Raw genomic sequence first — 55,650 nt, 5'->3', positions numbered from 1 at the left:
CCGCACCTCGGGATGCGGGTCGTCCGCCGCCATGCGGACAAGATGCGGCTGCGCGACGGCGGGATCGAGCGCGACCAGTTCGCGTATCGCATTCCAGCGCGCGGCGAAATCCTCACTTTCGCTTTCGGCGGCGAACAGCGGTGCGGCGTCGGTGCGGCCCAGGGTGCGGAGCAGCGTCAACGCCATGCCACGAAAACTGCTGTCGCGGCGCGACGCCGAGACATGGACGAGCCTGCCGCTGGCCGCATCATAGGCGCGGTTCGGCAGCCGCGATGGCGGTTGGACCGCGAGCTCGAGCATCAGCATGTCGGCGTCGCCACCAGCAAAGGAAAGGCATGTGCGCGCGGTGTCGAGCGTGAACACCTCCCCGGCCACGAGCGGGCGCAGGGCAGCGGTTGAGCACGAGCTCGCGGCAGCGGCAGTAAAACCGCCCGCGTCCTCGGCCGCGCTGACTGCGACGTGATGAAAGCGCGCCGTCACACCGCCCGGCACGAGAATATGGGTGAGCGTGCGGCCGGGCACAAAGAGCGGCGCTGGCTCGTCTTTGGCGCCCGCTGCTTCAAATGGCCGCACCAGCAGGGTCAAGCGGATCGGCCCAGCTTCCGCCAGCAACAGCCCGCCGAACGAAGCCCCGCCGACCGGGCGCAACGGCGGACGCGTGAAACAATCAGCCGCCAGCAGGCCCAGCGCCTCGTCCAGCCGTGCACCGAGCCAGCCGACGTCAGCAACCCAAGGCTCCAGCGCCGCGATGGTCTCGTCGGGGGATGCCCGTTCGACTGCCCGCATCGCCGCGAGCACGCCGCCGGGCGCATGATCCCGCGCCATCCAATCTGCACCGAGCGCTGCAGCCGCGGCCCGTATTCGGACGCGGCGATCCTTATCCACGGCGGAAAAATGGTCATGGCGGGACGACGAAATGGTCATCGATCTGTCAAGCGGCGGGAAGCACGGATGCCGGACAAAAAACCGCCCGTGCGCCCCGCCTGCAAGTCAATTGGCAATGATGAGCGCGACGGTGACGGTGGTCTCGAAAGTCGAGATCTTCGGCGCCGTCCATTCGCCCGCAAACGACCCGAACAGGCCGACGGCGGTGTCGAGCAAAGGCAAAGCGTTAATGTCGATCCCGGGCAGGCGCATATTTCTTCCTCCGTTGTCGCGGCGCAACCTGCCGCGATTGAGAGGATGAGGAGGACGCGGGACGCATGCCAGTTAACTTATCGTAATGCAGGGAAGAAATACTCCGGACGGGCAGAAACGCCCTACTTCCCAGCCTTGTCGCTCACCGCCTTGATCACCAGCGCCTTGCCATCCACCAGATAGCGGCGCGCGAGCGCCTGTAGCTCCGCCGGGGTCGCGGCTTCGACCTCGGCGATCCCCTTGCGGCTGCGATCGAGGCGATCGGCCTTGCTCGTCGCCTCGGACACATAATTCAGCCAATAGCTGTTCTCGCGCCGTGACTTGATCATCGATTCGAGCATGGGCCGCCGCGCGCGATCGAGCAGGTCGGCGTCCACCGGCGCGTCGCGCAATTCCCTGGCGATCGCGAAGATCGCGGCGCGCGTCGTCGCCAGATCCTTATAATCGACATTGCTGGTCGCGAGCAGATGGCCATAGCCCGGAAACTCCTCCGACAGGCTGGTGCCCGCGCCGGGGCTGTAGCTTTCGCCTAGCCGTTCGCGCAATTCCTCGGTCAGCTTCAATTGCATGACGCGCGCGAGGAGGCTGAGCCGCATCGTTTCACCCAGATCGCTGTCGTCGCGCGCGGGCCAAAAGACGCGCAACTCGGCCTGATCAGCGGGGCCTTTGTGGATCAGTGTGCGTTCGCTGCGATCGGTCGCATATTCGCGGATGCGCGCGTCGGTGCGCGGATCGAAGTCGGCGCGGCGTTCGGGCAGCGCGCCGAAAGTCGCAGCTATCGCGTCGATCGCCGCCTGTTCGTCGATATCGCCGACGACGCCGACCTCGATCGCGCCATGGTCGAAGCTGTCGGCGATCACCGGTTTGAGCTGCGCCCAGTCGAGCGCCATCAGCTTCTCGAGCGGCGGGGTCTGCGAGCGCGGGTCGTTGTTCGCGAGGATACCGCCAGCATCACGTGCCATCACCGCGGCGGGGGTCGCGTCGTTCGCGGCATATTGCTGCGGCAGCGAGCGGCGGATGAGCGCGAGGCCGTCAGCACGATAACCGGGATGGGTCAGATAGGCCGCCATCAGCTTGGCCTGCAGCGCGAAATCCTCGGACGAAGTCAGAGCCGCGCCGCCAAAAGCATCAGTATCGCTGCCGAAGCTGGAGCTGACCGTCTTGCCGGCGAGAATGGTGCGCAATTCGTCGAGGCTGTGCGCCTCGAGCCCGCCGAGCACCAGCGACCCCGCGAGCGAAACCCGGGTCGGATCGTCGCGCGTAGCGAGCAGATTGCCGCCATCGACGCGAAGCGACAGATAGACGCGGTCCTTCTGGAAATCGGTCTTCTTGATATTGAGCATGACATTATTGGCAAAGCGGATGCGCCGAATGCCCAGATCCTCCACCCGTTCGTCGCTGACGATTTTGCCGGGCGTGCCGAAATCATCATAGGCGAAGGCAACGCTGGCCGACGCATCGGGTGCAGCGACCGCGACCTGCTGCGACGCATTGAGGGCCGCGAGAGCGGCAGGAGTGCCGCCCTCGAGCGGCTTTTTCGCGGTAACATAGGCGAGCGGGGCGCTTAGCCCCTCCATCCGCTTGCGGAAGGCCGCGCCGACGGCATCGGCAGTCAGCGCGGGCGCATTGGCCTCGAACATGGATTGCGAGGTTTCGGGACGAACGACGACGAAATCGCCCTTCGCCGCCTGCACCAGCACATCGGCCATCGTCGCGCTACGCCGCGTCGCCACCCCGGCGACCGCATTTTTGAGCGCGGTGCGGCGATTGGCAAGCTGTTCGTCGATCTCCGCCTGCGTAAAGCCATGCACTATCGCGCGGCGAAACTCCTGCTCGGCAAGCGCCAGCGCCTCGGGCCATGCGCCTTCTTTGGCGACCGCACCTACCGTGACCTGATCGAAGACCTTCCAGCCCGACGCGTCGCTGAGATAGCCGCCGAGGATCGGCGAATCCTCTGCGAGCGCGATTTTCGCGAGACGGCGGCTGACGATCGCTTCGCCGACATCCTCGGCCAGGCTGCGCGCGCGCTTCGTCTTGGTATCGGGCTCGTCGACCCACGGCTTGAATGTGGAGATCGTCACCGCGTCCTGGATCGCGGGATCGATGAACGCATGCGCCGCCTCGGGCCGGGCATAGTCGATCGTGCCGATCTTGGGATCGGCGCCCGCGGGGCCGCGGCCCTTCCAGTCGACAAAGCGCGCCTTGATCTTCGCCTCGATCGCCGCCGGATCGAAATCGCCGACCATCACCAATGTCGCGCGTTCAGGACGGTAGTAACGGTCGTACAGATCGCGGATGCGCGCCGCGGGCGCGGTGCGTATCACCTCTTCGGTGCCGACCGGAATGCGGCTGGCGACCGTCATTCCCTTCATCTGGAAATCCAGCTGGTCGATCAGGCTGCGCAGCTGATAGGTGTCGCGCGCGCGCCGTTCGGACAAGATGATGCCACGTTCGCGGTCAACCGCGGCGGGATCGATCGTCAGCTCGCTCGCGGTTTCGCGCATCAGCATCAAGCCGGTGTCGATCAGATCATCCGACGCATTGGGCAGGTCGAGCTTGTAGAGCGTCTCGTCGAAACCGGTCGAGGCATTTGTGTCGGCGCCGAACGCCAGCCCCTTGCGCTCGAGCAGCTTGATCATCTCGCCCTCGGCAACGCCCTTCGACCCGTTGAACGCCATATGTTCGAGAAAATGGGCGAGCCCGCGCTGGTCATCCGCTTCCGCAAAGCTGCCGACGTCGAAACGCATACGCAGAACGACGCTGTCCTTGGGCGTGCTGTTCTTGAGCAGCGCATATTTCATTCCGTTGGGCAGCACGCCGAAGATGATATTCGGATCGACCGGGATATCGCTCGCGGCAAAATTCCACGCACGTGCGGCAGCGGTCTGCGGATTGACCGCAGCGCTCTCCGTCTGTGGCGGCCGCGGGGTGCGCGCCTGGGCCGGGACGACGAGAGCGATGAGGACGAGGGGCGACAGCGCGACCGAGGCGCGCCGGAAAATCCGGGAGTTCATGGTGACAGATGTGGCCAGCCGCTGCCGCGTGGTCAAGCCATGGTCACGCGATGTGCTGAATGTTCTCGACCGACGACATCATTGGTTCGCGATCGACTGCCTTCGCGGCGTAGAGCGCGCGGTCGGCGACGTCGAACAGCTGGCGCCCCGTCTGGCCGTCGTCAGGCCAGAAGGCGACGCCGATACTGGCACCGACATGGATCGGCTGATCCGCCACGTCATAGGGCGCGGCCATGGCAGCAAGAATATGATCGGCGAGCGCGGTCGCCAGCAGCGGCGATCCCGCGGGCGCCAGAATCGCGAACTCGTCGCCGCCCTGTCGCGCGACCATCGCATGATCGCCGCAAGTACGCCGCAACCGCGCCGCGACTTCACAGAGCAGCGCGTCTCCGACAGCATGGCCGTGACGGTCGTTGACCGGTTTGAAGCCATCGAGGTCGAGCAACGCGATCGCGAAGCGACCGCCCTGCCCTGCGGCCACGACCTCATTGTCGAGCCGCACGTCGAATTCGCGGCGGTTCGCAAGGCCGGTCAGCGGGTCGGTATGCGCCAGCTCGCGCATCTGACGCTGAAGCTGCAACAGGTCGATCAGCTGGCCGTGCTGCTGGATCATCATTCGCATCAAAAACAGGGTCGCGATAACCAGACTGGTCCCCGCGGCAATTTCGGGCGGATTGCCCGACGTCAGCATCAGCAGCGAAATCGGGCCGAGCCCGATCGTCAGGTTGATGAAGGTCGCGAAGCGGATCGACGACAGGCAATAGGCAGTCGCAAGCGACCCCATCGCCATGACCATCGCATAATAGCTGTGGGTTTCGGGCGGTGCGGCGAGCCAGTTAACCACTGTCCAGCTGCTGCACATCAACCCCGTCGTGCCCGACAGCCAGGTCGTTTCCTTTATCATCCGGCGCGCGCGGCGCGGGCTCATGCGCCGCCCCCGGTTGTGCATCAAAAACAGAAAGCCGATGACGCCGATCACCGCAAGAATGACCGGAAAGCCGATGCGGATGATCGGATGCACCGTCGCGACACCACCGTAAATGGCCGTCGGGGTCGTCGCCGCAAGCATCAGGAACAGCATCGGCGTCAGCGTTTCGACGCGATTAGCCCGAAGCACCGCGACATCGTCACGGATTTCGCGTGGAACAGGCGGAAAAAACCGCCGTTTGAATTGTTTAATGACCCCCGACATGACCGCTGGGTAGCAAGTGCTGGTAAAACATCGGTTAAGGACATGAGATACGGTCGGCATTTCCCGCCGATAGAGTATCGATGATCGAATGGCGAAATATTAACCATGTTTGGCGAACATCAATCCGGTTTCATAGTCATTACGGGATTTTTTTCATGTCTTTTGCTTCTCCGGATTTTTCGTCGCCGACCCAGGTGGGCAAATCGCCCCTGCCGTCCACCAGCCCCAGCCTGCCGCAGCAGGACACACCGGCCCAACGGGCGGCGCGGGCGGCGCAGCTAACCGCAGCGCAGGCGGTCTATGTGTGGACGACCGATGTCCCGACGCTACCCGGAGTGCCGCTCGCGACCCACGTGCCGAAAAACGACACGCCGACGATCGCATGGTTCGCGATCCTGATCGGCGTTGGCCTGAGCATCGTGCGCAATGCACTGACCGTGAAGCTCCGCGGGGTCGACAAGGGCGAGCTGACTGTTCCGCGCGCCACTTATCAAACCGCGCTTGCCGAATGCGACGCGATCGAAGCATCGACCGCAAAGATCGCTATCGAACACGGCGCCCACAGCGGCGGCAATATTTTCGAACGCGCCATCGGCGATGTCGAAAATGCGGTCGCGGCGGCCGAACGCGACATGCACGTCACGCAGCTCAAGAGATATCGCGAACGAATCGAGGATCTGATGAAGGTCAGCGAGGCCGAAGCCTTCCAACTGGGCAGCAAGACCCCGCGGAGCATCGAGGCCTATCGCGCGCTGTTCGCCACGTTGCCGGTCCCGGGCATCAGCTATATGTTCCAGGACGACAGCACCTTCGCCCGGCTGCGCGTGCAAGGGCCGAACACGATGCTGATCGCAGCGGTCACGGGGGCCCTGCCCGCCAACTTCCCGCTGAGCGAGGCGAAATATCAGGCGGTGGTGAACGGCGACACCCTGGCGTCCGCGCTCGCCGATGGTCGCCTCTTCATGCTCGACTACCGGCCGCTCGAGATTCTCGACGCCGGCACTTATCATGGGATGGCGAAATATGCATGGCAGCCGATGGCGCTGTTCGCGGTTCCACCAGGCGGATCGTCGCTGGTGCCGGTCGCGATCCAGTGCGGGCAAGAGCCCGCAGACTGCCCGATCTTCACCCCCTCGCCCGCTGCCGACAAGCTATGGGGCTGGGAAATGGCGAAACTGGTCGTGCAGGTCGCCGACGGCAATTATCATGAGTTGTTCGCGCATCTCGCGCGCACGCACCTGGTGATCGAGGCCTTCGCCGTCGCGACGCATCGCCACCTCGCCGAACTCCACCCGATCTGGGCGCTGCTCGTCCCGCATTATGAAGGAACCTTGTTCATCAACGAGGCGGCCGCGACCTCCTTGATCGCCGCCGATGGCCCGATCGACCATATTTTCGCCGGCACGATCGCGTCGAGCCAGCTCGCTGCGGTCGATGCGCGGCTGGCGTTCGATTTCCACGGCAAGATGCTCCCCGCCGACCTCGCGGCGCGCGGCGTCGGAATCGATTCGGCGCTCGCCGACTATCCCTACCGCGACGATGCGCTGCTGGTGTGGAACGCGATCCACGAATGGGCGCGGCAATATATCGATCTCTATTACACCTGCGACGCCGATGTCGCCGGCGACACCGAACTTGCGGCGTGGACGGCGTGCCTCGCGGGCGAAGCGAAGATCAGGGATTTGGGCCCGGTCGCCACGCGCAAGCAGCTGATCGACGTGTGTACGATGGTGATGTTCACCGCGAGCGCACAGCATGCCGCGGTCAACTTCCCGCAAAAAGACATCATGGCCTTCGCTCCCGCCGTCACCGGTGCGGGCTGGCAGGCGGCGCCAACCGGACAGCGCGGGCATGACAAGGCCGGATGGCTTGCGATGATGCCGCCGATGGCACTCGCGCTCGAACAGCTCAACGTGCTCGAACTGCTGGGGTCGGTGCATTACCGCCCGCTCGGAGATTATCGCAGCAACGCTTTCCCCTATCCGACCTGGTTTCAGGACCCGCGCGTGACTGCGAAGGAAGGGCCGCTCGCCTGGTTCCAGGCCGCGCTGGCGGGTGTCGAGACGGAGATCGTCCAGCGCAACGCCGAACGGATGCAGCCTTATCCGTATCTGCAGCCGAGTTTGATCCCGACGAGCATCAATATCTGATGACGCAGAAATGAGAACCCCGGCGAAAGCCGGGGTTCTTTGTTCGTATCCAGTGAAGCCCCGGCTTTCACCGGGTTGAGCCAGCCTCAGCTGCCCTTTTTCTTCCGGTGGCTGTCGAGGTCGAGCACGGCATTCTCGCTGCCTTCGGGCAGCAGGCCGAGGCGACGTGCGACTTCCTGATAGGCTTCGACTTCGCCGCCGAGGTCGCGGCGGAAACGGTCCTTGTCGAGCTTTTCGTTCGTCGTCATGTCCCACAGGCGGCAGCCGTCAGGGCTGATTTCGTCGGCGAGGATGATACGGCTGAATTCGCCGTCATACAGACGCCCGAATTCGAGCTTGAAGTCGACGAGGCGGATACCGACCGCGGCGAACATGCCAGACATGAAGTCGTTGATGCGGATCGCCATGTCCTGAATATCGTGCAGCTCTTCCTGGCTGCACCAGTTGAAGCAGGCGATATGCTCTTCGGCGACCAGCGGATCGCCAAGTGCGTCGTCCTTGTAGCAATATTCGATCAGGGTGCGGGGAAGCTGCGTGCCTTCCTCGATCCCGAGACGCTTCGACAATGTGCCCGCGGCGACGTTGCGCACGATCACTTCAATCGGCACGATTTCGACCTGGCGAATCAGCTGCTCTCGCATGTTGAGGCGGCGGATGAAATGATGCGGTACGCCGATATTGCCGAGCAAGGTGAATACATGCTCGGAAATCCGGTTATTGAGCACGCCCTTGCCGCTAATCGTGCCCTTTTTCTGGGCGTTGAACGCAGTCGCGTCATCCTTGAAATACTGGATCAGCGTCCCCGGTTCGGGGCCTTCGTAAAGGATCTTGGCTTTGCCTTCGTAGATCTGGCGGCGACGGGCCATGGCGTTCAAACTTTCTGTCGGAACCTAAATGAATGACCCCGGCGAAAGCGACTCAGAAAGAGGCGCAGCGCCGGGGCGATGCGCGGGCCTATAGCGCCAAAGGTTGCGCGCGTCACCCGTCACGTCTTTACGTTTACGTCAACTAGAGCTTGCACTTGCGAACGCCGCTTGCGACGGTGCCCGGGAACCCAAGGAGCAGAAACATGAGCTACGACCAGATTCGCCTCGACAAGCACGAAGGCATCGCCCTCCTGACGCTTCACCGGCCCGACCGGATGAACGCCTTCACTACCGAAATGATGCTGGAAATTGTGGCCGCCCTTGACGAATGCGACGCCGACGATGCGGTCCGCGCCGTGATTTTCACCGGATCGGGCGACCGTGCCTATTGCGCCGGAGCGGACCTCGGCCAGGGCGCCGCGACCTTCGATTATGACAAGCGCAGCGACAAGGCGGCGTCGCTGCCCGATGGCACATCGGCAAGCCCGATCGCCGAAAATGGCACGATCGACTGGTCGCACCCGCTGATTCGTGATTCGGGGGGCCGCGTGTCGATGCGCATCTTCGATTGCAAAAAGCCCGTGCTCGGCGCGATCAACGGCGCCGCGGTCGGCATCGGCGCGACGATGACGCTGTCGATGGACGCGCGCCTTGCCAGCGAGACCGCGCGTTATGGCTTTGTCTTTGCGCGCCGCGGCATCGTACCCGAAGCGGCATCGAGCTGGTTCCTGCCGCGCCTCGTCGGCATCCAGAATGCCGTCGACTGGTGCTTTTCGGGGCGCCTGATCGACGCCGCCGAAGCGCATGAGAAAGGCCTCGTCCAGTCGGTGCACAAGCCCGGCGAACTGGTCGATGCCGCGATCGCCAAGGCGCGCGAACTAACCGCCGACAGCGCGCCGGTGTCGGTCGCGCTGACCCGCCATATGCTGTGGCGGATGCTCGGCGCACCCCACCCGATGAGCGCGCACCGCTGGGACAGCCGTGCGATCTTCGCCCGCGGACGCAGCCCCGACGCGGCCGAGGGCGTCACAAGCTTCCTCGAAAAGCGCCCGCCCAATTTCACCGCAAGCGTCGCGAACGACTATCCGTGGTTCGCCGAATTCGAGGACACGCCGCCTTACAGCTAAGCCGCGTCGTACATCCGCCGCCCGCGCGCCGCCGTCATGCTGTGCGAGCTTTTCAGCGCCGGGCCGTGGCGGCGGATCGTTTCGACATGATGCCAGTTGGCGGTGACCCGGTCGCGGGTGAGCACCACGGTCACATAGCCGCGATCTTCGGTATTCGCCCATTGGAGCTGGGGTGAGGACGCCCGCAGCGCAGCGACGCGCACCGCATCCGACACCCCGGCCGTATAGGCCTCAAACCCCGGCGAGGTGACGCTATGGCCGCCGACCTCGATCCCCGCCGGCCGGCCGTCGTGCGCCAGATCAAACGCCCAGGCGTTGTGGCTGTCGCCTGCGAGCATGACGAGGTTGGCGTCGGCGGATTGCGCCGCGCCGAGCAGGCGGCTGCGCGCCGCCGGATAGCCGTCCCAACTGTCCATGTTGAGCGGAAGCCCCGCCTTGGCCGCGAGCTGTGAGACCTCGACGCGGCGCTTCACAAAATCGGGTTGATCGGCGCCGAACCACCCTGCCGATTCGGGCGGGGTGAACAGGCTGCCCGCCAATATCTGCTGCGCGCAGATCTGCCAGCGCGTCCCGGCTTTGGCAGATTGCGCGAACCCGCCGAACAGCCACGCCTCCTGTTCGGTACCGAGCAATTGACGCGCGGGATCGCGATAGCCGGTGTCGGCGAATTGCCGAAGCTTCGCCGCCGCGTCGCCGCCGCCCGCGAGGATGTCACCAAGCTCAAACGGCTTGTCGCGCGCCGTGATGCGCGTTTCGGGCAGGAAAATCGTCGCGAGATCACCGACCTGATACTCACGCCAACGATTGTCCGCGACGGGCATCCATTCGCGATACGCGCGCTCGGCAGCGACGACGCGGTCGGTCCAGCTTCCCTCGCCTTCATTATGATTTTCGGCTCCGCCTTTCCATGTGTCGTTGGCGAATTCATGATCGTCCCACTGCGCAATCATCGGGAACAGCTGGTGCAGGCGTTGCAGGTCGGAATCGCTGCGATAGGCGGCGTAGCGCAGCCGATAATCGGCGAGAGCGACCAGTTCCTGCGTCGGCTGTACGTCGCGACCGGGCACCATATCTTTGAGCGTCGGATAGTCGCCGGCCTTATATTCATAGAGATAATCGCCGGCATGGACGACAAGGTCGATGTCGTTGCGCGCGGCGGCGTGGCCATAGGCGTTGAACCAGCCGAACTGCAGATTCGCGCAGGAGAAAAGCGCGAGCGTGAAGGCGTTCGTCGCCCCGGCGGGAAGCGTGCGGGTGCGCCCGGTGATCGACTTCGTGCCATCGGGCGCAATGAAGCGATAATAGTACCAGCGGCCGGGTTCGAGCCCATCGATCGCGATTTTCGCGATATGATCGCGCGTGCCACTTGCGGTGACAGTGCCGCCGCCCACGATATGCGCGAAGTCGGCGCTTTCAGAAATTTCGGCGGTCAACGCGCTGTCGTTCGCCGCCGCATAGCGCGTCCAGAGCAGGATCGAATTCGCCCCCGGCTCGCCGCTCGCGACGCCATGGGTAAAGCCCTGCGCCATCATCGCGGCGGCAGTCCCGGGCAAGGCCAGCGCGGCGAGGCCTGCCGTACCAACGCCGATCAGCTGGCGCCGGTTCATGTCTCCCCAAAGCGGATGCATCGCCGTTCTCCTCCAGGATCTCCCGGTTTTGTGCGGGGTTCCTTATTATATGCTGCGCTATCCCATGATGCCGAGCGCGAGCAGAAGCAACATGAAGGTAACCACTGAGAACAGGCTGAAAAACAGCAACAACTGGCTGCGCACCAACGCCCCGAACCGCGACGAACGATAGGCCCCGCGCAGCTGGCGATACATGTGGAAAGGCACATAGATGAGCGCCGCGGCGGTCGCGATATCACCGAAAATCGTCAAGTTAAGCAATCGCACGACAACGAACATGAGCAGCATGAAACTGATTGAATAGGTGACGAAGACGAAATGGTCATAAGTGTGAAAGCGCCGGCTGAACGGAAAGAGCAGCCACATGAAAGGCAACGACAGCGGGATCAGCGCCCAGGCGAATTTATAGGCATTGGCCTGTAGCTTGTAGAAAAGCAGCCCAGGATTCGCGATCGCCTTTTCGAGACCATGGTCGATAAAGGCCACGCCGGTGTTGACCTTGGTCCGCGACAGGAAATCGACCCCCGTCATCACCTGCTCGGCGGGATCGTCCAAAACCGGCGGCCCCTTGTCGAGCTCCCGCTTGCTCAGATTGCGCGCGACCCCCAAATGGTCCGCGCTCTTTTGAAGCGTGTCGCGTTCTTCCTGCAATTGCTTGCGCTCGGCGAATGGCAGCTTCGGATCCGACAGGCGCGAATCGATGCGATCGACCTCTTCCTGAAAACCGGCCTTCATCGCATTGGCCTGTGTCTGTTCAGCCGCCGCCTTCTGCACGTCGAGGCCGCCAACAGACCCCACGCCGACCATCGCGAGCACCGCATAGGTCAGAAACACCGCAAACAGGAACAGCGCGAGCGGAGAGATGAAGCTGGCGCGCTCACCGTGGATATAGCGGCGGGTAAGGTCCCCCGGCCGCCAGGTTAGCAGGGGCAGCGTGTTCCAGATCTTGCCTTCGAAATGAAAGATCGCGTGGACCAGATCATGGCCGATCGCGCTGAAGCTGCGATGGATATCGGCCTTTTGTCCGCAGCGATGACAATGCGATCCGACAAGGCTGGTTCCGCAATTTAGGCAGCGCATGCCACCATGCCCACCGCGCGCTGCGCCATGCCCCGGCTCGACCGCAGAACCCGCCAGCCCCGCCGTAATCGCCGCCCCGATGCCTTCGATATCCCCGCTCATATCTCCCTGCCTAATAGCGCAACGGTCGCCGCGCAACGGGACTTTCGCAGCCCGCGCAAAGCATGATAGGGCAGGCACCATGAACGCCGAAACCCTGACCCCGCCGCCGTCCCTGGCCGATGCCGAGACCCTCATTGCCGACATGGGCGCACGCGCGCGCGCCGCGGCGAAACGACTCGCCGTTGCAACCACCGCCAACAAGGCCGCCGCACTCCACGCCGCAGCGCGCCAATTGCGCGCGCAGGCGGCGGTGATCCTCGACGCAAATGCGCGCGACATGGCCGCCGGGCAAAGCACGGGACTGACCGGCGCGATGCTCGACCGGCTGCGGCTCGACCACGCCCGGCTCAGCGGGATGGCCGATGCGGTCGAAGCAGTCGCTGCACTGTCTGACCCGGTCGGCGCGGAAATCGATTGTTCGGTGCGCCCGAACGGGATGGAGCTCAGCCGCGTCCGCGTACCGCTCGGGGTCATCGGAATCATCTATGAAAGCCGCCCCAATGTCACCGCCGACGCGGCGGCGCTTGGGCTGATGTCGGGCAATGCCGTGATCCTGCGCGGCGGCAGCGAGGCAGTACATTCGAACCGTGCGATCCACGCCGCATTCGCGGCGGGACTCGCCGAAACCGGCCTGCCCGCCGACGCGGTGCAGCTGGTACCAACACAGGATCGCGCCGCGGTTGGCGCGCTGCTTCGCGCGCAGGGCCTGATCGACATCATCATCCCGCGCGGCGGCAAAGGCCTTGTCGCGCGTGTGCAGGATGAGGCGCGCGTTCCCGTGCTCGCGCACCTCGACGGCATCAACCATCTTTATATCGACGGCGCCGCCGATCCCGAAAAAGCCGTCGAACTCGCGGTCAATGCCAAGATGCGGCGCACCGGCATCTGCGGCGCGACCGAGACGATCCTGATCGACCGCGCCTATCCCGCCCCTCTCGCGATCATCGACGCGCTGATCGCGGCGCGATGCGAAGTGCGCGGAGACAAGGCGATCATGGCCCTGAGTCCGCATGTCGAACCGGCGTCAGCTGGCGACTGGGACTGTGAATATCTCGACGCCATCGTGTCGATCGCCATGGTCGACGGCCCCACCGGCGCGCTCGTGCACATCGACAAACATTCGAGCCGCCATACCGACGCGATCGTCACTGAAGATGCCCCGACCGCCGAGCGTTTCCTGTCGGAAGTCGACAGCGCAATCGTCATGCACAATGCCTCGACCCAATTCGCCGATGGCGGCGAATTTGGCCTCGGCGCCGAAATCGGCATTGCCACCGGTCGCCTCCACGCCCGCGGCCCCGTGGCACTCGAAGGTCTGACAACATATAAATGGCTGGTACGCGGGACGGGACAGGTCCGGCCCTGACACGCCGAATCCCCACTGGCCTTCTCGGCGGCAGCTTCAACCCCGCGCATGGCGGCCACCGCGCGATCAGCCGGAATGCCATCGGCGCGCTGGGACTCGACGAGTTGTGGTGGCTCGTGTCGCCGGGCAATCCCCTCAAGCCCAAGGCTGGCATGGCACCGCTGCCCGCCCGCGTCGCGTCAGCGCAGCGCATGGCACGGCGCGCACCGATTCGCGCGACGGGAATCGAGGCCAAACTGGGTACGCGCTACACCATCGATACGTTGAAGAAGCTCGTCCGCCGCTATCCCAATCGGCAGTTCATCTGGATCATGGGCGCCGACAATCTGGCCCAATTGCCCCAGTGGCGCGACTGGCGGGGGATCGCGCGATTGATGCCGATTGCGATTATCGCGCGTCCGGGCTATAATGATCGTGCCCATGCAAGACGTGCGATGGGATGGCTGCGACGATTTGTCCGCCCCGCAGACCTGAAAAGTCAATGGACAGACTGGAGACCGCCCGCCCTCGTGTTCCTGCGATTTTCGCCCGATGTGCGATCCGCAACTGCGATACGGCAGGCCGACCCCCGCTGGTTTGAACGCTATGAAGGCCGCGCCTTGCGCGACCCGCTAACGCGTTTGCGCCTGTCGGGACCCACTAGGAAAGGACGCATTTGATCTCCGCCCCCCAGGATGCCGCGCCCGGCGCCGCACCCGCAAACGACAGCGTGGAAGCGCTCCACGCGCTGATCCTACACCAGCTGGACGAGGACCAGGCCCAGGAAACCATTTCCATCCCGCTTGCCGGAAAAAGCAGCATCGCCGATCATATGGTGATCGCGAGCGGCCGGTCGACGCGCCATGTCTCGGCGATCGCCGACAAGCTGGCGCAACGGATCAAGCAGGAAGCGGGCCGTCTGGTTCGCGTCGAAGGGCTGCCCAATGCCGACTGGGTGTTGATCGATGCCGGCGACGTCATCGTCCATCTGTTCCGTCCCGAGGTCCGCAGTTTCTACAACCTCGAACGCATGTGGTCGTTCGGCGACGCGCCGCCGGTCCCCGCAGCAAATTGACGCCTCTGCCCCGCGCAGGCTAGGCGGGGCGTCATGTTGCTTCACATCATCGCGCGCGGGCGTATCGGGCGAGGGCCCGAGGCCGAGCTGGTCGAACGCTATATGAAGCGCGTGACTTGGGCGCAGAAAATTTCCGAGCTTCCGGATACGGGCGGTCGTATGCCCGTCGCAGCGGCGGGCAGCCGCACCGTCTTACTCGATGAGGGCGGCGAGCAGATGAGCTCGCTCGAATTCGCGAAATTGCTGGAAAGCTGGCGCGACGGCGGGGTCCGCGAGGCGCGTTTCTGCCTCGGCGCCGCCGACGGCTTTACGCCCGAGGAACGCGAAGGCGCCGCCAAGGTGATCGCCTTTGGCCGCGCGACCTGGCCGCACCTGATGGCGCGCGCGCTGCTCGCCGAACAATTGTGGCGCGCCACCAGCATCATCGCCGGCCACCCCTATCACCGGGAGGGCCGCCAATGAAGCGCGCCTTCGCCGCGCTGACAATCGCCGCGACCTTCGCCGGCGGCGCGCTGGCATTGGCGCAGAGCGACGTCTTCGACCCCGTCGTGATCGCCGCACGCGAACAACAGCAATTGCTGGCCGCCAAGGAACAATCGGCCGCAGCGATGGCCCGCAGTGCCGCGCTGGAAAAACAGGCGCTGACGGCCATCGACGAAGCCGACCGGCTGAAAAAACGCAGCGCCGCACTCGCCGCGCGCATCCAGTCGGCGGAGGCCGACATCAGCGCCGGCGAAGCACGGGTCGCGCTGGTCCGCCGCCGCCTCTCGGCCCAGCAGGCGCGACTGGAACAGCAGCAGCAGCCGCTGCTCGAACTCACCGCCTCGCTCCAGCAACTCTCGCGCCAGCCGCCGGTCAGCGTCCTCGCGCAGCCTGGATCGCTGACAGACATGGTCCACGCCCGGGCGGTACTCGATGCGGTGATGCCGGTGATCGAACGGCGCACTGCCGGGGTCCGCCGCGAACTCGCCGTGCTGCACGCGACGCGGCAACAGCAAGCCGTGGCGCTGAAGGCCTTGAGCAGCAGCAGAGTCAAGCTAGCCCAGCGACGCGACGCGCTGACACGGCTCGAAAACGAAGGTCGGCTGCGGTCGCGCGAATTGATGAGCAGCGCGCAGCTGGAGGCCGACCGCGCACTGGGTTTGGGGGAAAAGGCACGCGACATTGGCGAACTGATGGAAGAGCTGGAGGCCGATGGCGCGATCCGCGCCGAGCTGGCACAGCTTGCCGGCCCGGCCCCGCGGCCACGCGACCCCACCAGCGCAAACCCCAGCCCAGCCCCGCCCGCCGCCGAAACGGCCGAACTGACGCGCGGTGCCTATCGCCTGCCCGTCGTCGGGCGTATTGTCGCAGGGTTGGGAGAGGTCAATGAAAGCGGCGTGCGTTCGCGCGGGCTGACGATTGCCGCGCGGCCCGGCGGGCAGGTCGTCGCCCCGGCGCCCGGCCGCGTCAGTTTCGCCGGCGACTATCGCGGCTATGGCAAGATCATCATCATCGACCATGGCGGCGGCTGGATATCGCTGATGACCGGAATGATCGGCCTGTCTACAAACGTTGGCGACACACTGGACGCCGGGGCACCAATCGGCCGCGCCGGGTCCGATGACAGCCGGATCACCGTCGAGTTGCGTCGCGCCGGCCACCCGATCGACATCGCCGCAATGCTCGGCTGAAACGGCCCCATCCGGTCGGGACAGCTCGCTTGACCGGCGCATAAATGCGTAGGAGGATGGCGGACCGGGGATTATAAGGCGGGAATATTCTCGCGTGATTGAAAGACGCCCATGACCGAATCGACCAAGATCGCTACCACCCCGAAGCGCCGTTTTGCCCTGTGGCAGGGCGCCGCCGCGCTCAGCACGCTGGCGCTGGTGCCGCTGGCGACGGGCGCGATGGCGAGCGTCGACGCATCGACGCAGGAAGAAATCGCGCGCTTCATGGACGCCTATCTGGAAGTGAAGGCCAATTATGTCGAACCGGTCAGCGACGACAAGCTGATCGAGGGTGCGATCAACGGCATGCTCGCCAGCCTCGACCCGCATTCAGGCTATCTCGACGCGCGCGGCTTTTCGAACCTGCGTACGCAGACCGACGGCGAATACGGCGGCCTCGGCCTCTCGGTGACGATGGAAGACGGCGTGGTCAAAGTGATCGCGCCAACCGCCGACACCCCCGCCGCGAAGGCGGGAATCAAGGCCGGCGACTATATCACCCATATCAACAAGGAACTGATCTTCGGCATGACGCTTGACGAAGCGGTCGAGCAAATGCGCGGCCGTCCGGGAACCAAGATCGATATCACGATCGTCCGCGAAGGCCAGGACAAGCCGATCGAAATGTCGCTGACGCGCGAGATCATCGATCTGAAACCGGTCAAATGGGAAGTAAGGGGCGACGTCGGCGTGCTGACCGTCACCAGCTTCTCCGCCGACGCGACCCGCGACCTCAAGGCTGCGATGCTCGCGACCGAAAAATCGCTGGGCAAGAAACCGCGCGGCTGGATCCTCGATCTGCGCTCCAACCCCGGCGGACTGCTCGACGAGGCCGTCGGGATCAGCGACCTGTTCCTCGAGCGCGGCGAAATCGTGTCGCAGCGCGGCCGAAAGAAGAGCGATATCGAACGCTATTTCGCCGAACCGGGTGACGTTGCGCAAGGGGCGCCCGTGGTTGTACTGATTGATTCGGGTTCGGCCTCGGCCTCCGAAATCGTCGCCGGCGCCTTGCAGGATCAGCATCGTGCGGTGGTGATGGGCGAGCGCAGCTTTGGCAAGGGATCGGTCCAGACAGTGCTGCCGCTCAGCGACACCACCGCACTCCGCCTGACCACCGCGCGCTATTACACCCCGTCGGGCCGCAGCGTGCAGGAAGGCGGGATCGAACCCGACATCCGCGTACCCCAGCTGTCCGACCCCGACTATGCGGCGCGGCCGAAGTTCCGCGAAAGCGACCTGCGCCGCCACCTCGTCAATGAAAAGAAGGTCGACAACGGCCTGCTCGAAAAGGACGAAAAGCCTGATCCGCGCTTCACCGAGACGCCCGAACAGTTGAAGGCCAAGGGGATCGAGGATTATCAGCTGCATTATGCACTGCAGACGATCGGCCGCATCAATCCGGCAACGCCGCGCATGGCGCAGGGCAGCAAGCCCGCCGCTGCCAAGCCGACCCGCAGCAACTAAGGGGCGCCGCCGATGTTGAACTCGCGCCCCGCTGCGCCGCTTGTCGCGCTCGCCGCCCCGCTCTTGCTTTATGGCGGGGCGCTGGTGTCACAATATGGCTTTGGGCTGCACCCGTGCGAGATGTGCTATTGGCAGCGCTGGCCGCACCAGGCAGCCATCGTGCTGGCAGCGCTCGCACTGCTTCTCCGCGGGAATGACCGGGCAATGCGCATACTGACCCTTCTCGCTGCCGTCGCTATCGCGATCAGCGGTGCGATCGGCGTCTTTCACGCCGGGGTCGAATATGGTTTCTGGGAAGGGCTGACGACGTGCAGTACCGGGGCGAGCGGGCCGATCTCGCTGAATGACATCATGGCGGCGCCGATCACCCGCTGCGACGTGCCGCAATGGACATTGGGCGGCGTTTCGCTCGCGGGCTTCAACGCGATCTTCTCATTCGGCGCCACAGCGCTCGTCTTGACCTTGCTGCGCCGCCGGACCACATCGGCGGTATGAATAACAAGCGCACAGCTTCGATGATCCGCGTCGACCAAGCCGGCGAATATGGCGCGACGCGCATCTATGCCGGCCAGCTCGCGGTGATGGGCGATCGCCACCCGATGGCACGCGAAATCGCGCATATGGCCGATCAGGAAGAACGGCACCGCAAATTCTTCGACGATATGATCGCACGGCGCGGGGTGCGCCCGACCGCGCTGCAACCCATGTGGAAAGTCGCGGGCTTTGCGCTGGGCGCGGTGACCGCAGCAATGGGACCGCGCGCCGCGATGGCGTGCACCGCCGCGGTCGAGACCGAAATCGACCGCCACTATCGCGACCAGCTCGACGAACTGGGCGACAGCGACCCCGAACTCGCCGACGCCGTCGCCGATTTCCGCGCCGAGGAACTCGAGCACAAGGAAGCCGCGCTCGCCGCCGGCGCCGAAAGCGCTCCCGGCTATCCGCTGCTAAGCTTTGCGATCCGCGCTGGCTGCCGCGCAGCCATCGCGCTGTCGAAGCGTATCTGATACAGCCCCTGCACCCGTCCGTTCACGCCGGATGCAGGGTCGCAGTGCCAAATGCCCGTGAAATGACAAAGGATGATCCGATGACCCGCCTCCCCTTTCTTGCGCTGATCCTGGCCGGTAGCACCCTCGCCCTGCCCGCCACCGCACAGGATGACGCAGCCGAGGGTGAAAAGATCAACCAGGTCATCGTCTACGGCAACGACAAGTGCGAACAGAGCAGCCCCGACGAAATCGTCGTTTGCAACCGCCTGCCCGAGACCGAGCGCTATCGCGTGCCGCAGATGTTCCGTGGCGGCAGCGTGCTGGACCCGCGCAATCAGGCCTGGGCGAACAAGGTGGTCGCGCTCGAACGCGTCGGCCGTTTTGGCACCGACAGCTGCTCGCCGACCGGACTCGGCGGCTTCACCGGCTGTACCCAGGCGCTGGTCGCGGGCGCGAAGGCCGAACGTCAAGCCGCTGACAAGACCGACTGGCAGGCGATGATCGCCGATGAACGCGCCAAGCGCATCGCCGGCATCGATGCCGCAGCGGATAACGTCGAGGCCGCGGTCGTCGCCGAGGAAAAAGCGCTGCAAGAACGGCAGCGCCGCGCCGCCGAACTCGAAGCACGCGGCGGTGCGCCTGCAGACACCGACGGCGACCCCGACGCCCAGCCGCTGCCGGTCCCGCCCCCACGCTGAGTCGGGGCGGCATCCGCAACGGCATTTCCGAGTCGCCCCGCGAGATTTCTAGCGCCCTCCTGAGTCTGTCCAATAGGGCCCTCCGCCTCCGTTCGGCGCCCGATGTCACCAAAATTGCAGCGTTTTTTTGCAGCCCAACGCGATTTGGTTCCGAATCCGGGGCGAATCGAAGCAAATTTTAACGAATCACGTGCAACCTGTCTTGACTCGGGAGTTTTTGAGGCAAATCGTGGCGTTTCTGGGAATCGCCGGCCTAAGGGGGCTGAATATGGCATCAACATTTGGACCGCGCCTGTGGCGGCGCTCGACCGCGAGTGTGCCTGCGGCACGAAGCCTCGGTCGCCGAATGACGCTGCATGCAGCGACCGCGCTGATCGCTTTCGCCGCGCTGCAAATCTGGTTGGTGTCCAGCGCGATCTCCGCCGGCGCCCCTTCCGCACTGATCATCGTCGCGCTGGTCATCCTGATCGCGCTGGCACTTCCGATCACGCGCTCGGTTGAGCGCCGCTGGTATCACCTCAGCCGCCAAGCGCTGGCAAGTTGGGGACTCCACGCTCGCTTCCGTCGCGACGTCCGCCGTCTGTGGGCCGCGGCGCTGACGCTGCCCTTTCTGTGGGTCAGTGGCGCGATGGCGGCCACCGACGCAATCACCAAGATCGCGGGCTGATCCGGCGCCTCGCCACCGACTTTGATTTTGACGGCTTCGCCTGCGCCGTATAGGGCGCAGAAATGCTGACCGTTTCCGAAGCCCTCGATCGCGCGCAGATGCTGTGCGACGCCGCCGCCAAAGCCGGCGCCGACGCCGCCGACGCGCTTTACTATTGCAACGCCGCCACCTCGGTCTCGATGCGGCTCGGCGCGCTCGAGGATGTCGAGCGGTCGGAGGGGCAGGATATTTCGCTCCGTGTCTTCGTCGGCCAGCGCAGCGCGAGCGTATCGACCGCCGACATGGATGCCGGCGAACTGGCCAAGCTGGTCGAGCGCTGCGTCGCCATGGCGCGCGAAGCCCCCGAAGACCCCTATGCCGGGCTCGCCCCCGAAGCACTGTTGTTCAAGGGCACCGCCCCCGACTTCGATCTCGACGACGGCAGCGAAGCCGATCCCAAGGCGCTGCGCGAAGCCGCACTCGCAGTCGAGGAAGCCGCTCGCGCGGTCTCCGGCGTGACCAACAGCGAAGGCGGCAGCGCGAGCCACAGCCGCACGCGTTTCGCGCTGGTGACCAGCCACGGATTCGCCGGCGGCTATGGGTCGAGCGGCCACAGCCTGTCAGCGAGCGTAATAGCTGGCGAAGGCGCGAACATGCAGCGCGACTATGGCTGGCACAGCGCGCATTATCTGTCCGACCTGGAAAGCGTCGCCGACATCGGCGCGCGCGCGGGGACCCGCGCCGTCGCGCGTCTCAATCCCGGCAAGGCGCCCGTCGGCAAAGTCCCCGTGCTGCTCGATCCGCGCGTCAGCGGCGGCATGATCGGCCATTTGCTCGGCGCGATCGCCGGCCCGGCAATCGCGCGCGGCACCAGCTTTCTGCTCGGCAAGGAAGAACAGGCGCTGTTCGACAGCGACATCATCATCCGCGACGACCCGCACCGCCAACGCGGGCTACGCAGCCGCGCTTTCGACGGCGAAGGCTTGCCGACCGCCGCGCGCGACATTGTCGCCAATGGCAAGATCACCGGCTGGCTGCTCGACACCGCGTCGGCGAAGCAGCTCGGCCTGACGCCCACCGGCCACGCCAGCCGCGGCGGCGGTGCATCGGGTGTCAGCGCGAGCAACCTCCACCTTGCGGCCGGCAGCCAGTCCCCCGCCGAGTTGATGGCAGGCATCAAGGACGGCGTCTATGTCACCGAACTGATCGGTCAGGGCGTCAACATGACCACCGGCGATTACAGCCGCGGCGCGTCGGGCTTTCTGATCAAGGATGGCCAGATTGCCGGGCCGATCGCCGAATTCACCATTGCGGGCAATTTGATCGACATGTTCGCCGCAATCATCCCGGCGAATGATCTGGAATTCCGCCACGGCACTAACGCGCCGACGTTGCGCCTCGACGGCATGACCGTCGCGAGCAGCTAATGCCCGGCCGCAACCTTGAAGCTGTGATCGCCGCGACCCGCGAGGTCGGCGACATGGCGATGGCGCGCTGGCGCGGCGAGGGCAAGGCGGTCAATGTCTGGAACAAGTCGCACGACAATCCTGTCAGCGACGTCGACCTCGCGGTCGATGCGCGGCTGAAAGCCGTACTCGGCGCGATGGTCCCCGAAGCAGGCTGGTTGTCCGAAGAAACCGCCGACAGTGCCGACCGCCTGTCGCGGCGCGCGATGTGGTGCGTCGATCCGATCGACGGCACCCGCGACTTCATCCGCGGTCGCCCCGGCTGGTGCGTGTCGGTCGCGCTGGTCGTCGACGGCGCCCCCGAAATCGGCGTGCTCTATGCACCCGCGCTCGATGAACTTTGGGTCGCACGCCGCGGCCAGGGCGCATTGCTCAACGGTGAGACGCTGCGCGCCAGCCAGCGCACGAGTTTCGACGGGGCGCGCGTTCCCGCCGACAGCCTGCCCAAGATCGACCGTGACCTGGTGATGGTGACCAAGCCGAACAGCATCGCGTTACGCATGGCCCTCGTCGCCGACGACCGGGCCGACCTTGTCGCGACGCTGCGCTGGGGGTTCGAATGGGACGTCGCCGCCGCCGCGCTCATCGCGACCGAGGCAGGCGCCAGCGTCACCGACGCCTTCGGCCAGCCCCTCATCTTCAACACCCCGCGCGCCCAGGCATTCGGGGTCATCACTTGCGCTCCGGGAATCCACCAAGCCGTCGTCGACCGCTTGCGCGACCGCGCCGTCGCGCTTACAGCGCCCTCCTGACCCGCGGATTTGCGCGCTCCAGTCGCCGCAGCGCGCTTGACAATCGGCCCGACTCGCCGTAACGGCAGCCCTATTCCGACATCTTGACCGGACGGCGAAGCGCGCCTGCGCATCGTGGTCCGTTTTTTGCGTTGGAAGTCAGACGCTTTGAGATGGGGCCGTTTGCCAACGGCCCTGTGGAGCAGGAGAAAGTTTACCATGGCACGTATCGCGGGCGTCAATTTGCCCACCAACAAGCGCGTGATCATCGCGCTCACCTACATCCACGGCATCGGTCGCAAGACCGCCGTCGATATCGCCGACAAGCTGGGCATCGATCACACGCGCCGCGTGCAGGACCTGTCCGACGCCGAAGTGCTCCAGATCCGTGAAACACTCGACGCCGACCACACGGTCGAAGGCGATCTTCGCCGCACCGTGGCGATGAACATCAAGCGCCTGATGGACCTCGCCTGCTATCGCGGCCTGCGTCATCGCAAGGGCCTTCCGGTCCGTGGCCAGCGCACGCACACCAATGCGCGCACCCGCAAGGGCAAGGCCAAGGCGATCGCCGGTAAGAAGAAGTAAGGTTTGAGCGCGTCCCCGGCGCGCTTCCTTATTTTTCGCCGGAGGCAAGCCGCAAGGCGCCGTCGGTCAGCTTCAGGAATTCAGGATTTAGGATAGCAACATGGCACGTGAACCGCAGCGCCTTCGTCGGCGCGAACGCAAAAACATCTCGTCGGGCGTCGCCCACGTCAACGCGACCTTCAACAACACGATGATCACCATCACCGACGCACAGGGCAACGCAATTGCCTGGTCGAGCGCCGGCATGATGGGCTTCAAGGGCAGCCGCAAGTCGACTCCCTATGCTGCACAGGTCTGCGCAGAAGACGCCGGCAAGAAGGCCGCCGAACATGGCGTCCGTACGCTGGAAGTCGAAGTCAAGGGCCCGGGTGCCGGTCGTGAATCGGCGCTGCGCGCGCTGCAGGCGGTTGGTTTCCACATCACCTCGATCCGCGATGTGACCCCGATCCCGCACAATGGTGTCCGCCCGGCCAAGCGCCGCCGCGTCTGACGCCTCTTCCGGGCGCGCCCCACCGCCGGGGCGCCGCCCGACCACCTCTCTACGCCGGACCGGTCGGATCACCGTCCCCGCCCGTCCCGCCAAAAGCAAAGGGAAGACCATGACTGTCAATATCCGGAACTGGCAGGAATTGAAGAAGCCCAGCAACCTGGAAATCAAGGCTGGCAGCGACGGCAAGCGCAAAGCGACCTTCGTCGCCGAACCGCTCGAGCGCGGCTTTGGCCTGACGCTGGGCAACGCGCTGCGTCGCGTGCTGCTCTCGTCGCTTCAGGGCGCAGCGATCACGTCGATCAAGATCGAGAACGTCCTGCACGAATTCTCTAGCCTGGCCGGCGTGCGCGAAGACGTCACCGACATCGTCCTGAACGTCAAACAGATCGCGCTCAAGATGGAAGGCGAAGGCCCGAAGCGGCTGCAGCTGTCGGCAACCGGTCCCGCGACCGTCAAGGCCGGTGACATCATGGTGTCGGGCGACATCAAGGTGATGAACCCGAACCACGTCATCTGCCACCTCGACGACGGCGCGACGTTGAACATGGAACTCGTTGCCGACACCGGTAAGGGCTATGTGCCCGCCGTCGCCAACCGTCCCATCGACGCGCCGATCGGCCTGATCCCGATTGATTCGCTCTACTCGCCCGTGCGCCAGGTCGCCTACAAGGTCGACAATGCCCGCATCGGCCAGGAACTGGACTATGACAAGCTGAACCTGACCGTCGAAACCGACGGTACGGTCACCCCGGAAGACGCCGTCGCTTATGCCGCGCGCATCCTCCAGGACCAGCTCCAGGTCTTCGTCCACTTCGAAGAAGCGATGAACGACAGCGGCCTGATCGGCATGGCAGCCCCCTCGGCCGCGAGCGACGAATCGGACGTCAACCAGCTCAACCGCTTCCTTCTCAAGAAGGTCGACGAGCTGGAACTGTCGGTGCGTTCGGCGAACTGCCTCAAGAACGACAACATCATCTACATCGGCGATCTCGTTCAGAAGACCGAAGCCGAAATGCTTCGCACCCCGAACTTCGGCCGCAAGTCCTTGAACGAAATCAAGGAAGTGTTGTCATCGATGGGCCTGCGCCTCGGCATGGACATCCCCGGCTGGCCGCCGGAAAACATCGAAGAAATGGCCAAGAAGCTCGAACAGGAGCTGCTCGGCTGATCTGGCACCCCGGCGTAAGCCGGGGTCCACAACGGGAAAGGGTCGGCCCGTGCATCGACCAGGCTTGGGGTACCTTGAACGGCCCCTCTGACAAACGAAGGAATGGATTATGCGTCATAAAGTTGGTGGCCGGAAGCTTCAGCGCACCAGCGCGCATCGCACCGCGATGTTCCGCAACATGTCGGCCTCGCTCATCAAGCATGAGCAGATTCTGACGACCGTCGCCAAGGCGAAGGAACTGCGTCCCTACGTCGAAAAGCTGGTCACGCTCGCCAAGCGCGGCGGCCTTGCCAATCGCCGTCTGGCGATGGCTCGCCTGATGGACGACAAGCAGCTCGTGAAGCTGTTCGACATTCTGGCCGAGCGTTACAAGGACCGCGCCGGTGGCTACACCCGCGTGATCAAGGCTGGCATCCGCGCCTCGGACGCGGCTTCGATGGCTGTCATCGAATTCGTCGACCGCGATGTCGATGCCAAGGGCCAGGATTCGGGTCCGGTCGATCAGTATGACGAGGATATGGCGGAGGCCTGAGCCTCGCATCCGGCGATACAGGAACAAGGGCGGCATCCGAAAGGATAGCCGCCCTTTTCTTTGCCCAGCCTAGCATCAGGCAGGCAGGTGGCGAGACACCCTGGCCTTCAGAAGCCCGACCAACTCCTCATCCATAAACTCGTATTCATCGGGAATTTCCAGGCAGATGACGCGGACGCCTTTCAAATCCCGGCGATGCCGTCGCTGAAGCTTGTCGCGGTGGGTTCTTTCCATCACAAAAATTATATCCGCCCAGCGGACGATCTCGGAAGTCAGAGGATTTTCGGCGTCGTTATTGGTTCCTGCGGACGCAACTTCGATACCCGGATGACTGGCGAACACCTGCTCTGCCGTGGGACTGCGCAGCTTGTTCTGGCTGCAAATGAACAATACATTTCTCATGCGACCGGCATGGCAGACTTTCGCCTGCTTCGGCAACGGATCGCATTTCAGCTCCGCTCGAACACCACTTGACAGGTGACCCGCCCTATCCGATATTTCTGTTATGACAGAAATTAACGAACATGATTCGAAACTGTCCCCCGCAGCGACCGAGTTCATCCTCCACTGGGGCAGCCTCGGCGGGCAGTGGGGCGTCAACCGGTCGGTGGCGCAGATTCACGCGCTGCTGTTCGTGTCCGACCGCCCGCTCCATGCCGAAGAGATTGCCGAGATGCTGGGCATCGCGCGCTCCAACGTCTCCAATTCGATCAAGGAGCTCCTCGGCTGGCGACTGATCCAGCGGATGCCGATGCTCGGCGACCGGCGCGATCATTTCGCCGCCGAAACCGATATCTGGGAAATGGTGACGCGCATCGCCGCGGGCCGCAAGGCGCGCGAGATCGATCCTGCAGAGGCAGCGCTGAAAGCTTGTGTCGCTCAGGCAGCAGACGATCCAGCGCTCAGCGACGGAGCGAAAGCACGCCTCGCCGACATGCTCGACTTTGTCAGCACGATGAGCCGCTGGCACGACGAGATGCTCAGCGTACCCAAGCCAGCGCTGATGCGGCTGATCAAGCTCGGCGCCGGGGTGACGAAACTGATCAACTGGCGCCCCGGCAAGGCCAGGGACGCGCGGTAGGGGACGGGTGATGCAAGCTATGGCCGAACAGGAATACTGCATCGAAGCCCCCTCCCCCGGCCTTGTGCCAAGCGACGACCACGCCCTCTATGATTATCGCTTTCGCCGCCTCGTCGCGCGCGACGACTGGGACGCGCTGCCCGACGACATCCGCCGCCGCTTCGCCAAGCGGCTGAGCGGGCAGACGGTCGCACTGTACAGCGGCGAAATCGTCTGGACGCGGCTGTCCGCAGCAGGCTGGCTGCTCGCGCAACTCTGTCGCCTGATCGGCGCTCCGCTGCCGCTGAACCGCAGCGGCCCCGCCCCTGCCGCTGTCGCGGTCAGCGAAGATTGCCGGAGCGGCGGACAGATCTGGACGCGCATCTACGGCCGCGCCCGCGCGATGCCGCAGGTGATCCACAGCGCCAAGCAATTCGCTGGCCCGACGGGGCTGGAGGAACATATCGGCGGCGGCTTTGGCATGGCGCTGACGGTGCGGGCCGGAGCGGATGCGCTGACCTTCACCTCCGACCATTATTTCTGGCAGGTCGGACGCATCCGCCTGCGCATTCCCGCATGGATCGCCCCGGGCGTAACGGTCGTGACGCATCATCACCTTGAGCGCGGGCGCTTTGCCTTCAACCTCCGGGTAACGCACCGCTGGCTGGGCGAAGTGCTGAACCAGCATGGCCTGTTTCACGATGCCTGACGCCCAAATCGAAACCCGCGATCATGACGGCCCGATCATCCTGTTCGATGCCGAATGCGTGCTTTGCTCGGCCAACGCGATGTTCATTCTGCGACACGACCCAAACGACCGCTTCAGGCTGGCATCCATGCAAGGAAGGGGCGGGAAGGAGATTTGTCGCCGATACGGCGTGGATCCCAATGACCCGATCAGCATACTGGTCGTCGAAGGCCCCAAAGTCCGGCGCGATAGCGACGCCGTGCTTTTCATCTACGAAAGGCTCGGCTTTCCTTGGCAGCTGGTGACAATTTTCCGGCTTGTTCCGCCGATCCTTCGCGACCGGGTTTACCGTTGGGTCGCGCGCAACCGCTATCGGCTGTTCGGCAGGCGATCGACCTGCTGGGTCGCGCCGCCGGAATATAGCGGGCGCGTCCTTTGATCGCGGGCATGACCCGGCCCACGACACTTATCGAACAGCGAAGGCAATCGGCATAATGAGAATATTGATCCTTGGCGGCTACGGTGTCTTCGGCGGACGTCTGGCCGAACTGCTGTCCGACATTCCTGATATCGAACTCATCATCTGCGGCCGCGACCAGTCGCGCGCAGAGGCTTTTTGTGCCCGATATCAGGGGCAGCCCAATATGCTCCCCCACGCGCTCGATCGACGCGCAATTGCCGAGGGCTTGGACCGCTTCACCCCCGACCTCGTCGTCGATGCGTCGGGGCCGTTTCAGGATTATGGCGCAGACCGATATCAGGTTATTGAAGCCTGCATCGCGTCGGGCGTCGACTATGTCGATTTCGCCGACGCCGCCGACTTCGTCTTTGGCGTGAGCCAATATGACGCGGCGGCAAAGGCGGCGGGCGTGTTCGTCCTTTCGGGCGTCAGCAGCTTTCCGGCGCTGACCGCGGCCGTCCTGCGCGAGATGGCAAAGACCATGGATATCCACGCGGTCGAAGGCGGCATCGCCCCCTCACCCTTTGCCGGGATCGGTCTCAACGTCATGCGCGCGGTCGTTGGCTACGCCGGGGCGCCGGTAAAATTGCGACGCGGCGGCAGGGAGGCCTATGGCACCGGCCTCGCCGAAAGCATGCGGTTCACCGTCGCGGTGCCCGGCCGCCTTCCGCTCCGCAACATCCATTTCTCGCTGGTCGATGTGCCCGATTTACAGGTCATCCCGCCCGAGCATAGGGCGATGACGGATATCTGGATGGGCGCGGGGCCCGTCCCGGAGATATTGCACCGTATCCTGAATCTGTTGGCAAAGGCGCGCGCGACCCTCCACTTGCCGTCGTACCTGCCTTTCTCCCGTCTCTTCTACACCATCCTCAACTGGATGCGCTTTGGCGAACATCGCGGCGGGATGTTCATTCGGGCCCACGGCGTTGCTGAGGGTGTCGCGGTGGAGCGCAGCTGGCATCTTTTGGCCGAGGGCGACGACGGCCCCTACATCCCGTCGATGTCGATCGAAGCCATTATTCGCAAATTGCTGGCAGGGAACCGCCCGGACGCAGGCGCCCGATCGGCGGTCGAGGCGCTGACCCTCGCCGATTATGATGCACTGTTTCAACGCCGCTCCATCCACACGGGCTTTCGGGAGGAGCAGGCCAAAGCCCCGCTCTATCGCCGGATATTGGGGCCTGCGTTCGATCAGTTGCCAGCACGTATCCAGGAACTACATGACAGCACGGCGCCGCGACGATGGCGCGGCCATGCGGACGTCCGGCGCGGAAAGGGGCTGTTCGCCCGTTTCGCGGCCGCGATTTTCGGCTTTCCCAAGGCCGCCTCGCGGGTACCGGTTACGGTCGCCTTCGCACCCGAAAAGGACGCCGAGCGCTGGACCCGCGACTTCGGCGGCGGCATATTCGCATCGGTTCAATCCTGCGGCGCCGGAAAAAACCAGCATCTGCTCGTCGAACGCTTTGGGCCCATGTCCTTCGCAATGGCGCTGGTCGTCGAGGGCGACCGTCTATGCCTCGTGCCACGCCGATGGAGCTTCCTCGGCATCCCCATGCCGCGCTTCCTGTTGCCGACCGGGGCGAGTTTCGAGGCCGAGATCGACGGAAAATTCCAGTTCAATGTCGATATTATCGTCCCGCTGATCGGGCCGATCGTCTCTTATGCCGGCGTGCTCTTCCCCGTCGAATTGACCTGAGAACGCCTTCATCAGGCACCGGCAACCGGCATCGGCCGCGCTGCCGGGACGGAACGACTGCGGCAATTCCCCTTGCCCGCCCTATTCCGATGCTTACATGAGGATGCACGATTATTACTTCCCCAGACGATGAGGATCGCCTTGCCATGTCCCGCAGCCCCCTGTCCGCGCCGCTGGCGCTGGCGCTCCTGATGACGCCGCCAACAACGGCGCAGGCCGCCGACGCGGCCGCGGCATCGGCGCGCGCACCGGGGCTTACCTATCCCGACACCGCGCGCGACAACACGGTCGATCCGCAGTTCGGCGTCGATGTCGCCGATCCCTATCGCTGGCTGGAGGACGACGTCCGCGTCAATCCGAAGGTCGCAGCATGGGTCGCCGATCAGAACAAGATCACCAACGCCTATCTGGCGACGCTGCCCGGCCGCGACACCTTCGCGAAGCGCATGGCCGAACTTTACGACTATGAGCGCTTCGGACTGCCGACCAAGGCGGGGAACCGCTATTTCTACACCCGCAACGACGGGTTGCAGCCGCAGTCGGTGCTCTATGTCCGCGACGGGCTGAAGGGCGAAGGACGGGTGCTGATCGACCCCAATGGCTGGGCGAAGGACGGCGCGACCGCGCTCGCCGAATGGACCACGTCGGAGGATGGCGAGCATCTCCTCTATGCCGTGCAGGACGGCGGTACAGACTGGCGCATCGTCCGGGTGATGGACGTCGCGACGGGCAAGGACCTCGCCGACGAGATTCGTTGGGTCAAGTTCTCCAGCCTCGCCTGGACGAAGGACGGCAGCGGCTTTTATTATTCGCGCTTCCCCGAACCGGCGGAAGGCGCGGCGTTCCAGTCGCTCAACGAAAATCACGCGGTCTATTTCCACAAGCTCGGGACGCCGCAGAGCGCCGATGTGCTGATCCACGCGACGCCCGGCAAGCCCAAGCTCAACAGTAGCGCGGTGGTTACCGACGACGGCAAATATCTGCTCGTCGTCGGATCCGAGGGCACCGACGAACGCTATGGCCTGACGCTCTATCAGACCGGCAAGCCGGGCGCGAAGCCCGTGGTGCTGGTCGATGATTTCGCGAACAACTGGGAATATGTAACCAACGCCGGGACGCTGTTTACCTTCGTCACCAACAAGGATGCGCCGCGCCAGCGCATTGTGTCGATGGATGTCAAAAAGCCCGGCAAACTGACTGAACTGGTCGCCCAGAATGAAGCCACTTTGGTCGGGGCGTCACGCGTCGGTGACCGGATCATCCTCTCCTACCTTGGCGATGCCAAGTCGCAGGCGCGGATCATCGCGCTCGACGGCAAGCCGGTGGCGAACATCAACCTCGCCGACATCGGTTCGGCGGTCGGTTTTGGCGGCAAGGCCAGCGACCCCGAAACCTTCTATGCTTTTTCCAGCTACGCCCAGCCGACGACCATCTACCGCCTCGATACGGTGAGCGGGAAGACCGAGGTTTTCGCGGCGCCCAAGCTGACCTTCGACCCCAAGCAATTCACGGTCGAACAGCGCTTCTACAAATCGAAGGACGGCACCGAAGTGCCGATGTTCGTCGCGATGAAAAAGGGACTCGACCGTAGCAAGGGATCGCCGACAATCCTCTATGGCTATGGCGGCTTCAACGTCTCGATGGTCCCGGGCTTTTCGCCGACCAAGCTCGCCTGGCTCGACAAGGGCGGCGTGCTCGCGATCGCCAATCTGCGCGGCGGCGGCGAATATGGCAAGGCATGGCACGACGGCGGCCGCCTCGCCAACAAGCAGAATGTCTTCGACGATTTCATCGCCGCAGGCGAATATCTGATCGCCGAGGGCATCACCGGCAAGGGCCAGCTCGCGATCGAGGGCGGGTCAAACGGTGGCCTGCTTGTCGGCGCGGTGACCAACCAGCGCCCCGACCTGATCGCTGCGGCGCTACCCGCGGTCGGCGTGATGGACATGCTGCGCTTCGACCGCTTCACCGCCGGACGTTACTGGACCGACGATTATGGGTTTCCTGCAAAGGAGGCGGACTTCCGCAATCTGCTGACCTATTCGCCCTATCATAATATCAAGAGCGGGACGCCCTATCCGGCGGTGCTGGTGACGACCGCCGACACCGATGACCGCGTCGTGCCGGGGCACAGCTTCAAATATGCCGCGCAGCTCCAGCACGCCAATGTCGGCGACAAGCCGCACCTGATCCGTATCGAAACGCGCGCGGGCCACGGGTCGGGCAAGCCGACCGACAAGATCATCGCCGAGGCCGCGGACAAATATGCCTTTGCCGCGAAATGGACCGGGCTGGCGGTCGAATAATGTCCTACGCGCTGTCCTTTTCCGCGACCGATTCCGCAGCACGGTGGGCCGAGGCGGGCGATGCTGCCGCGGCGCTCGTCGCGGGCGAACCCGACGGCATCGCCAATATGGCGAATGTCGCGGCGCTCATCTGGCAGGCGATCCCCGACCTCAACTGGGCGGGCTTTTATCGCTTTGACGGGAGCGAGCTGGTGCTCGGGCCGTTTCAGGGCAAGGCGGCGTGCATCCGCATCGCGCTCGACAAGGGCGTCTGCGGCGCTGCGGCGCGACTGCGAGCCACCCAGCGTGTCGACGACGTCCACGCCTTTCCTGGCCACATCGCCTGCGATGCCGACAGCCGCAGCGAGTTGGTCGTCCCGATCATAGCCGACGACCGACTGATCGGAGTGCTCGATCTCGACAGCCCTACAGCGTCGCGCTTCACCACCGACGACCAGGCGGGGGCCGAACGGCTGATTGCACGCATCGCCGCCGCCCTTGCGTCTGCATCGCCTGCCCCATAATGAAACAGCGTCCCGAAGGTTAATAGATTCGCGATAGATCGGCAAATTTGCTAACAAACTGTTAATTATTCGGTTATCCCGCAACGGCGGCGACCGTCGAAGCAGGGAGTTTGGCATGCGTACCGTTTTGCTTTTGGGAGTGGCCGTGGGGTCACTGTTGCTGGCGGGACGTGCGGGAAGCGCCGAGCTTTCCACGACCACTGCGTCGACCCGCACCGCCGCCGCGAATATGGACACAAACCCGCACCCGACGCTGGATTATGGCGCGCCCGCATCGACCGATGTCCGGGTCTATACAGGCTATCCTGACCGCGTTCCGAGCGAAGCCGACTATCGCCGCGTCGAAGGTTATGAGGCCGAGGGTCGCTGGACCGGCACCTGGACCGGCACTTATGAAGCGCCCGACGGCCGCCGCTATGACGGCAGCTACGAAGGTACGGTCGAACGTCGTGCGGGCACCGGCTATGCGCCGCCGCCGGCCTCCGGGCCGGTTTACGACGGCGCGACTCGCAGCCGATATGCATACGACCCGCGCTATGACGCCGAGATGGAACAACGCTGTGGCCGGGGGGGCACAGCGGGCGGTGCGGTTGTTGGTGGTGTCGTGGGAGGCGTCGCCGGCAACCGCATCGCCGGACACGGCAACCGCACCGCGGGAACGCTCGTGGGCGGCGCACTGGGCGCGATCGCCGGCGGCGCGATTGGCAATGCATCGGACAAACAGCGGTGCGACGATTGGTGGGCGAGCCGCGGGGCCACTTACCAGAACGGCATTTATCAGGGCGGCTATAGCTACGGCTATTACTCGCCGGGGGTCGTCGTCACGACGACCTTCACGCAAGGCGCGCCGCTGGTGACCGAAAGAGTCGAGACCAGCACCCGGACCTATTATGAAAATGTGCCGGTTCGCAAACGCTATGCCGCCAGGAAGAAAGCGGCAACCAGAGCCAAACCACGCTGCGCCTGCTGAACTCACGGAGTTCAGCAGCCTTTTGGCCCCGCCGTCCCGCCTGACGGCGGGGCCTTTGCATTTCGACGGCTCGTCGCGCTTCGGCAACGGTTCAGCGACGCGAAAGCATCGCCAGCCTAGTCCTCATGAATTGCGGGCCGGACCGTCCTTTGCCCATTGCGTGGGGAGTATCCTCGATGCGTCGTTTCACCAGTCTTGCCGCCGCCGCTGCGGTCGTTGTTACATCGGTCGGGTTCAACGCCACGCCCGCTGAGGCGCGTAGCCGCCATGGCGGCTGGGGCAACGGTGGCTGGGGTCATCGCGACCGCGACCGGATCAGCGTCGGCGACGTGCTGGGCGGCCTCCTCGTCATCGGCACCATCGCCGCGATCGCCAGCGCCGCGAGCAAGGACAAACGCGACCGGCCCGACCGCGACGATCGCTATATCCCGCCCTATCGCGACAATGACGATCGGGAGTCCCGCCGCTACGAACCCCGGAATGACAATGATCCGGGTGCAGAGACCGGCGCCTATGGTCGCGGGGCTGCCGACGCCCGCGCCGCCGACGCATGTAGCTGGGCGGTCGAAGGCGAAATGGGCGAAGATGCCCATGTCGACAGCATCACCGGAACCGAGCCGAACAATGGCGGCTGGTACGTCACCGGCACCGCATCGAGGCTCGGCGGCGAAGTGCGCAGCTTTGGCTGCAGCTATCGCAATGGCCGCGTCGTCGACGTGAATTTCGGCTGACACCCCCACTCTCCAAACCTCGCGCAAAGGCCTTTCGCCAGCGATGGCGGAGGGCCTTTTCCTTTTATGAACCCCGGCATAACCAAGGCTGAACCCCAGATAAGCGGCGGGTTCAGCACCGCGTCACGCCATGACCGATAAAAACTCTCCAACAGGCCGCAATCGACGCCGCCTGCTTTTTTAGGAGACCGAACCATGGCACTGCTGACCAGATTATCTTTCACCAAGGCCGCAATTGGTGCGGCCACCATCGGCGCGATGTTGATGAGCGCCACTCCCGCGATGGCGCGCGACCGCGACCGCGACCATGACGGAATTAGCGCGGGCGAGATCATCGCCGGTGCGGTCGTGATCGGCGGCCTCGCCGCGATCCTGTCGAGCGGCGACAATGATCGGTACGATCGCTACAATGATCGCGGCCGCTACGACGACCGGCGTTACGGCAATGGCTATGACTATAACCGTTATGGCAACAGCCGCAGCGCGGTCAGCCAGTGCGTCCGCGCGGTCGAACGCGGCAGCAACCGCTATGGCCGCACCGATGTCACCGAGGTGACGAGCATCGACCGCAAGCGTGACGGCTATAGGGTCAAGGGCCGCGTTGTCGTCCGCGACGGCTACGGGGGCCGTTGGGGTCGTGGCGGCTATTATGACAAGGGCAAGTTCAGCTGCGATATCCGCTATGGCCGCGTCCAGGACGTCCGCTTCTCGGGCCTGCGCTAAGCCGCTGACACCCTGAAGCAAAACAACTTCAGCCCGCCCGTGTTCCGGCACGCGGCGGGCCGCTTGCATCGGCTTCGGGCGAACGCCATGATGCGGCATGATCAAGCACAGCCTGCTCGCCGCCCTCTTGCTCGCCGCCCCGGTTGCGGTGCAAGCCAAGGATGACCCCGCCCCCGCAGCCGACCCCGCGCGGCTGAAAGCCTCGGTCGAGAAACTCGTGTCCTTTGGCACCCGCCATACGCTGTCGTCGGCCACCGATCCCAAACGCGGGATCGGCGCCGCGCGCAACTGGGGCGCCGCCGAATTCGCGCGGATCGCGAAGGATTGCGGCGGCTGCCTGACCGTCAGCCGCATCAGCGACCGCTTCGAAGGCCCGCGCGCGCCCGCCGGCGTCATCGTCGAAAATGTCCTGGCGATCCAGAAAGGCACCGGTGATCCCGCGCATGTCATCATGATCGCCGGTCATATCGACAGCCGCGTCACCGATCCGATGGATTTCACCAGCGACGCTCCCGGCGCCAACGACGACGGATCGGGAACCGCGCTGGTGCTGGAGGCCGCGCGCCTGCTCTCGAAACAAAAACACCGCGCGACGATCGTCTACGCGCTGCTGTCAGGCGAAGAACAGGGATTGTGGGGCGGCAAGCTGCTCGCCAAACATGCCAAGGACCAGAATTGGCAAGTCGCCGCGATGCTCAACAATGACATCGTCGGCGGCACCCATGGCACCGACGGCACGATCGTGGGCAATCGCGTGCGGGTGTTCAGCGAAGGTATTCGCGCGTCGGAGGATCTGGCGGCGCAACTCGTCCGCCGCGGCATCGGCGGCGAAGATGACGGCCCGTCGCGCGCTCTGGCCAAAGCCGCGTTACGTGCCGCCGAACAGGCCCCGGCGATCGGGCTGGAGGTGCTGGCGGTCCGCCGCCCTGACCGCTTTCGCCGCGGCGGCGACCACCTGCCCTCGCTCGAGCTCGGCTATCCGGCGATTCGCTTCACCGTCGGGATCGAGGATTATGACCATCAACATCAGGATTTGCGTACCGAAAATGGCCGCAAATATGGCGACACGGTCGATGAGATGGATTTCCCCTATCTGGCGCGGGTGACCGCACTCAACGTCGCCCTGGTGCGGGAACTTGCCGATGCCCCGCCCGCCCCCGCCAGCGTCAGCATCGACGGCGCGGTCAGCTCGAACACGACGATAAGCTGGTCGGCGGTGAAGGATGCCGCTGCCTATCGCATCCACTGGCGCCGCGCCGACCGCCCCGATTGGACCGACAGCCGGGTTGTACAGGCCGGCGGCGCGACCGAACTCATACTACCCGGCGTGATCGTCGACGATCATTTCTTCGGCGTGTCAGCGATATCGACGGGCGGCGCGGAAAGCATCGTCACCTTTGGCGGGCTGCCCGCGAAATAATAACAAACACGATATATGAAAATTTACCTTCCCCGTTTATGACTGGGTGGGGACCATCATTACCGTCTGGCGTGGGGCGCAGACGGGCAGAGTCGGGTCGCGTCCATGTCGCACAATGAGGCGGATACAGCCTCTAAAATCGCATCAGAAAAGCGCCAGCCGCGTCAGTCGCGTCTGGTGAAGGCGGCGTTCGGCTGCGAGCGTTTCGGCCGCTTCGACATCACCATCCGCAACGTATCGGAAACAGGCATCGGCGGACAGGCGCCGCACGCGCTGCTGATCGGCGAGCGGATGACGGTTTATCTTCCCGGCCATGCCCCGATGATGGGCACGGTACGCTGGGTCGTCGACCGGCGCTTCGGTGTGGAGACGGACGTAAAGATCGAACCCGGCCGCCTGCGTACCGCCAGCGGCGAACAACTCGTCGCCGCCGACAGCAGTCTGGAATTCCAGCTCTTCACCCCGCCCAAGGCCACCACCTGGCGTCCTGGACTGACCATCGCAACCGGGGTACCCGGCCATTTCGGCCGCAAGCGTTAGAGCATTATCTCCATCCTAGCTGCCCCGGGCCCGGCACGGAGTCGCGCTTTTTCGATGTTCAGGCGATGGAGCGCGGAGGTGATATGGGCGCTTATCCGAAAAGGGGTGGTGAACCGCCATTGCCTTCTTTCCTGATCCCGGGTTGGATCGGGAGCCCGATCGGCGCATGGACCCGCGTAACGATCGTCCAAAGTTCAGAGAAGTTCAGCCCTGCGGCGCCCCGATCGGGACCTCGCGGCGTGCTGGACGCGCCCGGCACGCCCCGTCGCAGCCAAACCCGCAGGCCGGGCAGCGACCGCTTTATCCAACCAAATGAAAGAGCCGGATGAAGGCTGGCACAGCCGGATAATGTAGGAAAGGCCTATTTGAGGGCGATGCCCGCAATGGGGTGGGTTTTCGACCGTCAGCTTTTAGGTAACGGAGCAACAAACTTGGCTGAGACTTTACAGCTTGCCGCTTCATTACTGCGGAGCCATTCCTTTCGCTCTCTTTGTAGAACAGCCGTTCCTCTGTCATTCGCGCGCGTTATCACGCCCCCGCCCATGCGTTGCAAGCAGCACCTATCATCGTGTACCTACACCCACCCAGCGCCCCCACAATCGGGGCAGGCAAAGCGTCGATTGCTTCAATAGCGGGTTGATCAAATATCGTTTCAAGAACTGAAGACCTTTGGTGTCTCAGTGCTGCGGCGAGCAAAATTTCGTCTTCCTCGACACTCTGGGCCATGAGCGCTTGGCACGCGCTATAATTGTGGACCTTTTGGCCAAACTCGTTTTGTCCAGATTCTGAAAATGCGTTTCGTCGACGGGTATATTCATCGAGATCGTCCACAACTTGGATATAGTAGGACTCTGCGAACGCGCGCGTTTGGTTTCCGTCCGCCGCTTCGTTCAATCCCATTCCCTGAAAGGTGCCAACTGCGACCGGCACAAGAACACTGCCCAAAAGCAGAGAAGCTACGATGGCAACGCGCGTTCTCATTTCATCACCCCCTGCCGGTACTACAATCAGGCAATCTGTCGTAAGCGTCCGCTTCTGGAAAGCGGGATTAAGACTGCGAACGTCGGCAATCGGTCGTTTCCAGCCATTCGCTACCCCGGACATGATCCGGGGTCCATTTGCGCCGACATCGCCAGCTCTGGATCGAATCCGGCATGACGCGGAACGATGAAGCACCCGCCGCACAAACAGAAACCGGCGCGGATCGCTCCGCGCCGGCCATCCGACAGGATATCAGGAAAATGCGGCGTCAGGCGACGCGGCGCACCTCATTGCCTTCGTCATCGATGTCGCGCAGCACATAGCCGCGCCCCCAGACGGTCTCGATATAATTTTCGCCTTCGCACGCCAGCGCCAGTTTCTTGCGCAGCTTGCAGATGAAGACGTCGATGATCTTGAGTTCGGGTTCGTCCATCCCGCCATAAAGATGGTTCAGGAACATTTCCTTGGTCAGCGTCGTGCCCTTGCGCAGGCTCAGAAGCTCGAGCATCTGATATTCCTTGCCGGTCAGATGGACGCGCGTCGTGTCGACCTCGACCGTCTTGGTGTCGAGATTGACCGCAAGCTTTCCGGTCTTGATGACGCTCTGGCTATGCCCCTTCGAACGGCGGACGACCGCATGGATGCGGGCGATCAACTCGTCGCGGTGAAAGGGCTTGGTGACATAGTCGTCGGCGCCAAAACCGAACGAGCGCACCTTCGAATCCATTTCCGAAACGCCCGACAGAATCAGCACCGGCGTCTGCACCTTGGCGGTGCGAAGCTTTTTCAGCACGTCATAGCCGTGCATGTCGGGCAGGTTCAGGTCGAGCAGAATGATGTCGTAATCATAGAGCTTGCCCAGGTCCAACCCCTCTTCTCCAAGGTCGGTGGAGTAGACGTTGAAGCCTTCGGTCGTGAGCATCGTATCGATCGCTTTGGCGGTCGTCGGCTCGTCCTCGATCAGCAATACACGCATTGGGCGCCCCTTGATTGTTTCCCACGATGATCCCGCAATCCCTCCGCAAGATCATCATGTGATGCCGCCGACGGACCCGCTGTTCGGGACTGCCGGAACATTAACCACGAAACTAATGAAGGGAAAAGGTTAATTTTGATTTAACCGTGGGATTCCTGCGAGTCGCGACCAATCTGCAACAGTATTTCACAGCTGGTGGAGCGCCAGATATTGCTCGTGTGCGCCGGTACATGATCGTTTCAGCACGTCGACCAGATGGTCCGACAGCGCCCGCACACGCGCCGGGCGCAACCGCGATGGCGGCGATAGCAGATGCAGATGCGCCTGCGGCATCGACCAGTCGGTCAGGATCGGCACGACCGCCCCCGACGCCAGTTCCGCCGCGGCGATGAAGTCGGGCAGCACCGCAATTCCCCCGCCCGCGACGACCAGCGGCACCGCGATATCACCATTGTTCGCAAACAATGGCCCCGTTGGCAGCACCGTCGCCTCCTCACCCTTGCGATGGAAATGCAACGGCATCGCACGCTGGCGGTGACCGTATCCGATGAGCCGGTGGCCCGCGAGTTCGAGCGGATGCTTCGGCACCCCGTGCTTTTCGAGATAAGCGGGGCTCGCGATCACCGATGCCGAGACCGGCGCGATCGTCCGCGCGAGCAGACTGGAATCGGCGAGTGGCGCGATGCGCAGCGTCAGGTCGATCCCTTCGGCGACAGGATCGTTGCGCGCATCGCTCAGCAGCACCTCGATCTCAACCGCAGGATGCATCGCCAGAAACACTGCGAGTGGCGGGCCGAGCACCTTGATCCCGAAGCTCATTGGCGCCGCGAGGCGGATCGGTCCCGCCAGATCGACCCGGTCGCCGCGCGCCGCCTCGGTCGCCGCTGTCGCCGCCGCGACCATTGCGCGGGCTTCGCCCAGCAGGCCGGTACCCGCCGTCGATACCGTCACCACCCGCGAGCTTCTGTGAAGAAGCGTGATGCCCAGCGACGCCTCCAGCCGCGTCACCGCTTTCGACACGCTCGCCTTGGACAGGCCAAGCGCGGCGGCGGCCGCTGTAAAGCTGCCGCCATCGGCCACCGCGACGAAACAGGCCCAGCCTTCATAATCGGGAAGCGCCATCAGATTACCTCAAAAATTGAAACGATGATTTTCCATCTATGCTATTTCGGAAACAATCCCAATCGCTATCTTGGCATCAACAAGACGGCGCCGCCGGGCATCATGCCCATGAGCGGACCGATGGAAAGGAACGGCCATGATCGACATTCGCAAATTCGACACGCTGGGCCATGCCAATCATGGCTGGCTCGACGCCCGTCACCATTTCTCCTTCGCCAATTATTATGACGAAGGCCGCATGGGCTGGGGCGCGCTTCGCGTCTGGAACGACGACGCCATCGCAGCGCAGGCAGGTTTTCCCCCGCACCCGCACCGCGACATGGAAATCATCACCTATGTTCGCAGCGGTGCGATCACCCATCGCGACAGCATGGGCAACACCGGCCGTACCGCGGCGGGCGACGTCCAGGTGATGAGCGCCGGCAGCGGCGTGACCCACAGCGAGTTCAACCTCGAGGACGAAGAAACGACGCTGTTCCAGATCTGGATCATGCCCGACCGCGACGGCGGCAATCCCGGCTGGGGCGCACGCCAGTTTCCCCAAGCCGACCGGTCAGGCCAGTTCGTGACGCTGGCGAGCGGGATCGAGGGCGACGACGCTTTGCCGATCCGCGCCGACGCCCGCGTCGCCGCGGCAACTGTGAACGCCGGCGAGAGCGTCTCCTACGACCTCGAAGCCGGACGCCACGCTTACCTCGTTGCCGCCAAGGGCCGCATCCGCGTCAATGGCGCGGAAGCAGATCCCCGCGACGGCATCGCGCTCCGCGATGTCGGCACGATCAAGGTCGAAGCGCTCGACGACGCCGAACTGGTGCTGGTCGACAGCCTCTAACGAAGTCCCCCGGGCCGTCGCCTCCCCCCTCCCTGACGGCGGCCCATCCGGTGCCGCGAGTTCCCCGGCTCGCGGCACCCCCTTTCTCTGAAGTGCAAAAGGAGTATCTGATATGACCCATATTCTTCGCATCGATGCCAGCGCCCGCAACGAGGGCTCGACCACCCGCCCGCTTGCCGATCAACTGGTCAACCACCTTGTCGAGCAAGGCTATGGCGCGACCGTCACCCGCCGCGATCTTCATGCGACGCCGCCCGCGCTGCTCACCGAAAGCTGGATCGGCGCCAATTTCACGGACGAGGCCGCGCGTAGCGACGAACAAAAGACGACGCTTGCCGGATCGGACGAACTGATCGCCGAACTGGAGGCCGCCGACACGATCGTCATCACCGCGCCCATCTATAATTTCGCAATCCCCGCGTCGCTGAAGGCGTGGATCGACCTGATCGCCCGGGCGCGCCGGACCTTCCGCTACACCGAGGCCGGTCCCGAGGGGCTGCTCACGGGCAAGCGCGCTTTCATCGTTTTCGCTTCGGGCGGCGTGCCGCTGGGCAGCGAGGTCGATTTCGCGAGCGGCTATCTGAAGCATGTCCTCGCTTTTGTGGGCATCACCGATGTCACCATCGTCGCCGCCGACGGGCACATGATGGATGGCGAGGCGGTTACCCGCGCGACCTCGGCGATCGAAGAATTGAAGCAAGCCGCATGATATCCGCCGAGCGCCTTCCGAGCCTCTTCCTCTCCCACGGCTCGCCAATGATGGCGCTCGAGCCCAGCCCGGCGCGGGATTTTCTGGCCGGGCTGGGTGCTCTTCTGCCGCGCCCGCAAGCGATCCTTATGGTTTCGGCGCATCATGACGCGGCCTATGAAGGCGGGCGGGCGACGGTCACCGCCTCCCCCGCCCCGCCGACAATCCATGATTTCGGTGGTTTTCCCGACGAACTGTTCGCGATGCGCTATCCGGCGCCGGGCGATCCGGCTCTCGCCGAGCGCATTATCGGCCTGCTCGGCGCGCACGGCCTCCCGGTCACTGCCGACCCCGAGCGCGGCCTCGACCATGGCGCGTGGGTGCCGCTGTCGCTGACTTACCCCGACGCCGACATTCCGGTCGTCCAGCTTTCGATCGCCTCCAACGCATCGCCCGAATGGCATTTTGCGCTAGGTCAGGCGCTCGCGCCGCTCCGCGACGAGGGGGTGCTGGTGATCGGGTCGGGCAGCATCACCCATAATCTGCGCGCGCTCTTCTCGGCGCGCCTGCCGATCGACGCGCCTGCGCCGGCTTGGGTGACGGCGTTCACCGACTGGGTCGCCGAGCATATGACAGCGGGCGCGATCGACGACGTGCTCCACGCGGTCGATCGCGCGCCGCACGGGCACGACAATCATCCGACGATGGAGCATATCTTGCCGCTGTTCGTCGCCATGGGTGCGGGCGGTATGCCGCTCAATTCCCAGCGCCTCCACGCCAGCACAACCTACGGCCTGCTCGCGATGGACGTTTACGCTTTCGGTGCGGATATTGCGCGCCTATAGCGCGCCATGCTCCTTTCAGACCGTGTCCTGTTCCTCGATGGCGAGGCCCTCGTCATCGACAAGCCCGCTGGCCTGCCGGTTGATGCCCCGCGCGACGGCAGCATCAGCCTTGAGAACCATCTCGACCTCTTAAAATTTGGCTTCAAGCGGTGGCCCCTCGCGGTCCACCGGCTCGACCGCGACACCTCAGGTTGCCTGCTCCTCGCGCGCAACCCCAAGGCGCACGGCCGCTTTACCCGCGCGTTCGAAGCCCGCGAGGTCGAGAAGCAATATCTCGCGATCGTCGATGGCGTGGTCGAAGGCGAAGGCGGCACGATCGACCTGCCACTCGCCAAGGTTTCAACCGCCGAAGAGGGCTGGCGCATGGTCGCGGACCCCAAAGGCAAGCCTTCCGTGTCGCATTGGGAAAAGCTCGCCGTCGTCGATGGCCGCAGCCTGCTGCGCTTCCGCCCCGAAACCGGCCGCACCCATCAACTGCGAGTTCACGCGCTCGAAGGGCTCGGCTTTCCGCTTGTCGGCGACCCCGTTTACGGGCGCGGGGGCACCAAAACCCGCACCCTGCTCCACGCCGAACGGCTGGTCGTCAAACGTGACGCCAAGCCGTCGATAATTGCCGAGGCGCCCTTCCCCGACAGCTTTGCAGCTTTGGGCTTTGTCGCACCCGAAGGCGCCGCGCCGACCCGTGGCTGAGCTTCCCGAAAGCGCGATCAGCGAAAAATTTCTCGCCGGGACGGGACCCGGCGGCCAGAATGTCAACAAGGTCGCGACCGCGTGCCAGCTGCGCGTCAACGTCTATGCGCTGGGCCTCGACCCCGAGGCCTATCGGCGGCTGAAGACGCTGGCCGGCAGCCGGATGACGATCGAGGGCGAGTTGATCATCCTCGCGCGCCGCTATCGCACCCAGGAAGCGAACCGCGCCGACGCCCGCGAGCGATTGTCCGCCCTCATCGACGCCGCGCTCGTTCGCCCCGAACGGCGGATCAAGACCAAGCCGAGCAAGGCTGCGAAAGCCCGCCGCGTCGACAGCAAGAAAGCCCGCAGCAGCGTGAAGGCCGGACGCGGGCGGGTGCGCGGAACCGACTAGCGCGGCGATGACCAACCTCTACCGCCTCGACGCACCCGCGAGTGCGATCGCCGCGACATTCGGCGCCGAGGCCGGCGATGACCCGTGGACGGGCGATTATGTCGCCCCCGCACGCCCTGCCCCGATCATCGTCAGCGACGGGCGCGGCGGATCGCGCCGCTACCTGCGCCCGAAGCTGTGGGGCGTCCCGCCCCCACCGCAGGGCGACCGCCCCGTCACCACCGTCCGCAACCTTGAAAGCCCCTTCTGGATCGGCACGCTGCGCCACGCCGAACTGCGCTGCCTCGTCCCCGCGACCGCCTTTGCGCTTTGGTCGGGACCGGCGGGAGCGAAGAAGCAGCGCTGGTTTTCGGTGCCGTCGCAGCCGGTCTTCGCCTTTGCCGGAGTCCTGCGTCAGGGCGAGGATTGGCCGTGCTTCGCCATATTGACCACCGACGCCAACCGGCTGGTCGAACATCATCATCCAGGCGCGATGCCGATGATCCTGCACCCCGAGGATTATGCCCGCTGGCTGTCCGGCGAGTGGCGCGACGCGGTGCGGCTCGCCGCCGCCTATCCCAGCCAGCTGATGACGGTCGGCGACACCCCGCCGGTATAGCGAAATTCACCATATATCTTCACTTCGGGATAACCAACGACCCCCTAAAAGTCCGCGAAACCTGATAATCACTGGGAAGATGGACCGTGCCGGGGACTCGTGCCGCCAACGTCAAAACAGCGCCAGCATGCGGGCGCCGCGCCGAGCGAGCACCGGTGAGCGCGCGCGCGCGGTTTCGCGAGGCGGGGTTCAATCCTTTCGATGTCGAACTGTTCGACCTGTCCTTCACGGGCTTTCGTATGGTCACCTTTGCCCGACCGCAGATCGGCAAGCATATATGGGTGACCCTGCCCGGCCTCCAGTCGCTGGAGGCGATCGTCCGCCGCGCCGACGGCAATGCATATGGCTGTGAGTTCATCTATCCGCTCCACCCGTCGGTGGCGAAGCATCTGCAAGTCAAGCTACGCTGACGGCGGCAAGCCGGGATCAGCCCCCGGGCGTTTCCGATTTCTTGAGAATATGCGCCCACTCGTCAGGACGCACACGTCCGACCGACAGGCGCGACAGGCGGATGAGGTCCATGTCGGCGAGCGCCGGATCGGCCTTGATCGCCGCGAGCGATACCGGATATTTGAGCGGACGGACGGGCGCGACGCGCACCACGACCCAAGGCGACCCTTCATCGGCGGTCGGATCGGGGAAATGCTCCTCGGTGATCTTCATGATCCCGACGCATTCCTTGCCGATATTGCTGTGATAGAACAGCGCCTCATCGCCGACCTTCATCGCCATCATGTTGAGTTTGGCGCTGTGGTTGCGCACCCCGTCCCACATGCCAATGCCCTCGCGCACGAGTTGCTCCCACGGATAGGCGTCGGGTTCGGATTTCATCAGCCAGTAGTTTTTGCTCATTCGCCCCTCTTACCGTCTGCGCCCGGTTTGAAAAGAGCGCGGCCCCTTTCCCTGCATCGCCGACCGTCCTAAATGCGAAGCCATGGACTCGCGGGCCGTGCGCCCGCTGCAAAAATGGATGACATGATGACTGCCGCCGTTCCGATTATTTCGATGTCGCTTCCCGCCGACCGCTTCGCTCAGGACTTTGGCGCCTCGTTCGAACGCTTTGGTTTCGCGATGATCGCCGACCATGGCATCGACCCCGCGCTGATCGACGAAGCGTGGGACAAGGCCAAAGCCTTCTTCGCGCTGCCCGAGGAGGTGAAGCGCGCCTATCATATTCCCGGCGGCGGTGGTGCGCGCGGCTACACCCCGTTCGGTACCGAAATCGCCAAGGGGGCGAAGGAGGTCGACCTCAAGGAATTCTGGCACGTCGGCCGCGACCTGCCGGCCGGGCATCCCCTCGCCGCGCAGCAACCGAACAATGTCTGGCCCGCCGAGGTTGAGGGGTTCCGCACCGCCTATGACAAGCTTTTCGCCGAATTCGACCGCGTCGGCGGCCAGCTGCTCTCGGGCATCGCAACCTATCTCGGCCTCGCCCCCGATTTCTTCGACGACACGATCGCGGACGGCAACAGCGTGATGCGCCTGCTCCATTATCCGCCGGTCGAAGCCCCCGCCAAGGGCATCCGCGCCGAAGCGCATGAGGATATCAACACGATCACCCTGCTGCTTGGCGCCGAAGAGGCGGGGCTCGAGATCCTCGACAAGGACGGCAGCTGGCTTCCCGTCTCTCCGCCCGCCGGCGCGATGGCGGTCAATGTCGGCGACATGCTGCAACGGCTGACCAACAACAAGCTGCCCTCGACCACCCACCGCGTCCGCAATCCCGACGCGGGCCGCGCGAGCGTCGCGCGTTATTCGATGCCCTTTTTCCTGCATTTCCGTTCGGACTATCCGATCGAGACGCTCGAAAGCTGCATCGATGCGGCGCATCCGGACCTTTATCCGGCACCGATCACCGCCGACGAATATTTGCAGCAGCGGCTGCGCGAGATCGGACTCATAAAATAGTTCGAATTGCGCTATTCTGACCGTCTTCTGAGAGGGAGGCGGTCATGTCCTATCAAGGTGAATGCTTCTGCGGCGCGGTGAAGGTCGAGGCATCGGGTGAGCCCGAAGGCATGGGCTATTGCCATTGCCAGTCGTGCCGATCCTGGTCGGGTGGCCCGGTCAATGGCTTCACTCTCTGGAAGCCCGAAAATGTACGCGTTATCGAGGGCGAGGACAGTCTCGCCACCTTCAACAAGACGCCGGGCAGCAGCCGCAAATATTGCAACGCGTGCGGAGGCCATCTGATGACCGACCATCCGGGACTTGGCGTCGTCGACATTTTCTCGGCGACGCTTCCGACGCTGGCCTTCACGCCCGGACTGCACATCAACTATGCCGAAACGGTGCTGCCGATGAAGGACGGACTGCCCAAATTTCGCGATTTCCCCGGAGCCTTTGGCGGGTCCGACGAGCAGATCGCCGAATAGGCGCTAGCGCCCGTCCCAATAATCATATGCCAATTGCTGCTGCTCACGAATAAAGCGCGCCGCCGCAGCCCCCTCCCACGGGCCGTCATAGCCGAGCAGCAACGCGGTGCCGCCGACCCACCAGCCCTGCCCCGGCAGCCGGTCGCTTTCGCGCACCACCAGCACCGCAAGGTCGGGTTCGCCGTCCATCGCGCACAGCCGGTCGACCTCACCCAGCGTCTTGCACACCGCGCGCATCTTGGGCCGGGTAAAGCGGAAACCCAAATCGCCGAGCAGTTCGGAATAGCTGACGCTGCGCCCCTCGCGTGCCGCCTCGATCAATATCGCACGGATGCGCGGCGCGTCACCGAGGGCGCTGACATCCGCCGGGACCGGCGCATCGCCAAGGCCCTCGTCACGCGGCATCGCTAGGCTTCCTGCCCTTCGTCGCTGCCGACGATATCGTCGATCGAACGTGCCGTGCGTTCGGGATATTTGGCCGTACAGTTTTTATAGACGTCGAACACCTTCATCATGTCGGCGCGAAAATCGCCGGTCGGCCAGATCATATGACCCAGCCCACCGGTCTTTTTGCCATAATCCATGAAACCGACGACGATCGGCACCTTCGCAGCCATTGCGATCTGATAGAAGCCGGTGCGCCATTTCTGCGCCTTGCCGCGCGTCCCCTCGGGCGCAACGGTCAGCATGAACTCGCTGCGGCGTGCGAACTCGTCGACCATCTGCTGCACCATATTGCCGCCGCCCCGCTGATCAACCGGAACGCCGCCCATCTGCTTCATGAAGCGCGCGAGCGGCCATTTGAACAGCGACAGCTTGCCCATGAAATGCGCGCGAATGCCAAGGTCGGCAGTCAGGCCGAGGAAATTGACGAAATCCCAATTGCTGGTGTGCGGCGCGGCGATGATGATGAAGCGCCGCGGTTCGGGCACGACCCCCACAGCTTTCCAGCCGCGCATGCGGTACATCAAAAGCAGGAGCCCGCGCACCGCCCGCGCAACCGGCCCCGGCGGATCGTCGTCGACACGCGTCACAAAATCTCCCCTTCCAGACCCGCCGCTTGCGCGAAAGCGCGGCGGTTCGCAAGGGGCCGCGATCGCCGCTTGCGGGCTCTTGCGCTTTCTGCTCCCTTCGCACCCGAAATGGGGAGAGTTTCTTGATGAACGGATTGTCCGCGCTGCTGACGTCGGCGCTGCTGCTGGCCACACCCGCGATTGCTGCCGAAGCGCAGCCGCGCCCCGACCAGCTGGCCTTTCGCGACCTTTACCGCGAACTCGTCGAAACCAACACGACGCTGTCGTCGGGAAGCTGCACACTCGCGGCCGAGCGCATGGCGGCGCGGCTGAAAGCGGCGGGCCTGCCCGACAGCCAGCTCACGCTTTTCGCCACCCCCGAAAATCCCAAAGAAGGCGGGCTCGTCGCCGTCTATCCGGGCACATCGAAGACTGCCAAGCCGATCCTACTCGTAGCGCATATCGACGTCGTCGAGGCGAAACGCGAGGATTGGGAGCGCGACCCGTTCAAGATGGTTGAGGAAAATGGCTATTTCTATGGCCGCGGCACCGCCGACGACAAGGCGCAGGCTGCGGTGTGGGTCGATACGCTGATTCGTTTCCGCAAGGAGGGCTACAGACCCAAGCGCACGGTCAAGATCGCGCTGACCTGCGGTGAGGAAACCAACGGCGCGTTCAACGGGGTCGAATGGCTCGCCGCGAACAAGCGCGATTTGATCGACGCCGAATTTGCGTTGAACGAAGGCGGTGGCGGCGACAGCGACGGCAAGGGCCATGTCATCGGCCAGTCGGTGCAGGTCGGCGAAAAGACCTTCGCCAATTTCCGCCTCGAAACACGCAACCCGGGCGGCCACAGCTCGGCGCCGGTTCCCGCCAATGCGATCTATCAGCTGTCACGCGCGCTCACCAAGATCGACGAATATGATTTTCCGGTCGAAATGACCGACACGACGCGGCGCTTCTTTGCCGAAGCCGGCGCGGCGCGCGGCGACGCGACGGGACAGGCAATGGTTGCGCTCGCGAAAAACCCGGCCGACAAGGCCGCCGAGGCAATCGTCAACAAGGACCCGTTCCTGCACAGCAATTTGCGCACAACTTGCGTTGCGACCTTGCTCGACGGCGGCCACGCCGCCAACGCGCTACCGCAGCGCGCCGGCGCCAATATCAACTGCCGCATCTTTCCCGGTCACAGTATCGAATCGATCAAGGACGAGTTGGGCCGCGTGATCGGCGACGCCGGGGTCACCATCACCCAGTTGCCACCGAAGCGCCCCGCTCCGCCCGCGCCGCCGCTCGATCCCGGGATCATCGGCCCGATGCAGAAGCTGGTCGACATATATTGGCCCGGCCTGAAGGTCATCCCGTCGATGGCCAACGGCTATACCGACGCAACCTTCCTCGGCGCGGTGGGCATCCCGACCTATGGAATCCCCGGCATGTGGGGCGATTCGGACGGCAACGGCGCGCACGGCCTGAACGAACGCATGGAAGTGCGCTCGGTCTATGTCGGGCGCGACTATATGTTCGACCTGGTGAGGGCCTATGCCGACAAGCCTTGACGGGACCTGGCCTTAACCGACGAAAGCGCGCTCGATCACAAAGTCGCCCGGCGCGGCGTTCGATCCTTCCTTGAAGCCGAGCGCCTCGAAGCGCGCCTCGAGGTCGCGGATCATCGCCATGCTGCCGCACATCATGATGCGGTCGATTGCGGGGTCGAACTGCGTCGGGCCGGTGAGCGGATGCCCGAAGAGTGCGCCGCTGTCGATCAGCGCATCGATGCGGCCCGAAGTACGGAACGGCTGACGCGTCACGGTCGGCAGATAATGGAATTGCAGCAACGCCTGATCCTGGACCAGCGGGTCGCCAGCGAGTTGGCTTTCCAGTTCATCGCGGAAAGCGAGGTCGCTGACCTGCCGCACGCAATGAACGAGCTGAATCTGGCTGAAACGCTCATAGATGTCCGGATCGCGAGCGAGGCTGAGGAAGGGAGCAAGGCCCGTGCCGGTGGACAGCAGAAACAACCGCTTGCCCGGCAACAGCGCGTCGGCGACCAATGTCCCCGTCGGCTTGCGGCCGAGATAAACCGGATCGCCGGGCTGGATTTTCTGGAGCCGCGAGGTCAGTGGGCCGTCGGGCACTTTGATGGACAAAAATTCGAGCTCGTCGGAATAGGCGGGACTGGCGATCGAATAGGCGCGCAGCAGCGGGCGTCCCTCGCCCGGCAGGCCGATCATGACAAATTCGCCCGAGCGGAAACGGAACGACGGTGGCCGGGTGATCGTGAAACTGAACAAATGTTCGTTCCAATGGCGCACCGAGCGCACTTCCTCGACGGTCAACGACGCGGAGGGAGCCAATTTGGCTGCGGCAGCGATACGGTCGCTCATCTATTTCAGCTTTCCTGATGTTACATGGTGTCGGCGGACAGATCGAATCGCACCGAAATGTCGCAAGGACAGGGCGGCCCATATCGAATCGCAGCGCCTTTATCTCTTATTGCAAATCATTTGCAATAAACTTATTCTTGGGCATCGCCTAGTTTCAGCGCGGACGCGCAAGTGCCAATCGCAACAGCCCCTTTGCCTTGGGGCTCCAGCCTTGCTATCGCGCGGCGACCATGGCGAGCACGACCGACGATCCCGACAACAATGACCCCGTCCCCGGCATGATCGACACGCCGTTCGGCAGCGCGCTGTCCGAGCGCTATCTCGTCTATGCACTGTCGACGATAACCGCCCGCTCGCTGCCCGATTTGCGCGACGGTTTGAAGCCCGTCCACCGCCGCCTTTTATGGGCGATGCGCGCGATGCGACTCGATCCGAGCCAAGGCTACAAAAAATCGGCGCGCGTCGTCGGCGACGTCATCGGCAAATTCCACCCCCACGGCGACACCGCAGTCTATGACGCGATGGTCCGCCTCGCGCAGGATTTCTCGCTGCGCTACCCGCTCGTCGATGGTCAGGGCAATTTCGGCAATATCGACGGCGATAATGCCGCTGCCTATCGTTACACCGAGGCGCGGCTGACCCGCGTCGCGGTCGACCTGATGCAGGGGCTCGACGAGGGCACGGTCGATTTCCGCCCGACGTACAATGGCGAGGATGAAGAGCCCGAAATCATGCCGGGCCTGTTCCCGAACCTGCTCGCCAATGGTGCGAGCGGGATCGCAGTCGGCATGGCGACGAACATTCCGCCGCACAACGCCGCCGAGGTGATCGGCGCCGCACTGCTGCTGATCGAAAAGCCCGACGCCGAGCTTCCCGAACTGCTCGAGCATGTCAAAGGCCCCGACTTTCCGACCGGCGGGATCGTCGTCGACAGCCCCGAGACGATCGCCCACGCCTATCAAACCGGCCGCGGCGGCTTTCGCGTCCGCGCGCGTTTTTCGACCGGCAAGCAGGACGGCGACTGGGAAGACAGCGGGATCGAAAAACAGGCGGGCGGCACCTGGCAGCTCGTCATCAGCGAAATTCCTTATGGCGTCGCCAAGGGCAAGCTGATCGAACAGATCGCCCAGCTGATTGCTGACAAGAAACTGCCGATACTCGAGGACGTTCGCGACGAGAGCGCCGAGGATCTGCGCATCGTGATCGTGCCCAAGAGCCGCAACGTCGATCCCGACATACTGAAGGAAAGCCTGTATCGGCTGACCGACCTCGAAAGCCGCTTTGCGCTCAACCTCAACGTCCTCGACGCGACGCGCACACCCAAGGTGATGGGGCTGCACCAGTTGCTCACCGAATGGTTGCAGCACCAGATCATTGTTCTTGTCCGCCGCGCCGAGCATCGCATCGCGAAGATCGATGACCGGCTGGAACTGGTCGCTGGTTACATCATCGCCTTTTTGAACCTCGACCGGATCATCGAGATCATCCGCACCGAGGATGAGCCCAAGCCGGTGATGATCGCCGAATTCATCCTGACCGACCGTCAGGCCGAAGCGATTCTGAATATGCGCCTGCGCAGTTTGCGCAAGCTTGAGGAAATGGAGCTCAAGCGCGAGCAGGCCGAGCTGGCCGCCGAGCGCGAGGAGTTGGCGAAGCTGGTCGAGAGCCCGGCGCGACAACGCACGCGGCTGCGCAAGGACCTGGAAAAACTGCGCACCGTCTATGGTCTCGAGACGCTGCTGGGCGCACGGCGAACGACGATTTCCGAAGCCGCACCGGCGCGCGACATTCCGCTCGACGCGATGATCGAGAAGGAACCGGTGACGGTGATCCTGTCGAAACGCGGCTGGATTCGCGCGCAGCGCGGCCATGTCACCCCCGACCAGTGGGCCGAATTCAAGTTCAAGGAAGGCGACGAGCTGCTGTTCGCGGCGCACGCCCAGACCACCGACAAATTGTTGATCGCCGCGAACGACGGGCGCTTTTTCACCATCGGCGCCGACAAGCTGCCCGGCGGGCGGGGCTTTGGCGAGCCGCTACGCCTGATGGTCGATATCGACCCCGAAGCGCGAATCATCGCGATGGTCCCCGCCAGCGCCGATGGCCGCCTGTTGCTCGCATCGACCAGCGGGCACGGCTTCATCGTTCAGATGGGCGAAGTGATCGCCGAGACGCGCAAGGGCCGCAATGTCGTCAACCTGAAACCCAAGGCGCAATTGGCCGTCGTGCGGCCCATCGCGGCGAGCGACGACAGTGTCGCGGTGGTGGGCGAGAATCGCAAACTCGTCGTCTTCCCGATCGCCGAAGTGCCGGTAATGGCGCGCGGCCAGGGCGTGATGCTGCAGCGCTACCGCGACGGCGGCCTGTCCGACGCGACAAGCTTTGCCTTTGCCGAAGGATTGAGCTGGGCGATGGGCGGCGACACCGGCCGGACGCGGACCGAAACCGACCTGATGCCATGGCGCGTCGCGCGCGGCGCAGCGGGCCGAATGCCCCCCACCGGCTTCCCCCGCAACAACCGCTTCGGCTGACCCTGTTTTCATGTAGCCGTAAATAGCTTGTTTACTTGAGCGGCATAGGCTCTTGCCAATGGGGAAAGGCCGCGCAACACCCGCTATTATGCCTATTGATAGAACCGGCGAAGACCGGCCCTTGCTGTTTGTCGGCTGGATCGACGCCCTGCCGGTTCCGGCGGCGCTTATCCGTCCGCTGGCGCGCGGCAATTTTCGTCTTCATGCCAGCAACACCGCATTCGACCGATTGAAGCTGTCGCCTGCCGGGGCTGATGCCCCGATCGAATTGTTGCGCGCGATCGAACGTGCCGCACAATATCCCGACCTTTCCCAGGAATTTTCCTGCCAGCTCGGCGAAGGCGTCGCGGCGCGCGACCTGCGCGGATCGATCGGACCTCTGCCCACCGAAACCGACGATGACGGGCTGTTCCTGCTGACCCTGATCGACCGCACCCAGGAAATGATGACCGAGCGCAACCTGCGCCGCGAACTGGTGTCGGACAGCCTGACCGGCCTTCCCAACCGCGCCGGCTTCGCCGAACTGGTCGAACAACGCGCGCCAGGCGATGGCCCTGCCGATCATGCAATCCTGCTGCTCGACCTTGCGCGGTTCAGCCGCATCAACGAACATATCGGTCCGATGGCGGGCGACGAACTGATCATCACCGTTGCGCGGCGGCTGAAATCGAGCCTGCGCAGCGGCGACATATTGGCGCGCACCGGCGGCGACGAATTCGCAATTTCTTCACGCGTCGCGGGGGGCCGTGCCGATGTGCGCGAAATGGCGCGGCGCATCCGCGGCTGTTTCGACCACCCGTTTCGCATTGGCGAATTGAAAGTCAGCGTCGATTGCGCGCTCGGCTGTGCGATTCAGCCTGCAATTGACACCGCTATCGGAGACCAGATTCGCCATGCGCAGATCGCGCTAAAGCGCGCGAAGCAGACAGACCGTATCGAAATTTACGAGCCCGAAGCCGCGATCCTGTCCGACAATCGTTTCGGACTTGAGACTGCGCTGCGTAACGCGATCGAAGAAGACCGGCTCCACCTCGCCTTTCAGCCGCTGATCGAGCTGGCGTCGGGCCGCGTCGCGGGTTTCGAGGCGCTGGCGCGCTGGGACCATGATGACGGCCATGCCGTCTCGCCCACCGAATTCATCCCGATCGCCGAGGATTCGGGGCTGATCGTCCCGCTCGGCCAATGGGCGATTGCCAAGGCGGCTGCGGTGATCGCCGACTGGGACCGGCAGAATGGCGGCGAGCCGGTCGATTGCTATTTCTCGGTCAATGTCTCCGCAATCCAGCTTGTCCGCGACGACATCGCCGCGGTGGTGCGCAAGGCGCTCGCCGACAATGGCATCGGCGGCGAACGGCTGATGATCGAATTGACCGAAAGTGCGATCATCGGCGACCCCGACCTGGCTATGTCCGTGCTCAGCGAACTCAAGACGCTCGATACCCGCGTCGCGATGGACGATTTCGGCACCGGCTATTCGAACCTCGCCTATTTGCAGCGTCTGCCGCTCGACGTACTCAAGATCGACCGCAGCTTCGTCGAGCATATGGTCGAGGATCGCGACAAGGTCGCCATCGTCCGCACGATCCAGAGCCTGGCCGAAGTGCTGGGGATGAAAACCACCGCCGAGGGCGTCGAAACCGCCGACCAGGCGCGACTATTGTCGGCGCTTGGCTGCGATTTCGGGCAGGGCTTCCTGTTCGCGCGGCCGATGGATAGCACAGCCGCGCTTCAATATTGGCGTCAGTCGCTCACGCGACCAATCATCTGATCGGCAAGCTCTGCCGCGCGCGCGGCATCCGGAAAATCCTCCGCCACCCACGCCGCCTCAACCGCCTTCAGGATACGCGCGACATCGGGCCCCACTGTCACGCCGCGCGCGACGATGTCGCCGCCCTTCAATGGCAGCAACGGAACATCCCAGCCATCGAGCGCATCGACGGCAGCCCGCGCCGATGCCGGATCGCCGGAAAGCAGATGAATGTCGCGCGCACCGTCGGTCCCGATCGCATGGGCAAGTTGCCGCGCCGGGCGTGCGATGTCGGTACGATGCCGGGCGATGGCGGACAGATGTTTCTTCTGTCGCGTCGAAAGCCGCAGCCGGCTCGCCACCTGTTCGGCGATCGCCGGATCGGCGGGAAGCAGCGCCGACAGACGGCGCAGCGGCGCAGGCTCGAGCCCTGCCGCGACCTCGTTCGCGATCAGCTTGTCAAGCGCGGCGGCAAAGCCCCCATCCAGTTCGGGCAGCAGCACTTCGAAGATGCCGTCAGCCGCCATTTGTCCGACGATGCCGCGCGGATCGGACAACGACAATATCTTGAGCAACTCGTCAGCGATGCGTTCGCGCGACAGGCTTTTGAGCGACTGACGGGCCGCGATCACCGCGTCATGGCTGACCGCATCGAGCGCGCCGCGCCCGAAGCGCGCGGCAAAGCGATAAAAGCGAAGGATGCGCAAATGATCCTCGGCAATCCGCGTCGCGGCATCGCCGATAAAGGCGACACGCCCGGCAGCAAGGTCGGCGAGACCGCCGAACCAATCGTCGACCTGGCCGGTTTCGGGATCGGCATAAAGCGCGTTGATCGTGAAATCGCGCCGCGCCGCATCCTCGCGCCAGTCGTCGGCGAAAGCGACCGTCGCACGGCGTCCGTCGGTTTCCACGTCGCGGCGCAGCGTCGTGATTTCATGATGATCGCCGCTCGCGATCGCGGTGACGGTGCCATGCGCGATGCCGGTCGGGATCACCTTGATATCGGCCGCCTCCAGCCGCCGCATCACCTCATCGGGCAACAGCGGGGTCGCCATATCGATGTCGCTCACGCCAAGGCCGAGCAAGGTATCGCGCACCGCCCCGCCGACGACCTTCACTGCGCCGCCATCGGCGGTCAACGCCGCAACGATCCGGCGCAGTCCCGGCCTGGTGCGCCATTCGGCAGGCGGCAGCGCCGTCACCGGTGCCAGCCCGCCGGCATCCGCCGCGCCAGATTGATGATGATTCCCGCCGTCACGCCCCAAATTCGTCGTCCTTGCCAATTCATGTCGTAATAATGCCGGTCGTGGCCCTGAAAATGGGCGTGCTGTTGCACGTAATTTCCAGGGTCGAAGAGGATGTCGAGCGGCACCTCGAACCAGTCCTCGACCTCGTCGGGATTGGGATCGAGCGGCAGGTCGGGCGGAATGACGCCCAACACCGGCGTGATATGATAGCCGCTGCCCGAACGATAGGGTTCGGTCGGACCTGCGATCATCACGTCGCGGCGGTTCAGCCCGATCTCCTCCTCGGCCTCGCGCAGTGCCGCATCGACCGCATCGCGGTCGCCGGGATCGATCTTGCCACCGGGAAAGGCGACCTGCCCCGCATGGCTGCGCAGCCATTGCGGGCGCTGGGTCAGGATGACACCAGGATTGGGGCGGTCGGTAAAGGCGATCAGCACCGCCGCATCGCGGAGTGTGCTGACACCATCGGACAGATAAGCCTCATCCTCGCCGACATCGGGCAGCAGATTGGCGAGCGCGGCGCGCAATTTTTCCGACAGCATCAGACGTCCACCAGCGGAAAATGCGCACCGTTGGACCAGATGGCAGGCGGATCATTCCCCTCGGCGAGTGCGATATCGACAATCTCATAATAGAGCGCGCGGTCGATGCGCGCCTCGAGCCCGTTTCCGGTCGCGCCGCGAACATGGAGGCGCGGGTCGGGATGGTCGGGATCACCCCCGAAGCTGAGCGGGTGCCCGGCGCCCGCCATGACCAGATCGTCGGTGTCGAGACGGAAGATCAGCTTGCGCGCTTGACCTTCGCCCTCGCTTTTCATCTCGACCGCGCGAAAGGCAGTGTCGTCGACCGCGATGCTCAGTTTCTCCGCCGGGGTGACGAGAACATGGCCGCCATTGGCTTCGCGGCGCAATATCGTCGAAAAGA

59 protein-coding genes (2 of these 59 cut by a window edge) are annotated in these 55,650 nt (G+C 64.2%); 41 read left to right on the top strand and 18 right to left on the bottom strand.

The window, feature by feature from the left end; all coding sequences use genetic code 11:
* From AC1RRJ_RS14995 to AC1RRJ_RS14980, 4 genes are all read right to left on the bottom strand, one after another.
* Positions 1–825, bottom strand: the 5' portion of a protein-coding gene (locus tag AC1RRJ_RS14995) for a HEAT repeat domain-containing protein (protein ID WP_493124043.1). Its footprint begins 93 nt before the window's first position; only the first 825 of its 918 coding nucleotides appear in the window; its start codon is at positions 823–825; its stop codon lies off the left edge, out of view.
* Positions 826–990: 165 nt separating this feature from the next.
* A complete protein-coding gene (locus tag AC1RRJ_RS14990; protein ID WP_493124041.1) occupies positions 991–1,137 on the bottom strand; it encodes a hypothetical protein in 147 nt (48 codons plus the stop codon).
* A gap of 122 nt (positions 1,138–1,259) precedes the next feature.
* On the bottom strand, positions 1,260–4,151 hold the full coding sequence (locus AC1RRJ_RS14985; RefSeq protein ID WP_493124039.1) for a M16 family metallopeptidase: 2,892 nt from the start codon (positions 4,149–4,151) through the stop codon (positions 1,260–1,262).
* 43 nt (positions 4,152–4,194) lie between these two features.
* The gene (locus AC1RRJ_RS14980; RefSeq protein ID WP_493124037.1) at positions 4,195–5,343 is read right to left on the bottom strand and encodes a diguanylate cyclase domain-containing protein; all 1,149 of its coding nucleotides are present in this window, start codon (positions 5,341–5,343) and stop codon (positions 4,195–4,197) included.
* 194 nt (positions 5,344–5,537) lie between these two features.
* Here AC1RRJ_RS14980 and AC1RRJ_RS14975 point away from each other — a divergent pair, with 194 nt between their 5' ends.
* Positions 5,538–7,493: a lipoxygenase family protein gene (locus AC1RRJ_RS14975; RefSeq protein WP_493124035.1), complete on the top strand. Its 1,956-nt coding sequence runs from the start codon at positions 5,538–5,540 to the stop codon at positions 7,491–7,493.
* Between the two features lie 86 nt (positions 7,494–7,579).
* On the opposite strand, the gene purC is transcribed toward AC1RRJ_RS14975, so the two are convergent.
* On the bottom strand, positions 7,580–8,359 hold the full coding sequence (gene purC, locus AC1RRJ_RS14970) for a phosphoribosylaminoimidazolesuccinocarboxamide synthase (protein WP_088472761.1): 780 nt from the start codon (positions 8,357–8,359) through the stop codon (positions 7,580–7,582).
* A gap of 203 nt (positions 8,360–8,562) precedes the next feature.
* Here purC and AC1RRJ_RS14965 point away from each other — a divergent pair, with 203 nt between their 5' ends.
* Complete coding sequence (locus AC1RRJ_RS14965; RefSeq protein WP_493124033.1) at positions 8,563–9,486, top strand: crotonase/enoyl-CoA hydratase family protein; 924 nt, start codon at positions 8,563–8,565, stop codon at positions 9,484–9,486.
* Here AC1RRJ_RS14965 and AC1RRJ_RS14960 read toward each other — a convergent pair.
* Together AC1RRJ_RS14960 and AC1RRJ_RS14955 are read right to left on the bottom strand one after the other, a co-directional pair.
* Entirely contained in the window at positions 9,483–11,114 is a 1,632-nt protein-coding gene (locus AC1RRJ_RS14960; protein WP_493124031.1) for an alkaline phosphatase D family protein, read from the bottom strand. The two genes, AC1RRJ_RS14965 and AC1RRJ_RS14960, sit on opposite strands and share 4 nt — an antisense overlap.
* A gap of 57 nt (positions 11,115–11,171) precedes the next feature.
* Complete coding sequence (locus tag AC1RRJ_RS14955; RefSeq protein ID WP_493124029.1) at positions 11,172–12,296, bottom strand: DUF3667 domain-containing protein; 1,125 nt, start codon at positions 12,294–12,296, stop codon at positions 11,172–11,174.
* 79 nt (positions 12,297–12,375) lie between these two features.
* Here AC1RRJ_RS14955 and AC1RRJ_RS14950 point away from each other — a divergent pair, with 79 nt between their 5' ends.
* The 16 genes from AC1RRJ_RS14950 (at position 12,376) to rplQ (ending at position 25,200) form a co-directional block, all read left to right on the top strand.
* Complete coding sequence (locus tag AC1RRJ_RS14950) at positions 12,376–13,662, top strand: glutamate-5-semialdehyde dehydrogenase (protein ID WP_493124027.1); 1,287 nt, start codon at positions 12,376–12,378, stop codon at positions 13,660–13,662.
* A complete protein-coding gene (locus AC1RRJ_RS14945; RefSeq protein WP_493124025.1) occupies positions 13,626–14,321 on the top strand; it encodes a nicotinate-nucleotide adenylyltransferase in 696 nt (231 codons plus the stop codon). The genes AC1RRJ_RS14950 and AC1RRJ_RS14945 overlap by 37 nt, the downstream gene beginning before the upstream one ends.
* A complete protein-coding gene (rsfS, locus tag AC1RRJ_RS14940) occupies positions 14,318–14,716 on the top strand; it encodes a ribosome silencing factor (RefSeq protein WP_174688498.1) in 399 nt (132 codons plus the stop codon). Before AC1RRJ_RS14945 ends, rsfS begins: the two co-directional genes overlap by 4 nt.
* Positions 14,717–14,749: 33 nt before the next feature.
* The gene (locus AC1RRJ_RS14935) at positions 14,750–15,178 is read left to right on the top strand and encodes a 23S rRNA (pseudouridine(1915)-N(3))-methyltransferase RlmH (RefSeq protein ID WP_493124023.1); all 429 of its coding nucleotides are present in this window, start codon (positions 14,750–14,752) and stop codon (positions 15,176–15,178) included.
* A complete protein-coding gene (locus AC1RRJ_RS14930; RefSeq protein ID WP_493124021.1) occupies positions 15,175–16,389 on the top strand; it encodes a murein hydrolase activator EnvC family protein in 1,215 nt (404 codons plus the stop codon). Before AC1RRJ_RS14935 ends, AC1RRJ_RS14930 begins: the two co-directional genes overlap by 4 nt.
* 111 nt (positions 16,390–16,500) lie before the next feature.
* Complete coding sequence (locus AC1RRJ_RS14925; RefSeq protein ID WP_493124019.1) at positions 16,501–17,892, top strand: S41 family peptidase; 1,392 nt, start codon at positions 16,501–16,503, stop codon at positions 17,890–17,892.
* Positions 17,893–17,904: 12 nt separating this feature from the next.
* On the top strand, positions 17,905–18,387 hold the full coding sequence (locus AC1RRJ_RS14920) for a disulfide bond formation protein B (RefSeq protein WP_493124017.1): 483 nt from the start codon (positions 17,905–17,907) through the stop codon (positions 18,385–18,387).
* Positions 18,384–18,899 carry a demethoxyubiquinone hydroxylase family protein gene (locus AC1RRJ_RS14915; protein WP_493124015.1) on the top strand — a complete coding sequence of 172 codons (516 nt, stop codon included), beginning with the start codon at positions 18,384–18,386 and terminating at the stop codon, positions 18,897–18,899. The genes AC1RRJ_RS14920 and AC1RRJ_RS14915 overlap by 4 nt, the downstream gene beginning before the upstream one ends.
* An 80-nt stretch (positions 18,900–18,979) precedes the next feature.
* Complete coding sequence (locus tag AC1RRJ_RS14910; RefSeq protein ID WP_493124013.1) at positions 18,980–19,579, top strand: hypothetical protein; 600 nt, start codon at positions 18,980–18,982, stop codon at positions 19,577–19,579.
* A 268-nt stretch (positions 19,580–19,847) separates the two neighbouring features.
* Positions 19,848–20,246: a hypothetical protein gene (locus tag AC1RRJ_RS14905; RefSeq protein ID WP_493124011.1), complete on the top strand. Its 399-nt coding sequence runs from the start codon at positions 19,848–19,850 to the stop codon at positions 20,244–20,246.
* Positions 20,247–20,308: 62 nt separating this feature from the next.
* Positions 20,309–21,652: a TldD/PmbA family protein gene (locus AC1RRJ_RS14900; RefSeq protein WP_493124009.1), complete on the top strand. Its 1,344-nt coding sequence runs from the start codon at positions 20,309–20,311 to the stop codon at positions 21,650–21,652.
* Positions 21,652–22,443: an inositol monophosphatase family protein gene (locus AC1RRJ_RS14895; protein WP_493124007.1), complete on the top strand. Its 792-nt coding sequence runs from the start codon at positions 21,652–21,654 to the stop codon at positions 22,441–22,443. The genes AC1RRJ_RS14900 and AC1RRJ_RS14895 overlap by 1 nt, the downstream gene beginning before the upstream one ends.
* A gap of 198 nt (positions 22,444–22,641) precedes the next feature.
* Entirely contained in the window at positions 22,642–23,010 is a 369-nt protein-coding gene (gene rpsM, locus AC1RRJ_RS14890) for a 30S ribosomal protein S13 (RefSeq protein WP_493124005.1), read from the top strand.
* 100 nt (positions 23,011–23,110) lie between these two features.
* On the top strand, positions 23,111–23,500 hold the full coding sequence (gene rpsK, locus AC1RRJ_RS14885; RefSeq protein ID WP_003040416.1) for a 30S ribosomal protein S11: 390 nt from the start codon (positions 23,111–23,113) through the stop codon (positions 23,498–23,500).
* Between the two features lie 109 nt (positions 23,501–23,609).
* On the top strand, positions 23,610–24,668 hold the full coding sequence (locus AC1RRJ_RS14880) for a DNA-directed RNA polymerase subunit alpha (protein ID WP_438322187.1): 1,059 nt from the start codon (positions 23,610–23,612) through the stop codon (positions 24,666–24,668).
* 109 nt (positions 24,669–24,777) lie between these two features.
* Complete coding sequence (gene rplQ / locus AC1RRJ_RS14875; protein WP_493124002.1) at positions 24,778–25,200, top strand: 50S ribosomal protein L17; 423 nt, start codon at positions 24,778–24,780, stop codon at positions 25,198–25,200.
* A gap of 75 nt (positions 25,201–25,275) precedes the next feature.
* Here the strand turns inward: rplQ and AC1RRJ_RS14870 are convergent, their stop codons facing one another.
* Complete coding sequence (locus tag AC1RRJ_RS14870) at positions 25,276–25,602, bottom strand: low molecular weight protein tyrosine phosphatase family protein (protein WP_493124000.1); 327 nt, start codon at positions 25,600–25,602, stop codon at positions 25,276–25,278.
* A gap of 103 nt (positions 25,603–25,705) precedes the next feature.
* Here AC1RRJ_RS14870 and AC1RRJ_RS14865 point away from each other — a divergent pair, with 103 nt between their 5' ends.
* The 11 genes from AC1RRJ_RS14865 to AC1RRJ_RS14815 all read left to right on the top strand — a co-directional run bounded on the left by AC1RRJ_RS14865 (position 25,706) and on the right by AC1RRJ_RS14815 (position 36,300).
* Positions 25,706–26,281 (top strand): GbsR/MarR family transcriptional regulator, encoded by a 576-nt coding sequence (locus tag AC1RRJ_RS14865; RefSeq protein ID WP_493123998.1) that lies wholly within the window; start codon positions 25,706–25,708, stop codon positions 26,279–26,281.
* Positions 26,282–26,291: 10 nt separating this feature from the next.
* Complete coding sequence (locus tag AC1RRJ_RS14860) at positions 26,292–26,969, top strand: DUF4166 domain-containing protein (RefSeq protein WP_493123996.1); 678 nt, start codon at positions 26,292–26,294, stop codon at positions 26,967–26,969.
* Positions 26,947–27,387, top strand: a complete 441-nt coding sequence (locus tag AC1RRJ_RS14855) for a thiol-disulfide oxidoreductase DCC family protein (protein WP_493123994.1) — start codon at positions 26,947–26,949, stop codon at positions 27,385–27,387. Before AC1RRJ_RS14860 ends, AC1RRJ_RS14855 begins: the two co-directional genes overlap by 23 nt.
* Positions 27,388–27,442: 55 nt before the next feature.
* Positions 27,443–29,107, top strand: a complete 1,665-nt coding sequence (locus AC1RRJ_RS14850; protein ID WP_493123992.1) for a saccharopine dehydrogenase family protein — start codon at positions 27,443–27,445, stop codon at positions 29,105–29,107.
* Between the two features lie 146 nt (positions 29,108–29,253).
* Complete coding sequence (locus tag AC1RRJ_RS14845; RefSeq protein ID WP_493123990.1) at positions 29,254–31,413, top strand: prolyl oligopeptidase family serine peptidase; 2,160 nt, start codon at positions 29,254–29,256, stop codon at positions 31,411–31,413.
* Entirely contained in the window at positions 31,413–31,916 is a 504-nt protein-coding gene (locus AC1RRJ_RS14840) for a GAF domain-containing protein (protein WP_493123988.1), read from the top strand. Before AC1RRJ_RS14845 ends, AC1RRJ_RS14840 begins: the two co-directional genes overlap by 1 nt.
* Positions 31,917–32,031: 115 nt before the next feature.
* The gene (locus tag AC1RRJ_RS14835) at positions 32,032–32,886 is read left to right on the top strand and encodes a glycine zipper 2TM domain-containing protein (RefSeq protein WP_493123986.1); all 855 of its coding nucleotides are present in this window, start codon (positions 32,032–32,034) and stop codon (positions 32,884–32,886) included.
* A gap of 176 nt (positions 32,887–33,062) precedes the next feature.
* A complete protein-coding gene (locus AC1RRJ_RS14830) occupies positions 33,063–33,617 on the top strand; it encodes a hypothetical protein (protein WP_493123984.1) in 555 nt (184 codons plus the stop codon).
* A gap of 195 nt (positions 33,618–33,812) precedes the next feature.
* Positions 33,813–34,340, top strand: a complete 528-nt coding sequence (locus AC1RRJ_RS14825) for a hypothetical protein (RefSeq protein WP_493123982.1) — start codon at positions 33,813–33,815, stop codon at positions 34,338–34,340.
* Positions 34,341–34,437: 97 nt separating this feature from the next.
* Positions 34,438–35,760, top strand: coding sequence for a M20/M25/M40 family metallo-hydrolase (locus AC1RRJ_RS14820; RefSeq protein ID WP_493123980.1), 1,323 nt, complete (start codon positions 34,438–34,440; stop codon positions 35,758–35,760).
* Between the two features lie 177 nt (positions 35,761–35,937).
* On the top strand, positions 35,938–36,300 hold the full coding sequence (locus AC1RRJ_RS14815; RefSeq protein WP_493123978.1) for a PilZ domain-containing protein: 363 nt from the start codon (positions 35,938–35,940) through the stop codon (positions 36,298–36,300).
* Positions 36,301–36,828: 528 nt separating this feature from the next.
* Here the strand turns inward: AC1RRJ_RS14815 and AC1RRJ_RS14810 are convergent.
* The 3 genes from AC1RRJ_RS14810 to AC1RRJ_RS14800 form a co-directional block, all read right to left on the bottom strand.
* Positions 36,829–37,404 carry a hypothetical protein gene (locus AC1RRJ_RS14810; protein WP_493123976.1) on the bottom strand — a complete coding sequence of 192 codons (576 nt, stop codon included), beginning with the start codon at positions 37,402–37,404 and terminating at the stop codon, positions 36,829–36,831.
* Positions 37,405–37,549: 145 nt separating this feature from the next.
* Positions 37,550–38,257, bottom strand: a complete 708-nt coding sequence (gene ctrA, locus AC1RRJ_RS14805; protein WP_088472792.1) for a response regulator transcription factor CtrA — start codon at positions 38,255–38,257, stop codon at positions 37,550–37,552.
* A 186-nt stretch (positions 38,258–38,443) separates the two neighbouring features.
* Positions 38,444–39,379, bottom strand: a complete 936-nt coding sequence (locus AC1RRJ_RS14800) for a LysR family transcriptional regulator (protein ID WP_493123974.1) — start codon at positions 39,377–39,379, stop codon at positions 38,444–38,446.
* A gap of 136 nt (positions 39,380–39,515) precedes the next feature.
* Between AC1RRJ_RS14800 and AC1RRJ_RS14795 the strand changes: the two genes are divergently transcribed.
* The 7 genes from AC1RRJ_RS14795 to AC1RRJ_RS14765 all read left to right on the top strand — a co-directional run bounded on the left by AC1RRJ_RS14795 (position 39,516) and on the right by AC1RRJ_RS14765 (position 43,836).
* Positions 39,516–40,211, top strand: coding sequence for a pirin family protein (locus tag AC1RRJ_RS14795; RefSeq protein WP_493123972.1), 696 nt, complete (start codon positions 39,516–39,518; stop codon positions 40,209–40,211).
* A gap of 112 nt (positions 40,212–40,323) precedes the next feature.
* Positions 40,324–40,920 carry an FMN-dependent NADH-azoreductase gene (locus tag AC1RRJ_RS14790; protein ID WP_493123970.1) on the top strand — a complete coding sequence of 199 codons (597 nt, stop codon included), beginning with the start codon at positions 40,324–40,326 and terminating at the stop codon, positions 40,918–40,920.
* Positions 40,917–41,744: a DODA-type extradiol aromatic ring-opening family dioxygenase gene (locus tag AC1RRJ_RS14785; RefSeq protein WP_493123968.1), complete on the top strand. Its 828-nt coding sequence runs from the start codon at positions 40,917–40,919 to the stop codon at positions 41,742–41,744. The genes AC1RRJ_RS14790 and AC1RRJ_RS14785 overlap by 4 nt, the downstream gene beginning before the upstream one ends.
* A 6-nt stretch (positions 41,745–41,750) precedes the next feature.
* Positions 41,751–42,434 carry an RluA family pseudouridine synthase gene (locus tag AC1RRJ_RS14780; protein WP_493123966.1) on the top strand — a complete coding sequence of 228 codons (684 nt, stop codon included), beginning with the start codon at positions 41,751–41,753 and terminating at the stop codon, positions 42,432–42,434.
* Positions 42,427–42,828: an alternative ribosome rescue aminoacyl-tRNA hydrolase ArfB gene (gene arfB / locus AC1RRJ_RS14775; protein WP_493123964.1), complete on the top strand. Its 402-nt coding sequence runs from the start codon at positions 42,427–42,429 to the stop codon at positions 42,826–42,828. The genes AC1RRJ_RS14780 and arfB overlap by 8 nt, the downstream gene beginning before the upstream one ends.
* A 7-nt stretch (positions 42,829–42,835) precedes the next feature.
* Entirely contained in the window at positions 42,836–43,426 is a 591-nt protein-coding gene (locus tag AC1RRJ_RS14770) for an SOS response-associated peptidase family protein (RefSeq protein WP_493123962.1), read from the top strand.
* Positions 43,427–43,512: 86 nt separating this feature from the next.
* Positions 43,513–43,836, top strand: a complete 324-nt coding sequence (locus AC1RRJ_RS14765; RefSeq protein WP_493123960.1) for a PilZ domain-containing protein — start codon at positions 43,513–43,515, stop codon at positions 43,834–43,836.
* Between the two features lie 16 nt (positions 43,837–43,852).
* Here AC1RRJ_RS14765 and AC1RRJ_RS14760 read toward each other — a convergent pair whose 3' ends face one another.
* On the bottom strand, positions 43,853–44,278 hold the full coding sequence (locus AC1RRJ_RS14760; protein ID WP_493123958.1) for an EVE domain-containing protein: 426 nt from the start codon (positions 44,276–44,278) through the stop codon (positions 43,853–43,855).
* Between the two features lie 126 nt (positions 44,279–44,404).
* Between AC1RRJ_RS14760 and AC1RRJ_RS14755 the strand changes: the two genes are divergently transcribed.
* The gene (locus AC1RRJ_RS14755) at positions 44,405–45,334 is read left to right on the top strand and encodes an isopenicillin N synthase family dioxygenase (RefSeq protein WP_493124153.1); all 930 of its coding nucleotides are present in this window, start codon (positions 44,405–44,407) and stop codon (positions 45,332–45,334) included.
* A 44-nt stretch (positions 45,335–45,378) separates the two neighbouring features.
* On the top strand, positions 45,379–45,801 hold the full coding sequence (locus tag AC1RRJ_RS14750) for a GFA family protein (RefSeq protein WP_493123956.1): 423 nt from the start codon (positions 45,379–45,381) through the stop codon (positions 45,799–45,801).
* A gap of 3 nt (positions 45,802–45,804) precedes the next feature.
* Here AC1RRJ_RS14750 and AC1RRJ_RS14745 read toward each other — a convergent pair whose 3' ends face one another.
* A complete protein-coding gene (locus AC1RRJ_RS14745) occupies positions 45,805–46,206 on the bottom strand; it encodes a ribose-phosphate pyrophosphokinase (RefSeq protein WP_493123954.1) in 402 nt (133 codons plus the stop codon).
* A 2-nt stretch (positions 46,207–46,208) separates the two neighbouring features.
* Positions 46,209–46,835: a lysophospholipid acyltransferase family protein gene (locus tag AC1RRJ_RS14740; RefSeq protein WP_493123953.1), complete on the bottom strand. Its 627-nt coding sequence runs from the start codon at positions 46,833–46,835 to the stop codon at positions 46,209–46,211.
* Positions 46,836–46,960: 125 nt separating this feature from the next.
* Here AC1RRJ_RS14740 and AC1RRJ_RS14735 point away from each other — a divergent pair, with 125 nt between their 5' ends.
* Complete coding sequence (locus AC1RRJ_RS14735; RefSeq protein ID WP_493123951.1) at positions 46,961–48,373, top strand: M20/M25/M40 family metallo-hydrolase; 1,413 nt, start codon at positions 46,961–46,963, stop codon at positions 48,371–48,373.
* A gap of 12 nt (positions 48,374–48,385) precedes the next feature.
* Here AC1RRJ_RS14735 and AC1RRJ_RS14730 read toward each other — a convergent pair whose 3' ends face one another.
* A complete protein-coding gene (locus AC1RRJ_RS14730) occupies positions 48,386–49,201 on the bottom strand; it encodes a ferredoxin--NADP reductase (RefSeq protein ID WP_493123949.1) in 816 nt (271 codons plus the stop codon).
* A gap of 230 nt (positions 49,202–49,431) precedes the next feature.
* Between AC1RRJ_RS14730 and parC the strand changes: the two genes are divergently transcribed.
* Entirely contained in the window at positions 49,432–51,732 is a 2,301-nt protein-coding gene (gene parC / locus AC1RRJ_RS14725) for a DNA topoisomerase IV subunit A (RefSeq protein WP_493123947.1), read from the top strand.
* An 88-nt stretch (positions 51,733–51,820) separates the two neighbouring features.
* Positions 51,821–53,500: a putative bifunctional diguanylate cyclase/phosphodiesterase gene (locus AC1RRJ_RS14720; protein WP_493123945.1), complete on the top strand. Its 1,680-nt coding sequence runs from the start codon at positions 51,821–51,823 to the stop codon at positions 53,498–53,500.
* Here the strand turns inward: AC1RRJ_RS14720 and AC1RRJ_RS14715 are convergent.
* The 3 genes in view from AC1RRJ_RS14715 to AC1RRJ_RS14705 are tightly spaced (each overlapping or abutting the next) and all read right to left on the bottom strand, a layout consistent with a single transcriptional unit that may run on beyond the window.
* A complete protein-coding gene (locus AC1RRJ_RS14715; RefSeq protein ID WP_493123943.1) occupies positions 53,473–54,681 on the bottom strand; it encodes a CCA tRNA nucleotidyltransferase in 1,209 nt (402 codons plus the stop codon). The genes AC1RRJ_RS14720 and AC1RRJ_RS14715 overlap by 28 nt on opposite strands.
* A complete protein-coding gene (locus tag AC1RRJ_RS14710) occupies positions 54,678–55,268 on the bottom strand; it encodes a CoA pyrophosphatase (protein ID WP_493123941.1) in 591 nt (196 codons plus the stop codon). Before AC1RRJ_RS14710 ends, AC1RRJ_RS14715 begins: the two co-directional genes overlap by 4 nt.
* Positions 55,268–55,650 carry the 3' portion of a DUF1285 domain-containing protein gene (locus AC1RRJ_RS14705; RefSeq protein ID WP_493123939.1) on the bottom strand. It continues 202 nt past the right edge of the window, so the window shows 383 of its 585 coding nt (coding positions 203–585); its start codon lies beyond the right edge, outside the window; the stop codon is at positions 55,268–55,270. Before AC1RRJ_RS14705 ends, AC1RRJ_RS14710 begins: the two co-directional genes overlap by 1 nt.

The organism is Sphingopyxis sp. GW821-FHT12C06 (assembly GCF_058807415.1).
Note: the sequence above shows the minus strand (reverse complement) of the source record. Positions and strands in the feature narration are given on the sequence as shown.

Bases quoted from the DNA above. Each gene is read 5' to 3' on its own strand.
- AC1RRJ_RS14990 (WP_493124041.1), bottom strand. From the start codon at position 1,137: ATGCGCCTGCCCGGGATCGACATTAACGCTTTGCCTTTGCTCGACACC.
- AC1RRJ_RS14985 (WP_493124039.1), bottom strand. From the start codon at position 4,151: ATGAACTCCCGGATTTTCCGGCGCGCCTCGGTCGCGCTGTCGCCCCTC.
- AC1RRJ_RS14980 (WP_493124037.1), bottom strand. From the start codon at position 5,343: ATGTCGGGGGTCATTAAACAATTCAAACGGCGGTTTTTTCCGCCTGTT.
- purC (WP_088472761.1), bottom strand. From the start codon at position 8,359: ATGGCCCGTCGCCGCCAGATCTACGAAGGCAAAGCCAAGATCCTTTAC.
- AC1RRJ_RS14965 (WP_493124033.1), top strand. From the start codon at position 8,563: ATGAGCTACGACCAGATTCGCCTCGACAAGCACGAAGGCATCGCCCTC.
- AC1RRJ_RS14960 (WP_493124031.1), bottom strand. From the start codon at position 11,114: ATGCATCCGCTTTGGGGAGACATGAACCGGCGCCAGCTGATCGGCGTT.
- AC1RRJ_RS14955 (WP_493124029.1), bottom strand. From the start codon at position 12,296: ATGAGCGGGGATATCGAAGGCATCGGGGCGGCGATTACGGCGGGGCTG.
- AC1RRJ_RS14950 (WP_493124027.1), top strand. From the start codon at position 12,376: ATGAACGCCGAAACCCTGACCCCGCCGCCGTCCCTGGCCGATGCCGAG.
- AC1RRJ_RS14945 (WP_493124025.1), top strand. From the start codon at position 13,626: ATGGCTGGTACGCGGGACGGGACAGGTCCGGCCCTGACACGCCGAATC.
- AC1RRJ_RS14935 (WP_493124023.1), top strand. From the start codon at position 14,750: ATGTTGCTTCACATCATCGCGCGCGGGCGTATCGGGCGAGGGCCCGAG.
- AC1RRJ_RS14930 (WP_493124021.1), top strand. From the start codon at position 15,175: ATGAAGCGCGCCTTCGCCGCGCTGACAATCGCCGCGACCTTCGCCGGC.
- AC1RRJ_RS14925 (WP_493124019.1), top strand. From the start codon at position 16,501: ATGACCGAATCGACCAAGATCGCTACCACCCCGAAGCGCCGTTTTGCC.
- AC1RRJ_RS14920 (WP_493124017.1), top strand. From the start codon at position 17,905: ATGTTGAACTCGCGCCCCGCTGCGCCGCTTGTCGCGCTCGCCGCCCCG.
- AC1RRJ_RS14915 (WP_493124015.1), top strand. From the start codon at position 18,384: ATGAATAACAAGCGCACAGCTTCGATGATCCGCGTCGACCAAGCCGGC.
- AC1RRJ_RS14910 (WP_493124013.1), top strand. From the start codon at position 18,980: ATGACCCGCCTCCCCTTTCTTGCGCTGATCCTGGCCGGTAGCACCCTC.
- AC1RRJ_RS14905 (WP_493124011.1), top strand. From the start codon at position 19,848: ATGGCATCAACATTTGGACCGCGCCTGTGGCGGCGCTCGACCGCGAGT.
- AC1RRJ_RS14900 (WP_493124009.1), top strand. From the start codon at position 20,309: ATGCTGACCGTTTCCGAAGCCCTCGATCGCGCGCAGATGCTGTGCGAC.
- AC1RRJ_RS14895 (WP_493124007.1), top strand. From the start codon at position 21,652: ATGCCCGGCCGCAACCTTGAAGCTGTGATCGCCGCGACCCGCGAGGTC.
- rpsM (WP_493124005.1), top strand. From the start codon at position 22,642: ATGGCACGTATCGCGGGCGTCAATTTGCCCACCAACAAGCGCGTGATC.
- rpsK (WP_003040416.1), top strand. From the start codon at position 23,111: ATGGCACGTGAACCGCAGCGCCTTCGTCGGCGCGAACGCAAAAACATC.
- AC1RRJ_RS14880 (WP_438322187.1), top strand. From the start codon at position 23,610: ATGACTGTCAATATCCGGAACTGGCAGGAATTGAAGAAGCCCAGCAAC.
- rplQ (WP_493124002.1), top strand. From the start codon at position 24,778: ATGCGTCATAAAGTTGGTGGCCGGAAGCTTCAGCGCACCAGCGCGCAT.
- AC1RRJ_RS14870 (WP_493124000.1), bottom strand. From the start codon at position 25,602: ATGAGAAATGTATTGTTCATTTGCAGCCAGAACAAGCTGCGCAGTCCC.
- AC1RRJ_RS14865 (WP_493123998.1), top strand. From the start codon at position 25,706: ATGACAGAAATTAACGAACATGATTCGAAACTGTCCCCCGCAGCGACC.
- AC1RRJ_RS14860 (WP_493123996.1), top strand. From the start codon at position 26,292: ATGCAAGCTATGGCCGAACAGGAATACTGCATCGAAGCCCCCTCCCCC.
- AC1RRJ_RS14855 (WP_493123994.1), top strand. From the start codon at position 26,947: ATGGCCTGTTTCACGATGCCTGACGCCCAAATCGAAACCCGCGATCAT.
- AC1RRJ_RS14850 (WP_493123992.1), top strand. From the start codon at position 27,443: ATGAGAATATTGATCCTTGGCGGCTACGGTGTCTTCGGCGGACGTCTG.
- AC1RRJ_RS14845 (WP_493123990.1), top strand. From the start codon at position 29,254: ATGTCCCGCAGCCCCCTGTCCGCGCCGCTGGCGCTGGCGCTCCTGATG.
- AC1RRJ_RS14840 (WP_493123988.1), top strand. From the start codon at position 31,413: ATGTCCTACGCGCTGTCCTTTTCCGCGACCGATTCCGCAGCACGGTGG.
- AC1RRJ_RS14835 (WP_493123986.1), top strand. From the start codon at position 32,032: ATGCGTACCGTTTTGCTTTTGGGAGTGGCCGTGGGGTCACTGTTGCTG.
- AC1RRJ_RS14830 (WP_493123984.1), top strand. From the start codon at position 33,063: ATGCGTCGTTTCACCAGTCTTGCCGCCGCCGCTGCGGTCGTTGTTACA.
- AC1RRJ_RS14825 (WP_493123982.1), top strand. From the start codon at position 33,813: ATGGCACTGCTGACCAGATTATCTTTCACCAAGGCCGCAATTGGTGCG.
- AC1RRJ_RS14820 (WP_493123980.1), top strand. From the start codon at position 34,438: ATGATCAAGCACAGCCTGCTCGCCGCCCTCTTGCTCGCCGCCCCGGTT.
- AC1RRJ_RS14810 (WP_493123976.1), bottom strand. From the start codon at position 37,404: ATGTCCGGGGTAGCGAATGGCTGGAAACGACCGATTGCCGACGTTCGC.
- ctrA (WP_088472792.1), bottom strand. From the start codon at position 38,257: ATGCGTGTATTGCTGATCGAGGACGAGCCGACGACCGCCAAAGCGATC.
- AC1RRJ_RS14800 (WP_493123974.1), bottom strand. From the start codon at position 39,379: ATGGCGCTTCCCGATTATGAAGGCTGGGCCTGTTTCGTCGCGGTGGCC.
- AC1RRJ_RS14795 (WP_493123972.1), top strand. From the start codon at position 39,516: ATGATCGACATTCGCAAATTCGACACGCTGGGCCATGCCAATCATGGC.
- AC1RRJ_RS14790 (WP_493123970.1), top strand. From the start codon at position 40,324: ATGACCCATATTCTTCGCATCGATGCCAGCGCCCGCAACGAGGGCTCG.
- AC1RRJ_RS14785 (WP_493123968.1), top strand. From the start codon at position 40,917: ATGATATCCGCCGAGCGCCTTCCGAGCCTCTTCCTCTCCCACGGCTCG.
- AC1RRJ_RS14780 (WP_493123966.1), top strand. From the start codon at position 41,751: ATGCTCCTTTCAGACCGTGTCCTGTTCCTCGATGGCGAGGCCCTCGTC.
- AC1RRJ_RS14770 (WP_493123962.1), top strand. From the start codon at position 42,836: ATGACCAACCTCTACCGCCTCGACGCACCCGCGAGTGCGATCGCCGCG.
- AC1RRJ_RS14760 (WP_493123958.1), bottom strand. From the start codon at position 44,278: ATGAGCAAAAACTACTGGCTGATGAAATCCGAACCCGACGCCTATCCG.
- AC1RRJ_RS14755 (WP_493124153.1), top strand. From the start codon at position 44,405: ATGACTGCCGCCGTTCCGATTATTTCGATGTCGCTTCCCGCCGACCGC.
- AC1RRJ_RS14750 (WP_493123956.1), top strand. From the start codon at position 45,379: ATGTCCTATCAAGGTGAATGCTTCTGCGGCGCGGTGAAGGTCGAGGCA.
- AC1RRJ_RS14745 (WP_493123954.1), bottom strand. From the start codon at position 46,206: ATGCCGCGTGACGAGGGCCTTGGCGATGCGCCGGTCCCGGCGGATGTC.
- AC1RRJ_RS14735 (WP_493123951.1), top strand. From the start codon at position 46,961: ATGAACGGATTGTCCGCGCTGCTGACGTCGGCGCTGCTGCTGGCCACA.
- AC1RRJ_RS14730 (WP_493123949.1), bottom strand. From the start codon at position 49,201: ATGAGCGACCGTATCGCTGCCGCAGCCAAATTGGCTCCCTCCGCGTCG.
- parC (WP_493123947.1), top strand. From the start codon at position 49,432: ATGGCGAGCACGACCGACGATCCCGACAACAATGACCCCGTCCCCGGC.
- AC1RRJ_RS14720 (WP_493123945.1), top strand. From the start codon at position 51,821: ATGCCTATTGATAGAACCGGCGAAGACCGGCCCTTGCTGTTTGTCGGC.
- AC1RRJ_RS14710 (WP_493123941.1), bottom strand. From the start codon at position 55,268: ATGCTGTCGGAAAAATTGCGCGCCGCGCTCGCCAATCTGCTGCCCGAT.